The sequence below is a fragment of the Maribacter vaceletii genome, assembly GCF_003634105.1.
Classification (GTDB): Bacteria; Bacteroidota; Bacteroidia; order Flavobacteriales; family Flavobacteriaceae; genus Maribacter_B; species Maribacter_B vaceletii.
Map to the genome: position 1 here is coordinate 115,343 of NZ_RBIQ01000011.1, position 57,671 is coordinate 173,013.

Here is a 57,671-nt window from a genome sequence, read left to right on the forward strand (position 1 = left end):
TCTTTGGGGTTTTTAATTGTAAAGCTGATGCTAAGGGTCGGGTAATGTTGCCTGTGAGTCTTAGAAATCAGATTGCGCCTGTATTGAATAATGGTTTTGTAGTTAAGCGCTCTTATTATGAAGATTGTTTGGAGTTGTATCCTATGAATGAGTGGAACACCGTTATGCGGGAGCTAAATGAATTAAGTAGATATGAGGAAGAGAATATAGACTTTATAAGAAAATATACAGCCAGCTTAAGGCAAGTAGAGATTGATGCTAATGGTAGGTTGTTAATTCCTAAAGATGTTATAACAGCAGTAGGTATTACAAAAAACGTTGTGTTAGCGCCAATAGGAAAACGTATTGAAATTTGGGATAAAGACCTTTATGATGCTAGAATATCGGCATCTAAAGAAGAAAAAGTTAGTCTAGCAAAAAAAGTAAGAAATACAGGTAAGTCCAACAATGAGTTATCATAACCCAGTTTTATTGAAGGAGTCTGTAGATGGGCTTAATATTAAAGAAGACGGTGTTTATGTAGATGTAACTTTTGGAGGAGGAGGGCATTCTAGAGAAATATTAAAAAGATTAGGAGGTAATGGGAAGTTGTTTGCATTTGACCAAGACGAGGATGCTTTAGCTAATGTAATAGAGGATGATAGGTTTAATCTTATTAATGAGAATTTTAGGTATATAAAGCAGTTCTTAAAGTTCTATGGCATTCGGAAAGTAGACGGAATTTTAGCAGATTTTGGAGTTTCATCGCATCAATTTGATAAAGCAGAAAGAGGTTTTTCAACTCGGTTTAATGCAGACTTAGATATGCGTATGAGTAAAAAGAATATGGTCTCTGCATATAGTGTGGTAAATGAATATTCTTTTGATGATTTAAGAAAGGTTTTGTTTCAGTATGGCGATTTGCGTAATGCAAATGCAATGGCAAATAAAATTATTGAAAAAAGAGAAGAAGCTAAAATAAAGACAACTGAAGGTTTAAAAGAGGTTTTAAAGCAGTTTTTGCCACAACATAAGGAGCATAAAATATTAGCACAAATATATCAGGCAATTAGAATAGAAGTAAATCAGGAGGTGCAAGTATTAGAAGAATTTTTGTTACAAACGCCAGATTTGTTGGAGACAGGAGGAAGGTTAAGTGCGATAAGTTATCATTCTTTAGAAGATAGATTAGTAAAAAGATTTATAAGAGCAGGGCAATTTGAAGGGGAGCCAGAGAAAGATTTTTACGGTAATGTAGATGTTCCATTTAAAAAAGTAGGAGGACTTATAGTTCCATCTAAAGAAGAGATAAAAGAAAATAATAGAGCAAGGAGTGCTAAGCTTAGAATAGGGGTAAAGCTATGAAAGTAAAGAAAGGCATATTAGATATTTTGAAGGGTAAATTTTTGGTGAGTGGTGATGCTCCTAAAAATTGGCTTTTTATCATTTTTGCTTCTTTTTTAGCAACTATAATGATTGGTAGTTCACATAGCGCAGATACTAAGGTGCATAAAATTGCAGCATTAAATGAGCAAGTACGTGAGCTAAGAAGTGAGTTTGTGGATGTGCGTTCTGATGTGCAAAGACTTAAGTTAGAGTCTAAAATTACAGAGATATTGGCAGAAGAAGATTTATATCCTTCAGAGACGCCTCCAAAAAAAATAATGGTAAAATCTTTAAATAAAGAAATGCAATAATGCCAGTAACAGATAAAGGTATTTTAACAAGATTATACTTTGTAGCAGGAGGGCTTTTCCTTTTTGCTGCCGCTGTTATGTTTAAACTGGTAAGCATACAAATGGTAGATGGGGATAAGTATAAAGATTTAGCAGATAAGCGTACATCTAAAATGTTTACCATAGCGCCTAATCGTGGTAATCTATATTCTGATGATGGTAGTTTGTTGGCTACATCGGTTTCTAGGTATACTATTCGTTTTGATGCGGTTACTGTAAAGGATAAAACATTTAATGAAAATGTAAAGCCTTTGGCAAATTCATTAGCAAAATTATTAGGGAAAACACCTTCTCATTACCAACAAGTATTACGTAAAGCAAAGGCTAATAAAAACCGGTATACATTATTGGCTAGAAATCTGGATTACTCAGATTATATGGCTGTAAAGGAATTTCCTTTATTAAAGTTGGGGCCATATAAAGGAGGGTTAATTGTAGAGCAAAAAACGGTTAGAGAGCATCCATTAGGAAAAATAGCAGAACGTAGTGTTGGGTACGAGCGTATAGATGAAAATGGATATTACACAAGAGTAGGTTTAGAAGGTGCTTTTGGGCAGTATTTAGGTGGAGTAGAAGGTAAACGTTTAAAGCAGAAAATTGCAAAAGGACAATGGAAACCTATTGGTACAGATAATATTGTAGAGCCACAAGACGGGTACGATGTTATTTCTACTATAGATGTTAATATACAAGATATAGCGCACCATGCTTTATTAAAACAGCTAGATTATTACAAAGCCGATCACGGTTGTGTAATTGTAATGGAGACTAAAACAGGCGAAGTAAAAGCAATATCTAATTTAGGAAGAACTAAAGAGGGTAAATATTACGAACGCCTTAATTACGCAATTGGAGAATCTCATGAGCCTGGATCTACCTTTAAATTAATGAATATTGTTGCTGCTTTAGAAGATGGTATAATAGATACAAGTTCTGTAAAGGATACAGAAAAAGGATATTGGAAAATTTATAAGCATAGGGTAAGAGATTCTAAGCATGGAGGATATGGTAAAATTACTATGTCTAAAGCTTTTGAGGTGTCTTCTAATACTGCTTTTGCTAAAATGATTCATAACGGTTATAAAGAAAACCCAGAACGCTATGTTAATAGGTTAATGAATATGGGATTGCATAAAGAGTTGGGTATGCCTATAAAAGGAGAGGGAAAACCAGTAATTCGTTATCCAGGAGATAAAGGTTGGTCAGGACTTTCTTTAGCACAAATGGCTTATGGTTATGAGGTGTCGGTAACACCTATGCAAACATTGGCTTTTTATAATGCTATCGCAAATGATGGGGAGATGGTGAAGCCTAGGTTAATTAAAGAGGTAAAAGAATGGAATAGAACCGTGGAGGTTTTTGATAAGGAAGTTCTTAATCCATCTATATGTTCTAAAGAGACTATATCAAAAGTAAAGCAATTGTTAAAAAATACGGTAGAAAAGAAGCATGGTACAGGCCACGGTTTATATTCTCCTAACTTTTCTATGGCAGGGAAAACGGGTACCTGTCAAAAAGACTATGTTTCTAAAGATCCAGACAAACTAAAATATATATCCACTTTTGCAGGTTACTTTCCGGCAGATAATCCTAAGTACTCTTGTATAGTAGTTATTCATGAGCCAGATAAAAGTGTAGGGTATTATGGTGCAGATGTTTCTGGACCAGTATTTAAATCTGTAGCTCAAAAAGTATATGCAACTTCTCCTTTAGTAGATGAAATTAACATGGAAGATGTTAAGGATGGGAATTTAGATTCTTCGTATCAAAAATATTACGTGCAAGCACAGAAAAAACAAACTACAGTGCCAAATGTTAAAGGTATGTGTGGTATGGATGCTGTTGCAATTCTAGAAAATCTAGGACTTAATGTAGAGATACAAGGAAACGGAAAAGTAAAAAAGCAATCTGTGACAAAAGGAACAGAAATAAGTAAAGTAAAGAATAAAATAGTATTAGTGCTTTCATGAAATTACTTAAAGACATATTATTTGGAGTAAGCCTATCGGCAGTTAGTGGAGATACTAATTGTCTGGTTAATGCGGTATGTTTTGATTCTAGAAAAGTAAGTTTAGATGATGTATTTGTGGCTATTAAAGGAACAATTACAGACGGGCATAACTATATAGAAACTGCTATTAATTCCGGAGCAAAGGCAATAGTTTGTGAAACAATGCCAGAAGTTTTGGTAAATGGAGTAACCTATGTAGAAGTGCGTAATGGTAATAGTGCTTTGGCTATCATGGCTTCTAATTTTTATGATACCCCATCAAAAAACTTAAAATTAGTTGGAATTACAGGGACAAATGGGAAAACAACTATTAGTAGTCTTCTTTTTCAATTATTTAAAAAGGCAGGGTTTAAGGTTGGACTAATATCTACTATAAAAATTATGGTAGATGAGGTTGAACATAAAACAACACATACAACCCCAGATGCTTTGACAATAAATAAGCATTTAAGTTTAATGAGTGATGCCGGTGTAGAATATTGCTTTATGGAAGTAAGTTCGCACGGTATTCATCAAAAAAGAACAGAAGGGTTGGTTTTTGAAGGAGCAATTTTCACAAATCTTTCACATGACCATTTAGATTATCATAAAACTTTTGCTGAGTACAGAGATACTAAAAAAGTACTATTTGATAATTTGAGTAAAAAGGCATTTGCACTTACCAATTTAGATGATAAGAATGGCGAGGTAATGCTCCAGAACACCAAAGCAAAAAAATATACATATGCTTTAAAGTCTTATGCAGATTATAGAGCGCAAATATTAGAAAATAGGTTTGATGGTCAGCTACTTAAGGTAAATGAACAAGAGTTGTGGACTAAATTAATTGGTCATTTTAATGCCTATAATATGCTTGCAATATTTGCTACGGCAGAATTATTGGGATTAGAAAATCTGGAGACTTTACGCTTATTAAGTGAGTTAGATAATGTAGATGGTAGATTCCAATATTATATATCTAAAGAAAAAATTACGGCAATAGTTGATTATGCCCATACGCCGGACGCCTTGAAAAATGTACTTGAGACAATCAATACATTGAGGACTGGAAATGAAAACGTCATCACCGTTGTGGGGTGTGGTGGCGATAGAGACAAGTCTAAGCGTCCGGTAATGGGTAATATTGCTGCCGAAATGAGTAATAAGGCCATTTTTACATCAGATAACCCTAGAACAGAAGTAGCTAGTGTTATAATTGAAGAGATGGAAGCAGGTGTGGAACCTCAAAATTTTAGAAAAATTCTTTCTATAGAAAATCGTAAACAAGCTATAAAAACAGCTTGTCAATTTGCGGAGGCTAATGATATTATTTTGGTAGCAGGCAAAGGACATGAAACCTACCAAGAAACGAATGGGGAGCGTGTAGATTTTGATGATTTTAAAATAGTTAAAGAGCTTTTAACAGACCTAAACAAATAAGATAAAAAGAGAGTAATGCTGTACTATTTATTTGAATATTTAGAGAAACAATACCAATTTCCTGGAGCAAGTTTGTTCCAGTTTACGACGTTTCGTGCTGCAATGGCTATTCTTTTTTCTTTAATTATTGCTACCGTTTATGGGAAACGCGTAATAGTGTTTTTGCAAAAACAGCAAATAGGAGAAACGGTTAGAGATTTAGGTTTAGATGGGCAAAAGCAAAAAGCAGGAACGCCAACAATGGGGGGGCTTATAATAATTATGGCAACCCTTATTCCTGTATTGTTATTTGCAAAATTAAATAACATCTATATTATTTTATTACTAGTAACCACGGTTTGGATGGGCATTATTGGTTTTATAGATGATTATATAAAGATTTTTAAGAAAGACAAGGAAGGTTTAAAAGGGCGTTTTAAAATTTTAGGACAAGTTGGTTTAGGGTTAATTGTTGGCGCAACTCTTTATTTTCATCCAGAAGTAACTATGCGTGAGCATAATAAAACAATGATTACCGAAAATTTTACGGTAGAAGAGGTTCGTGGGCAGGATATAAAATCTACCATGACAACAGTGCCTTTTTTTAAGAATAATGAGATGGATTATAGCACTTTTATTTCTTGGATGGGAGAAGGGGCTAAAGAATATGCATGGTTACTGTTTATTCCTATTGTAATCTTAATTGTTACAGCAGTTTCTAATGGCGCTAACCTTACAGATGGTATTGATGGTTTAGCAGCAGGAACTTCTGCTATAATAGTTTTTGCGTTGGGCATATTTACATGGGTTTCTGGTAATTATATTTTTTCAGAATACCTAGACATAATGTTTATTCCTAGAGCAGGAGAATTGTTGGTTTTTGTAACCGCTTTTATGGGGGCATTAATTGGTTTTTTATGGTATAATACATTTCCTGCACAAGTGTTTATGGGAGATACTGGTAGTTTAACAATAGGAGGTGTAATTGCTGTTATAGCTATTGTAATACGTAAAGAATTATTAATACCAGTGTTGTGTGGAATTTTCTTTGCGGAGAATATTTCGGTCATATTACAAGTAGGATATTTTAAATATACAAAGAAGAAAACAGGAGAAGGAAAACGTATTTTTTTAATGGCGCCATTACATCACCATTATCAAAAAAAAGGCTATCACGAGAGTAAGATAGTTACTCGTTTTTGGATTATAGGAATCTTGCTAGCTATTATAACTATAGTTACACTAAAAGTAAGATAGTAATGCAAAGGTTAGTAATACTAGGAGGAGGAGAAAGTGGTGTTGGAACCGCAATTCTAGGGAAAAAAGAAGGATATGAAGTTTTTGTATCTGATAGAGGAAAAATAAAAGAAGAATATAAAAACGTTCTTAAACATTTTGAGATTAATTGGGAAGAAGAGGTTCATACAGAATCTAAGATATTAAATGCCAATGTAGTAATGAAAAGCCCTGGTATACCAGACAAAGTTGCTTTAATACAAAAACTACATACAAAAGGTATTCCTGTTATTTCGGAAATAGAGTTTGCATCAAAATATACCAATGCAACAATTATTGGTATAACTGGCAGTAATGGAAAAACTACCACTACAATGCTTACAAACTATATTTTTAAAGAGGCCGGTTTGCATGTTGGTATGGCAGGTAATATTGGTGATAGTTATGCTAAAATGGTTTCGGAAAATTCCTATGATTACTATGTTTTGGAGATTAGTAGTTTTCAGCTAGACGGTATTGTGGATTTTAAACCGCACATAGCTATTTTAACTAATATAACACCAGACCATTTAGATAGGTATGATTATAAGTTTGAAAATTATATGGCTTCTAAATTTAGGATAGCAAAAAATCAAGAACCAGAAGACTATTTAATTTATGATGCAGATGACGAAGTAATAGTACAATGGTTACAGGATAACCCAGTTAAATCACAATTAATTCCTTTTTCTATAAAAGAACAATTAGAAGAAGGAGCATTTATTCAGGACGAAAAAATAATAATAAAGACACAAAATAACACTATAGAAATGACAACAGAGACCTTGGCCTTAGAAGGAAAACACAATCTTAAAAACACAATGGCAGCATCTACTGCTGCAAAATTGGTAAGCATAAGAAAGGAAACTATACGTAATAGTATTGCTACTTTTCAGGGTGCAGAACATCGTTTAGAGAAGGTGTTAAAAATTAATCATGTACAGTATATAAATGATTCTAAGGCTACCAATGTAAATGCAACGTATTATGCTTTGGATAGCATGAAAACGGCTACGGTTTGGATTGTTGGTGGTGTAGATAAAGGGAATAATTATAAAGAATTAATGCCTTTAGTAAGAGAAAAGGTAAAGGCAATTATTTGTTTAGGTGAAGATAATTCTAAAATTATTGATGCCTTTGGTAATGTTGTGGATTTAGTAGTGGAAACATATGCAATGGAAGAAGCGGTAAAAGTGGCTTATAAAATAGCAGGTCGTGGAGAAACGGTATTATTATCCCCTGCATGTGCTAGTTTCGATTTATTTAAAAATTACGAAGACAGAGGTAATCAATTTAAAAATGCAATTAAAAATTTATAAGAGTGCTTAAGTTATTTAAAAATATTAGTGGAGATAAAGCTATTTGGGCAGTTGTTGCTCTTTTGGCGTTATTCTCATTTTTGCCAGTATATAGCTCTAGTAGTAATTTAGTATATGTTGTTGGTAATGGTACTACTATGGGGCATTTGGTAAAGCACGCTTTGCTTTTATTTTTAGGTTTCGGAATTATTTATGGGGTGCATAAAATTCCATCTCATTTTTTTAAGGGCTTGTCTTTAATAGCTATGCCAATTGTATTAATATTATTAATATTCACTTTAGCACAAGGAACAACTAGTGGTGGTACAAATGCAAGTAGGTGGATTCGTTTACCATTAGTAGGTTTAGGTTTTCAGCCATCTAATTTGGCAGCTGTTGTTTTAATGATTTATGTAGCTCGTTACCTTACTAAAATAAAAGACAAGGTGGTCACATTTACTGAGAGTATACTTCCTTTGTGGGTTCCTGTTTTTTTAACGATTGTGTTAATTTTACCGGCAAATTTTTCTACTGCAGCAATAATTTTCTCGATGGTTTTAATGTTGTGTTTTTTAGGAGGATATCCCATTAAATATTTATTAGGAATTATAGGAACAGGAATAGCCTTTTTAGCAATTTTTATACTTACAGCTAAGGCCGCACCAGACTTGTTTCCAAATAGGGTAGATACTTGGATGAGTAGAGTAGATAATTTTACAAATCCAGAAGATACAGATGCAGATTATCAAATAGAAAGAGCTAAAATTGCCATAGCTACCGGTGGATTTTTGGGTGAAGGAGCTGGTAAGAGTGTGCAAAAGAATTTTTTACCGCAGAGTTCCTCCGATTTTATTTATGCTATTATAGTAGAAGAATATGGGCTTGTTGGCGGATTTGTGGTGATGTTTTTTTATTTATTACTGCTTTTTAGAATCATAGTAGTAGCAAATGGTAGTGCCACAATTTTTGGAAAATTATTGGTTTTAGGAGTTGGGTTGCCTATTGTTTTTCAGGCATTAATTAATATGGCTGTAGCTGTAGAGTTATTCCCAGTTACAGGTCAAAACTTACCTCTAATAAGTATGGGAGGTACTTCAAGCTGGATGATATGCTTAGCTATAGGTATTATATTAAGTGTAAGTAATAAAGATGCGGAGATAGAAGAAAGTGATAGTAGTGAAAATATAGATGAGACAAATCCTTTAGAAATATTAAGTGGACAATTATAAATTTATTCTTTCTGGAGGAGGTACAGGGGGACATATTTATCCGGCAATTGCTATTGCAAATGAGTTAAAGAAAAGATACCCTAATGCGGAGTTTCTTTTTGTTGGAGCAAAAGATAGGATGGAGATGGAGAAAGTGCCAGAAGCAGGATATAAAATTGAGGGTTTGTGGATAACAGGATTACAACGAAAGTTGACTTTAAAGAATTTAATGTTTCCTTTTAAACTAATTAGTAGTTTGTTAAGAGCAAGAAAAATAGTATCGCAGTTTAAACCTAATGCCGTAATTGGTACTGGGGGGTTTGCTAGTGGGCCGTTGCTTAAAATTGCATCAGGGAGAAAAGTGCCTTGTTTATTACAAGAGCAAAATTCGTATGCAGGGGTTACAAATAAACTTTTAAAAGATGCTGTAGCTAAAATTTGTGTTGCTTATGATGGAATGGAGAAGTTTTTTCCAGCACATAAAATTGTAAAAACAGGAAACCCTGTTCGTGAAGATTTAATTGCGCTTACTGGAAATAAGAAAGAAGCTTTAAGTTTTTTTGAGTTACAGGAAAATAAGCAAACATTAGTTGTTTTAGGAGGTAGTTTAGGAGCTCGTAGAATAAATAAACTAATAGAAAAGAAAATAGGCTTTTTTAAAGAAGCTGGTTTACAAATTATTTGGCAGTGTGGTAAACTATATTTTGAGGAGTATAAAAAATACAATTCAGATACTGTAAAAGTAATGGCTTTTATTAATAAAATGAATTATGCTTACGCTAGTGCAGATGTTATTATCTCAAGAGCAGGTGCAGGTTCTGTGTCCGAGTTAAGTATTGTTGGAAAACCTGTGGTTTTTATACCATCACCAAATGTAGCAGAAGACCATCAAACAAAAAATGCAATGGCTTTAGTGAATAATAATGCCGCTATACTAGTAAAGGAGAAAGATTTAGATGCTGATTTTGATACTGTTTTTTCGGGTTTAATTGCATCAAAAGAAAAGCAAGAAGAAATTTCAAAAAATATAAAGAATATGGCATTACCAAATGCTACAAAAGATATAGTAGACCAAATAGAAATATTGTTGAAAAAATAAAATGGATTTAAAACAAATACATAACGTATATTTTATTGGCATAGGGGGCATAGGAATGTCTGCTCTAGCGCGTTATTTTAAATTCATAAATAAAAATGTAGCAGGGTATGATAAAACAGAAACGCCGTTAACACAAGAACTTCAGGGAATTGGAATAACAATACATTATAAAGATGCTGTTGGAAGCATAAATACAGAGTATTTAGATTCTGCAAAAACACTTGTAGTTTATACACCTGCAGTACCAAATAGTCATGGGGAATATCAATATTTTCTGAATAATGGTTTTACAATAAAAAAACGTTCAGAAGTACTAGGAATAATTACAAAAGACACGTTTTGTTTTGCAGTTGCAGGAACCCATGGAAAAACTACAACCTCTAGTATATTAGCTCACTTGTTAAAAGAAACAGGAACGCCAATTACAGCTTTTTTAGGAGGAATATCAGAAGACTTTAATAGTAATTTTCTATTAGAAGGGACAGCGTATTCTGTTGTGGAGGCCGATGAGTTTGACCGTTCGTTTTTACAATTATCACCCAATATGGCCTGCATAACCTCTATGGATGCTGACCATTTAGATATTTATGGAACAGAAGAAGAATTGCAAAATTCTTTTAAAGAATTTACAAAACGTATAAAGCCAAATGGAAAACTGTTTGTGCGTAATGGTTTACCTATAAATGGTATTACCTATGGAATAGAAGATGATTCGGATTTTTGTATTCGAAATTTAAAAATAGAACATGGTGCCTACATTTTTGATTTGGGAACTCCTAATGAAGTTTTAACTGGAGTTACATTTAATAAACCAGGAAGACACAATCTGCTTAATGGTTTAGTTGCTTTTGCAATGGCGATACAGGCCGGTTCCCCAGCCAATCGCCTTGCTAATGCGCTTGCTACATTTAAGGGTGTACAACGTAGGTTTTCCTATAAAATTAAAACACCAAATTTGGTTTATGTAGATGATTATGCGCATCATCCTACAGAAATTAACGCTGTTTGTGACGCAGTTTATGAAATGCATCCAAAGAAAAAAGTGTTAGCCATTTTTCAGCCACATTTATTTTCAAGGACTAAAGATTTTATTGAAGAATTTGCAGAAAGCCTTTCAAAGTTTGATAGTATATTATTGTTAGATATATATCCAGCAAGAGAAAAACCTATAGAAGGAGTTACTTCGCAATGGTTATTAGAAAAAATAAAAAACCCTAATAAAAAATTAATTAATAAAGCAAATATTATTTCAGAAATTAAACAACAAAACCCTGAAATAATAATCACAATGGGAGCAGGAGATATTGGTTTAGAAGTAGAGAAAATAAAAAAAGAATTACACTATGAAAATTAATTGGAATTATATTAAGATTTTTGGTTTAAGCCTTATTTTATTAGGCTTATTCGCATTTTCTAATCATAGAAATGAAGAAAAAAACATTAAAAAAGTAAATATAGAATTTGTTGGAAATGACAATTTATACCTTACACAAGGCATGGTTAATAAATTGTTAATACAAAATTACGGGAACCTTGAAAACGTCTCAAAAGAAAAATTAGTTTTGAATACTGTGGAGAAGGCTATTGAGGCCAATGAAATGGTGAAAAAAGCCCAAGTGTATCTTACTGTAGATGGGGAGCTTACGTCTAGAATTGTTCAGCGCAAGCCAATCGCAAGAATTACGGGGAATACAAATTGTTATCTAGATGACGAAGGAAAACGTATGCCGTTATCCAGAAATCACTCGGCTAGAGTACCAATTATTACGGGTAAAATATCGGGAGATAGTTTAAAAGATGTGTATGAAATTTTAAAGTACATAAATGAAGATGAATTTTTAAGAAAAAATGTAATAGGAATTCATATAGAAGATGTAAATAACTATCAACTAAAATTTAGAATGGAGCAATTTGTTGTTAGTCTGGGTGGCGTAGATAATTTGGAAGAAAAATTTAACAATTTTAAAGCCTTTTATACCAAGGCTAATAGGGATCAAACTTTAGATAATTTTACAATGGTAAGTCTAGAGTTTAATAATCAAGTAGTGTGCACCAAAATATAGAAACAATGGAACAGGGTAATTATTCAGTAGGTTTAGACATAGGAACTACCAAAATTGTAGCAATTATTGGTAAGGAAAATGAATATGGTAAAATTGAAATTCTTGGTATTGGTAAATCTAAGAGTTTGGGTGTACATAGAGGAGTTGTAAATAATATTACACAAACTATAAAATCTATACAACAAGCTGTGGAAGAAGCAGAAGCAAATTCTGGTTTAAGAATAGGTTCTGTTGTGGTTGGTATAGCAGGGCAGCATATAAGAAGCTTACAACATAGTGATTATATTTCTAGAGAAGACTCAGAAAAAGTTATTAATGATAATGATTTAGATATACTTTGTAATCAAGTGTATAAATTAATAATGTTGCCTGGAGAAGAAATTATTCATGTATTACCACAGGAATATAAAGTAGATGGCCAAGCAGAAATTAAAGAGCCTATAGGAATGTATGGTGGTAGGCTAGAAGCTAATTTTCATGTAGTAGTGGGCCAGGTAACTTCTATTAAGAATATTGGAAGATGTATTAAAAGTGCAGGTCTAGATCTTGGAAACATAACATTAGAACCTTTGGCATCCTCTAATGCAGTATTAAGTCAAGAAGAAAAAGAAGCAGGTGTAGCACTAATAGATATAGGTGGTGGTACTACAGATTTAGCCATTTTTAAAGACGGTATAATTAGGCATACTGCAGTAATTCCTTTTGGAGGTGGTGTAATTACAGAAGATATTAAAGAAGGTTGTTCTATTATAGAAAAACAGGCCGAGCTTCTTAAAATAAAGTTTGGTTCTGCGTGGCCAGGAGAAAATAAAGATAACGAAATAGTATCAATACCGGGATTAAGAGGTAGGGAGCCTAAAGAAATTTCGTTTAAAAACCTTTCTAAAATTATTCATGCAAGAGTTGTAGAAATTATAGAGCAGGTATATGTAGAGATAAAAAACTACGGGCACGATGAGCAAAAGAAGAAATTAATTGCAGGTATTGTTTTAACAGGTGGTGGCAGCCAACTAAAGCATTTAAAACAATTAGTAGAGTACATTACAGGAATGGATACAAGAATAGGGTATCCTAATGAGCATTTAGCAGGAGATTCTGATAAAGAAGTAGTAAGTCCATTGTATGCTACCAGTGTTGGCTTGTTAATGAATGCAATAGAGAACGATGCTAAAACCAGACGGCTAGAAGAGTTAAATACTATAGAGGAAGAAGAAAATAATCCTTTAGCTGAAGAAGAACCTGTTTTAGTAGAAAATGGGAATTTAGAATCATCGCAAGAACAAAATAGAGCCCCCAGAAAATCTGTTTTAGATAAATGGTCAGATAAGTTAAAAGACTTTTTAGATAACGCAGAGTAAGAAACTATAATTAAGAACACATATTTTAACCAGTAATTTTAAAGAGCATGAGCGACAACACGGAATTTGAAAATATTTCTTTTGATTTACCTAAGAATCAAAGCAACGTTATTAAGGTAATTGGAGTAGGTGGAGGTGGTAGTAATGCCATTAATCACATGTTCCAAGCCGGTATTAACGGTGTAGATTTTATTATTTGTAATACAGACTCGCAAGCTTTAGATAATAGTTCTGTGCCAAATAAAATTCAATTAGGTGTATCTCTTACAGAAGGATTGGGGGCTGGTGCTAACCCAGAAGTAGGGGAGCAAGCTGCCATTGAAAGTATGGAAGACATAAAAGCTATGTTGGGGACTACTACAAAAATGATTTTTATTACTGCGGGTATGGGTGGTGGAACAGGAACTGGTGCTGCTCCAATTATAGCCAAAATCGCAAAAGAAATGGATGTTCTTACTGTAGGTATTGTTACTATGCCTTTTCAGTTTGAAGGTAAAATGAGAGGGCAGCAATCACAATTAGGTATCGAAAAATTACGTGCTAATGTAGATTCTTTAATTGTAATAAATAATAATAAATTAAGAGAAGTATACGGTAACTTAGGTTTTAAAGCTGGTTTCTCTAAAGCAGATGAAGTATTAGCAACCGCTGCTCGTGGTATTGCAGAAGTAATTACACATCATTACACACAAAATATTGACCTTAGAGATGCTAAGACAGTACTTTCTAATAGTGGAACAGCAATTATGGGTTCTGCAGTTGCCTCAGGTTCAGCAAGAGCTAATGAAGCAATAATGAAAGCATTAGACTCTCCATTATTAAATGATAATAAGATTAACGGAGCAAAAAATGTATTATTACTTATAGTATCTGGTTCTCAAGAAATTACTATTGATGAAATAGGAGAAATAAATGATCACATACAAGTAGAAGCTGGATACGGAGCAAACATAATAATGGGTGTTGGTGAAGATGAAGACCTAGGAGAAGCAATTGCTGTAACTGTTATTGCTACGGGTTTTAATGTAGACCAGCAAGATGAAATTGTGAATACAGAAACAAAAAAAATTATTCACACACTTGAAGATGGTCAAAAGGCAGAAAAAGATTTAACACAAAACAACATAGTACATCAATTAATAGATGACTCTGAAGATGAAGTTTCTAATACTGTAACAAATACTTTCGAAGATGATAGTGACTTAGATTTAATACCTACAACTAATTACATTAAAAACTTTAATGTGTTTTATGATGAAGTGGTAGCAGAAAATGTAAATGAAGAAGATTTTGTAATAATAGATTCTTCTGATGCTATAAAGAATATGAATGTTATAGATCATCAAGAGGTTAAACCTAAGGAAGAAGATGATATGTTTGCTGTTAGTTTTGATATGCCTTTAAAAGAAACTAAAGAAGAACAAGAGAATATAATTACATTTAGCTTAGATGATGATATTAAAGATGTAGATGTAAATGAGCATATAGAAGTAATTCCTGTTTTAGAGTATAATAAAGGTGGCGAAAAAAGATATAGTTTAGACGACTATATGGAGCTAGAAAATAAGCTCACGGGAGCAAAATCTAAAGCAGAAGAATTTGAACCTAAAATTGTAGAAGATGAGCTAGTTTTTCAAAAAAGAACAGTAAGCCCTTCTCCTACAGCTACGCAAGAAGAAGTAGACCCGTTAGAGAAGCCAATAGAAGAGCTTTTAAAAGAAAGAGCAGACGAACGCAGAAGAAAATTAAAAGATTACAATTATAAGTTTCAAGGAAACTCTAGTGTAGATGAAATAGAAAAAGAACCTGCATATAAGAGAAAAGGAGTTAATTTGAATGATAATGGTGCTGAAAAAAAAATTTCTAGAACCACTTTAGGTTCTGATAGTAATGATGAAATTCAGTTACGATCTAATAATTCTTTTTTACATGATAATGTAGATTAAGCAACGTATTTACAAGTTTAATAAACCCGAAAATAGAAACTATTTTCGGGTTTATTTTTTATCTTCGCACTTCTAAAATTTATAGTTATGAGCTTACAGTCTAAGGTTATGGAGCAGATGAAAGCTGCTATGAAAGCAAAAGATTCTGTTGCTTTGCAATCATTAAGAGCAATAAAATCTGCATTATTATTAGCACAAACAGAAAGTGGTTCTAAGACAGAATTATCTGAAGAGGAAGAAGTGAAACTAGTGCAAAAACTAGTGAAGCAAAGAAAAGATAGTGCTGCTATTTTTACAGAACAAGGTAGGGCAGATTTAGCAGAACCAGAATTAGCAGAAGTTGCTATAATTGAACAATTTTTACCGGAACAGTTAACGGAAGAAGAAGTAGAAAAGGTAGTTGTGCAAACGATAGAAGCTACTGGAGCTTCAGGAATGAAAGATATGGGGAAAGTTATGGGTATGGTATCTAAAGAATTATCTGGACAAGCAGATGGAAAAACTATATCTACTATCGTAAAAAAGTTATTATCTTAAAGTTAACTACCTCGAGGCAAGCCCACGAGGTATTCAATGGAAATAAGTTTTCAATTTTAAGGCAAGCCTCTGAGTATTATACCCTTTGGCGGTGCCAATAATTTTTAAGGCCGCGTGGCGCAACTGAATAGCGCATCAGATTTCGGCTCTGAGGGTTGGGGGTTTGAATCCCTTCGCGGTCACTTATATACAAAGCTCTTTAAACCAATTGTTTATAGAGCTTTTATTTTTGCCTAAATTTTAACTTTTCACACATATCCTTCTTATTTTCATTACTTTGTAGCTTAAAGCTTTTGATAAGTTTGAAAGATTTTGTGTTTTTATGAAACTGATATTGTAATAGATTTAAATTCTTTACAAAAAGCGAATTTTGCAAAGAGTTCTATTGAATCAAAGTACATTTCGGTTAGTTTATTTACAATTCTGATGTCACTCAGATAGGTGTAATGTAAAGAGTTTAACACTGCTGAGATTAATTACACTAAAGAAGATTGTTTTATAAAACTCCTTAAATACCAATAATACTGTTACTTTAAATTGTTTAACTTGTAATGTCCCCCGAAAGAAATTAGACGTATATATGAATTCGGATGATAATTTTAATAAGAATTTTCAAGAAAAACCATTGAGGGAAACTCTGATCAAAAAACTAACCAAAGAAATTGAGAGTAGTCTTAACAACGACCAATTTGGTGTGGACAGTCTTGCGCAAGCCGTTGGCATGAGCCGATCAAGTTTGCATCGAAAACTCAACAAATTACTAGGTGTTTCAACGAGTCAATTTATTAGAGAATACCGTCTGAAAAGAGCCTTAGAAATTTTAAAAACTGAAGAGGTTACCGCTTCTGAAACAGCATATCGGGTTGGGTTTAGTAGTTCTACTTATTTCAATACTTGTTTTCATAAATTCTATGGTTTTACACCTGGTGAGGTTAAATCACAAACTAGTGATGAAATTGAAGGTCTAATTCAAACCGATGTCCCAATAGTAAAGAAGAAGACCAAGATTACATTTTGGTGGGCCTTATTGATAATTCCAGTAGTTTTGGCAGCAGTTTATTATTATTTCAGCGATACTGATACCGAAAAGAAAGAACCGAGAATAACCAAATCAATAATCGCCCATAAATCAATAGCAGTACTGCCCTTTAAAAACTGGACAGGGAGTACTGATTTGGAATACATTTCAGATGGTATGACCGATGCAGTTATCTCAAGACTATCGAAAATCGATGCCATTGATCATGTTATCCCTTTCACTTCGACCTTAACATACAAGAAGACTGAAAAGTCTATTCAACAAATTGCCAATGAACTAGGGGTGTCCAATCTTTTGCAGGGTAATCTGCAAATTTCAGGTGATCAAATCAAAATCAAGCTACAATTAATTCATGGCAATTCAAATGTTCATCTTTGGTCCGAGGAGTACACGAAAGAATGGAAAAGTGATGAGATTTTTGAACTGCAAACTGAAGTGGTAGAAGGTATTGCTACCAATATGAATGCGATAATAGCTAAAGATGAACTAGCAGATATTAAAAAAGTACCAACAAAGAGTAAACAGGCCTATTCTTATTATCTTCAAGGAGAGTTTCAACGGCAGAAGGGAAACGAACTATCCTATTCAAATGCTATTGGCCTATATAAAAAAGCAATTACAGTGGATTCGAATTTTGTTGAACCCTATATAGACATGGCCAATGTTTGGCATATGGGTGGTTCGGTTTGGGGTTTTTATGACGAACAAAAAGCTTGGGGTAATGCAAAGGGTTTATTAGAAAGAGCATTAAAAATAGAACCAATAAATCTACGAGTTGAGGAAGAACTTAATACAGGACGGTTTTTTTATGACTGGAATTTTGAACTGGTTGAGAAGTTTTATCAAAAAATAGTAAACAATTCCACACATGACAAACCATCTGTCATTTCGCTTGACTACCCTATTAAAACCGGTAGGCCCGAAGAAACCCTTAAGGCAATTGAACGTTTAATAATAAATGACCCATCAAATGTATTTTATCCGTTTTTTAAAGCAGAAGCCAAGTTTTATTTAGGTTCTACTGATGAAGCCCTAGAAATATTAACCCAAACAGACCCCTTGTATAACAATAACTGGTTTTATTTACGAGAATCCGCCAAACTTTATTTTTACTTAGGAGAATATGCAAGATCAAAAATTCAATTTGAAAAAATAACTAATCAATTTCCTGATTACCCACCTATATTAATGTGGCTTAATGCGATTTATGCCGAAGCTGATGGAAACGCAAAATTTACTGAAAAATATTTAATCGAGTTAAAAAACGAGTATGGCAAAGGATCTTCAGGTAGCCCCGCATGGTTTATAGCGCTTTACTATGCACACGTAAAAGACTATGAAAAAACTTTTGATTGGTTGCAAAAGTCATACGATAGGCATGAAGTCGAAATGACATGGTTAAGAGAAGAACCCTTATTGACCCCAATAAGAAATGACCTTCGATATAAAGAATTGTATAACAACGTAGGATTTTCGAGAATCGGTTTGCCAATAAAGGTTTCTTTTAAATAGTAACCCCTCTAGTACGCAACTCAACATAATTTAAAGGTTTTGCACCATAATTTGAAGACCTGTATAAAAGCTTAACAAGACTGAAACATACTTGTTAGGTACTGCAAGCACTTTCTTTTCAACTTTGACACTCACTGGTTCTATATAGAAAAGAACAGCTTTTAACGATTAAAATTTTTATTATGAAAACAAATTTAAAATTTACAGTACTCTCTTTTTTATTACTAACCATTACAAGTTGTATGGACCAATCTACTACAAAAGTGGATTTGTTGAACCAAGAATTTCCGGAAGCACAACAAGAAATTATAGAAACTTTTGGCGCAATCGCCCAAAGCTTAAAAGATGGAGATATGGATAAGTTAATTTCTTTTCATGCATACGGCCCCAAGTTTACCGAATTTAAAAATGGAGAACTGCGCAATGGGGATGAAGCCAATGAAAGCTATGAACGTAGTGTTTTTGGTGGAGTAACAGAAGTAATAAAATTTGATGCAAAAGATTTGAAAATTGCAGTTTATGGAGCGGTTGCCAATGTAACTTTTCATTCTGATTTTCATTTAAAATTCAGGGAAGACCTTGTTGTTGTAAATGACCAAATATCATTGTTATTCTTAAATACAGATAACGGTTGGAAAATTGTTGCTGAGCATCATTCACCATTAAATTAATTAGTTTAAGAAATAGGTGTTGATCTACAATTCCTACTAGTAATTTTCTTAAAACAAATCAAAATTCATGCAATGAAAACATCTTTTAGTTATTTTCTACTTGTAACATTTCTATTGATACAAATAGGACAAATACAAGCGCAAAACAGTTCTGTGTCTGGTACTGTTTATGACGAAAACGAAGAACCAATCACATTTGCTAATGTTCTGTTATTGCAACAGCAAGATTCTGTTTTAGTAAAAGGTGTAACTAGTAATGATCAAGGTAATTATTTAATTGAAAACATTGCAGCAGGAAACTATATACTAAACATTTCGCTACTTGGTTTTAAACCTTACTTTAAACAACTGCAACTTCAAGATAGTCAAGAAATTTTGAATGGCATCACTAAATTAGAAGGTCAAAACCAAGAATTAGAGGGAGTAGCAGTGGTAGGTCGAAAACTACTCTACGAACAAAAGAGTGACAGATTGATATTGAATGTTGGCTCTTTACCGACTTTTACTGGCAACAACGCGCTACAAATTCTTCAAAAAGCACCCGGAGTTATTGTGCAAGAAAATTCAAACAGTATAAGTTTGAACAATAAGGGGGAAGTTTTACTAATGATAAATGATAGAATTTCTCGAGTTCCTCAAGGTGTATTAATTCAGCAACTAAAGGGCATGAGGGCCGAAAATATTGACCGAATTGAACTCATTCATCAACCTGGGGCCAAGTATGATGCAAACAATGCGGCTGGAATCATACACATTGTCCTAAAAGAAAATAGCATTTATGGTATGAGCGGAAATACAAGTCTTACAGTTGGAATTGGACAACGAGAAAAGTTCAGTGGAAATTTAGACTTGAATTTTCGAAACGATCGTTTGAACATATATGCTAATACGACTGGTTTTCAGAATAAGTCTCCCCTGTGGAGTGTCAATCATTTCAGGGAATATGAATTTGAAGGCGACCAATATTATTATGAGAACCGGTTAAATTTTACCAATCCAACTTTCAATTCAATCAGTTTCAACTTAGGAGCAGATTTCGAAATCGATAAAAATAATATTATTGGTGCCGTTTTCGGATTCTCAAAAAGCAATATGTCGGGGGTTGATTTTAAGAGTAATTCGACAGGTGCTATGAATCAAATGTCCAATACAAATTCGCAATTTCTTATGGGTATGGATAACCCGAACCGAAATAGCTTCTTTAATCTAAATTATTTTAGGAAACTAAACCCAAACAGCTCCATCAATATAGATATGGATAGGGTGGCGCTGGATGTTCAAAATTTTTCTGGCCTTACTTTTATTGATTTGTCAAGTGGACAAGAAATGATAGAAGCTAACCGTAATTCTAACTTCGAAATATATACCGTCAAAGCTGATTTCGAACGGAAAACGGAAAATGGCACTAAACTAGAGACCGGTGTCAAAGGTACTTTTAATAATTCGAATACCGTTTCTCAAAGACGTACCCGAAATTCAGGTGTTTGGTCTGAAAATACTTCATTTCGAATGAACGACGATATTAGTGAGACCATTTTAGGAGCTTATGCTTCTTACTCCAAAAAATGGAACGAGAAATGGGAAAGTGATTTGGGGCTTCGTTTAGAACATTACAATTACGAGCTTACTGATGCTGAGGGAAACAATGATTTTATGGTTACCTACAACAACCTCTTTCCTGTTCTTCGAACTAGTTATGTCATAGACTCTCTAAATACTATGACATTATCTTTCAATAGAAGAATTGAGAGGCCTGCTTTTATGAAAATTGCCGGCTTTAATTTATTAATAGACCCTAGCCTCTTCGTTACCTCAAACACCCGAATAAGGCCTTCATTTACTAATGCTATACGACTAACCTATCAACTTCGTTCTTTTTTACTGGCCGTTGAAGTCAATAAGACCAGAGGGGCCATTTCTTTTTATAATACTGTAGATAAAGAACAAAACTTGCAAACAAGTACACCTATTAATTTTGATAGTATGAGTGGAGTTCTAATTACAATGAGCTTTCCTGTGAAAGTTAGTAAACTATGGAAAATGAACTGGAATTTAGATGGTGCCTACAAAAAAGTAAAAGATGCATCAAACCGTCCCTTGCCTTTTGAAAAAGGTGTGATTGGTGTTACAGCACAACTGACCAATGTTTTTGAATTAGGAAATTCATGGACGGCCAATATCGATGGTAGGTATATGAGTCCGTTCATCACTGGTGATCAAGTGCATTATCTGCGTCATTTTGTAAACTTCGGAATCAGTAAAAAATTTAAGAACGAAAGTTCGCTAACGTTCAGTATACAAGACATTACTGCATCAAGCGGCAATATCGATTGGGAATATGAACAGCCCGAATTGGGCGTAAAAACATACGGCAATAATGATTTTTCCGAAAGAGTTTTTCAAGTCACTTATTCCTTTCCTTTCGGAAATCAAAAAGTAAAGGAAAAAAGGAAGCGAGTTACAGGATCGCAAGAAGAGCGAAATCGCATGTGAAAAATATAGATAGCTCACCTTTAGTTGCAAATAAACTTGCAGAGGTATTAAATTGTTAATTTTGGTTCGCTTCTTTTTTATAGATTATAGAAGTTTTTAAAAATTAAAAAGGTATGAGAAATCATGGCTTTTTTTTTAATATATTGAAAATCATACTTTCTCCTTAAAAAGAATTGTAAAGTAATTATGCGAAAACACAATAAGAAAATTGGCTTACCTCCTGGTTCTGTAGTATTTACAGGAAATAAAAAAGTAGATAATGTACATACGCATTACTTGGCTTTTAATGAAACCTATTGTAATGATCAAATAATAGAAAGCCATTCTAAAACAATATTAAAAAAGCCTTCTATTGAAAAAAATGATTGGTATGACATTCGTGGAATGCATGATACGGATTTAATTTCACAAGTAGGGCAAATATTTGAAATACACCCATTAATACAGGAAGCAATAGTAGATATTCATCAAAGACCAAAGTTTGAAGAATATGAGAACGGTATTTTTATTACTCTAGCTTCTATTAGCTTTAATAGTACTCTTTTAGAAATAAAAAAAGAACACGTAGCCATATATTTTAATACTGGTTTTATGTTAACAGTACAAGAAACAGATAGTGATTTATTTGCATACGTTAGAAAAAGAATAAATACAGGTAAAGGTAAAATTAGACTGCGAGGAGCAGATTATCTTGCCTATGCTTTAATAGATAGTATAGTAGACAACTATTATATAGTTCTAGATGAAATAGAAGAGGTTATAGAAGATTTGGAAAAAAGAATTATAGAGACCCAGCAAGTTCAAGATAAGAATAAAATTCATCAGCTTAAAAAAGAACTAATGTCTATGCGAAAATCTGTTTCTCCATTAAGAGAGGCTATAAGTAAGTTTTCTAAAACAGAAAATGCTTTTATAGAACATTCTAGTCAATTGTATGTTAGAGATTTGTATGAGCATACCATTCAGGTTATGGATACAGTAGATGCTACTAGAGAAATCCTAAATGGCCTTCAAGATTTATTTATTTCAGAGATGAGCCTTAAAATGAACCAAGTAATGCAACTGCTAACATTAATTTCTGTAATATTTATTCCGCTTACATTCTTGGCTGGTATTTATGGGATGAATTTTGTAAATATTCCAGAACTTAAGTATGAAAATGGATATTTTGTATTGCTAACTGTAATGGTTGTTATTTTTATAGGGATGTTACTATATTTTAAAAGAAAAAAGTGGCTTTAATAAAATTTTTCAAATTCAAGTAATTAAAAAATAAGGACAGTATTTTAATCCCTATCAATATCTATAATTATTCTTTCATTATACATGCTCTTTATTTCATCTATAGAATACCCGTATATAGCGTCTGCATAATTTTTTTCTTTATCTATTTTATAGATTTTACTACTTCGGCTTATTTCATAATCGTTTAATTGGACAAAGACAGAGTCGGTTGTAATTTTGGCTACTTTCATAGTAGAGTACTGGTCTGTATTTGTTTTGTAATCATAAATATCTCCTACTAAAGGTTTTATTAAATATTCGGCCTCATTTTTCTTGTCGTTTTTACTTGCAAAGCCAGCAAGAACTATTAATGCACCAATTATAAATAAACCAGAAAATTGCCAAATAGGAGCTTTCATTTCTTTTTTTACGGCATTACATTCCTGTTGCATTTGCGGAGGCATTTCTCTTACTCGTAGAGTTTGTTTACAGTGTTGGCACTCAGAAACTCCTGTTTTTCCCATTGGGAATACAGGTATCCAAAAAACATGGGCATGGCCACTAAAAACACTATAGCGAATTTTTCCTTGGGTTTGGCAATTACTGCAAATTGCATTTGTAGACATTTTTGAACCAATGTATGCTGATCTGCTTCCGAATATTATCATGGTGGTTATATTAATGGTTATAGTATTAACGAATAAAAACTAGTATTAGTGCAATGGTTATAGGTTAGCTATAGAGTCGTTTATATCCTCTGTAAAAAAGGTTTTAACAACTTCTCTTAGGTGTTGTTCTTGTAAGGTAGAATTTGCCATTTTATATTCTTGATGTATTAACTTTTTTGCAGGGAAAGATGTACATGATAACTCTTCTCCTTTTTTGTTGGTTACTTTTAAAGTAGCAGTCCCTTCTAAAATATTTTTCCCAGAAATGAATAAGGTATGCTCCTCGTTGTTGTTTGTATTGAAAGGTTTATTCATGCTATTTTCTAATAAAATGTCCGATTTTAAACTAGAAAATTGTTTGGCTGTTTCAGTAGCTTTTTTGTCATTGCTGCAAGAAATAAATAATGCGGTAATAGTGATAAATAAAATTTGATATTTCATAGTTGTAATGTTTTATAACACTACAAATTTCCAATAATCACTATTCTTAAAATACACCTTAAAAGGCTAAAAATTACCCCCTGTTTTCAGGGTGCTACTAATAAATACGAGTTTGAATTTTTAAGCTTATTCGTCTAAAAGACCCATTTTAATGGCGTGTTTGGTTAAACCAGCTAAGTTTTTTACATTTAATTTAGATATTAAATTTTTTCTATAACTTTCTATAGTATGTTTGCTTAGAAATAAAATATCGGCAATTTCTTGCGTAGTATTTTCTTCCGCAATTAATTTTAAAACTTCTTTTTCTCTTGTTGTAAGTTTAATTTCTTTAGCTTTTTCATTTTTAAACATGGCATCTGTATAAGCCCTTTTAATTTCGGGAGAAAAATATTTCTCTCCTTTAACAATAGATTTTATTGCAGTAAGTAATTCTTCTTTTTCTGCATTTTTTGGAACATAACCATCTGCATTATTACGTATTAACTTATCTATCATTACGCCATCAATATGCATGCTAACAATTAAGGTTTTTAGCTTTGGATATTTTTCTTTCACTAATTGGTTAAGCGCAATACCATCCATTTCTGGCATTGTTAAATCTGTTATTAATAAATCTAAATCGTCTACACCATTAATGTCTAAATATTTGGCAACCTGAGCTCCGTTTTTTGCAGTAAGAGTAATATTAAATTCTGGTGCATCTTTAAGAATACTTAAAAGACCATCAATAAACATTTTATGGTCATCTGCAATTATAAGATTATAGTTCATTATTGTGAGTGTTTGGTATTTCTATTGCTATTATGGTGCCTCTTTTTAGTGTAGAATCTATATGTAAACTACCCGAAAGTTCTGTTATTCTACCTTTTATATTTTTAAAACCAATGCCTTCTGAAGATTCTGTTGTGTTAAATCCTTGCCCATTATCTTCAAATAGTAAGGATAATTTATCTTCAAAATAGTTTAAATGAATATCTACTTTAGTTGCTTTTGCATGTTTTAAAGTATTGGTCATTAATTCTTGTATAATTTTAAATAATTCAGATTGAATTTGATCAGGAATTGTATTTATCAACTCTTCTGGATGTGGATAAAAATCTACTTCTATTTTTCCTGTGTTGCTTATGGTTTTTGCATATTCACCTATTAAATTGGTGAAAACATTTTGTCTAAATTTTTTTGGAATTAATGTATGTGATATATCTCTTACTAACTGGTATGTTTCATCTAATTGAGTTGTAATAGTGTTTAGTTCTTTAGGTTTATTATCTATACTAGAAAGTTGTAGTTTTATACCTGCTAAATTGCCCCCAATACTATCATGTAATTCCTGAGCAATACGTTTACGTTCCTCATCTTGACCTTCCATGGAAGCTTTAATAAGGTTTAACTCTTGTTCTTGTTTTAGTGTGGTAACTTTTTGTTGGTTTATTTCTTCTTGTTTTTTAGATAATAAACTTTGGGTTTGTATTTTTTGGTAATACGTGTAGAGTAATGCAATTACGGGAATTAATATAATTAGGAAACCTATTAAAAAAGCATATTTAATGGTTTTTTGCCTTTCTAACTCTGCCTCTCTTTTAATTTGGCTTTCTTCTAATTTAGATATCTCTTTTTCTTTTTCTAAAGTTTCGTATTGTATCTCAAGTTCTTTAATTATTTCGCGTTGTTGTTTGGAGTTTATTTTTCTTGTTACTCCAAATAACTGAGTCATAACTGCATAAGCATTAGGGTAGTCTTTTTGTTTGGAAAATATTCTAGCTTGTATTTGTAGTAACTCTTTCTGAAACTCTAGGTTTTCGCTATCTATTGCATTTATATAAGCTGTAGATAAACCTATAAGAGCAGCATCATAATGCTCATGTTTGTAATAATATTTTGCCAGTAATAAAGAACCCTCATAATAAATAGCATCTAGGTTATTAGCCTTAGCTTTATTTCTAGTATTTTCATATGCATTAAAAGCTTTTTCAAAATCGCCTTTTGCTTCTAGAAGTTTAGCTATGTCTAACTTTATAGTTAGTTGCATTTCTAAATCATTTAATGAGTTAGCAATCTCTAAACCTTCTTTATAATAGGATGCTGCTTTATCATATTCTTTTTTTAATCTAAAGGCTTTTCCTAGTAAAAGAGAATTTCTAATTTTTAACGATGGAAATTCTGGTGAAAATTCTTTTAAAGATTTGCGAAGTATTTTTATGGCTTTATCTAGTTTTAATTGGTAAATGTAACTTTTAGATAAGCCCAGTTTATTTTTGTAATTATATTCTTTAAAATTAGATTCTTCAGATTCTTGTAAGCCTTGAATATACCATTTTATAGCATTGTCTGTAAGTCCATTCATAAGGCTTCCAGTACCTAAGTAGTAATGCGCTTTAGAGTAGTGTCTTAGTTTTATATGTTCTGTTTGGTTCCAATTTCCAATTTCTTTTATATATAAGTTCCCATAATGTAAAATAGAATCTGTGTTACTCTTTTTTGTATGATGCTCTATTAATTGTTCTATTACAGAAAAACGTTGCGCACCATATTCTGTAGTTTTTAGTAATTCATAAAAAGGTTGTAAAGATTTTTCAGGGCTTCTTTTTGACCAAGAAAAATTAACCATTTGGTTTTTATTTGCGGTACCATCTTGGCCATTTATAGTTATAAAACATAAGTGTACACATACAAAAAGCAATCTTTTTATATATATATATATTCCTATTTTAAGTTTTTTATTCCTCATTTTTTATTCTATAGACCTTTTTAAGTTTTATTTGGTAAAACAATAAGGTTTTTGCCAATTACAAAATTGGGATATTAGGTTCTTTAAAAATAGGCTTTAAGTAGTAAAAAAAACATCCCTGTTTTTAGGGAGGTATATTTACTATTTATTTTGTAATATATTGCTTATTATTTGTTTGGCGTGTATTCTAGAGTTTTCTATAAACCATTTATGGGTTTCCATGCCACCGCAAACTACACCAGCAAGATAAGCGCCAGTTATATTAGTTTCCATGGTTTCTGGGTTATATTGTGGTATTTTCTTTTCGTTATTAGATAGGTTTACTCCTAAAAGCTCTAATAATTTAAAGTTGGGTCTGTATCCTGTTAATGCAATTACAAAATCGTTCTTTAAAGATTGTAGTTTTCCATTCGTATTAATTTCTATAGCATTCTCTGTTATTTTAGTAACATTGGTGTTATAATAGGTTTTAATACTACCTTCTTCAATACGGTTAAGTATATCTGGGCGTACCCAATATTTAACCCTAGAACCAATTTCATTTCCTCTAATAATTAAGGTAACTTCTGCACCACTACGCCAACATTCTAAAGCAGCGTCTACAGAGGAATTGCTTGCGCCAATAACAGCAACTTTTTGTCTAGAATAGTAATGAGGTTCTTTATAATAGTGCGTTACTTTTGGTAGGTTTTCCCCAGGAATATTCAATAAATTAGGAACATCATAAAAACCTGTAGCAATTACAATTTTACTAGAAGTATAGTTGTTTTTTGTAGTTTTAATATAGAAATTTTCTTCTTTTTCTATAGAAAGTACTTCTTCAAATAAATGTATGTTAAGAGAATTACTTGTAACTATCCTTCTATAATATTCTAATGCTTCGTTCCTTTTTGGTTTTACTTCTGTAGAGATAAAAGGAATGTTATCAATTTCTAGTCTTTCTGATGAAGAAAAGAATTGCATTTTGGTTGGGTAATTAAAAATAGAATTAACTACAGGTCCTTTTTCTATAATAAGATAGGTAAGCCCTTTTTTTTGAGCTTCTAGCCCGCAAGCTATTCCTATAGGCCCACCACCAATTATGATAACATCAAAATGCATTATCCAGCTATATTTTTTAGTTCTTCTATTGTTTGTGTAGGATTTTCGCTTTTAAAAACAAAACTACCAGCAACTAATACATCGGCACCAGCATTTGTAAGAGCAGCAGCATTTTTTGATGTAACTCCACCATCAATCTCTATTAAAGTTTTTGCATTCTTTTTATTGATTAATTCTTTTAGGGCTTTTACTTTATTGTATGTATTTTCTATAAAAGATTGCCCGCCAAAACCAGGATTAACACTCATTAAACAAACTACATCAATATCTTGTATAACATTTTCTAAAAGAGAAACATTTGTATGCGGATTTAATGCCACACCGGCTAGCATACCTTCTGCTTTAATTGCTTGTAAAGAACGGTGTAAATGGGTGCAAGCTTCATAGTGTATGGTTAGTATAGAAGCACCTAAGTCTGCAAATGTTTTAATGTAGCGGTCCGGGTCTACAATCATTAAATGAACATCTAATGGTTTTGTTGCGTGTTTTTGAATAGCTTTTAAAACAGGCATACCGTATGAGATGTTTGGAACAAAAACACCATCCATAACATCTATATGATGCCAATCTGCATTACTGTTATTAACCATTTCAACATCTTGTTGTAAGTTGCCAAAGTCGGCAGCCAGTAGGGAAGGGGCAATTTTTGTTTTGCTCATTAGAAAATACCTTTGTTAGTTTAATAACAAAAATACGGAAATGTATACTTTTTAGTAGTGTGTTTAAGAATAGTATTTACTGTATATGTCGTAAACCTTCATAAACTACAATGCTAACTGCATTGGCAATATTTAAACTTCGTATATGTTCACTATATAATGGTATCTTGTAAAGATGCTCTTTGTTACTTTCTATAATTTGTTTTGATAATCCTACAGATTCTTTTCCAAAAACAAGAAACATATTTTTTTTAAAAGGAATATCCCAGTGTTTTTTTTTGCCATGACTAGATAAAAAAACCATTTCTTTATCTTTATGTTGCAAAAAAAAGTCTTCTACGCTTTCGTAAATAAGTACATTTAAGTGTTGCCAATAATCTAAACCGGCACGTTTAACTCTTTTGTCACTAAGTTCAAACCCAAATGGTTTTACAAGATGTAATGTGGATCCTGTTCCTAAACTTAACCTACCAATATTACCAGTATTATTTGGTATTTCTGGTTCTATAAGAACAATATTAAATGCCATATTTATTTTTTAATGCTGTGAAGGTATAGTTTTTCTACTTTTTCTCTTGCCCAAGGTGTTCTTCTTAAAAATTTTAGGCTAGATTTTATAGAAGGATTGCTCTTAAAGCAGTTTATATTTATTTGGTTTGCTAATTCTTCCCAACTGTATTTGTCTGTTAGTTCTTCTAGAATGGTTGCGAGTTTAACACCATGAAGAGGATTATTGGGTTGTGTTTCCATAAAGATTCTAAAATTATAAAACTCCGGTAATCAGCCGGAGTTTATTCATCAATCAAAAAACGAACAGTCATGATAAACTGTTGTTATGTTTCACAAATTACAATTAATATGCCAAATTTCCAATATGTTAAAATTTTGCAATATAATTTTAATAGGTGTCTTGTTTAACCAAGATATGTTTTTAATATTTTGCTTCTAGATGTATGTTTTAATCTACGAATAGCTTTTTCTTTAATTTGACGAACTCTTTCTCTTGTTAAATCAAAAGTTTCACCAATTTCTTCTAGGGTCATAGAGTGTTGTCCTGCTAAACCAAAATATAAACGAATAACATCTGCTTCTCTTGGAGTTAATGTTTCCAAAGCACGTTCTATTTCCGTACGTAATGATTCATGCAACAATTCCTTATCAGGATTTGGAGATTCGCCACTACGAAGTACATCGTAAAGGTTAGAATCTTCCCCATCAATTAATGGAGCATCCATAGATACATGACGACCAGAATTTTTAAGAGACTGCTTTACATCATCAACTGTCATGTCTAATTCTTTTGCTATTTCTTCTGGTGAAGGCTGGCGCTCATGTGCTTGCTCTAAAAATGCAAAAGTTTTGTTTATTTTGTTTATTGAACCAATTTTGTTCAATGGTAAACGAACAATACGAGATTGTTCTGCTAATGCTTGTAAGATAGATTGACGAATCCACCAAACTGCATAAGAGATAAATTTGAATCCACGAGTTTCATCAAAACGTTGTGCCGCTTTTATCAATCCTAAGTTTCCTTCATTGATTAAGTCTGGCAGAGTAAGGCCCTGGTTTTGGTACTGCTTAGCAACCGATACTACGAATCTTAGATTGGCTTTTGTAAGTTTTTCAAGAGCGATCTGGTCGCCTGCCTTGATGCGTTGTGCCAATTCTACTTCTTCATCTGCAGTAATAAGGTCTACTTTTCCAATTTCTTGTAAGTACTTATCCAAAGATGCGGTTTCCCTATTGGTAACCTGTTTTGTAATCTTAAGCTGTCTCATTTAATAAAATTAAGTTCATTTGCATAGACTGCATATACTTATACGTAAAAAAGCTACGAATGTTACAAAAGCATTAAAAAAAATGCATTTTTTAGTTAAACGGTAAGAAAACAAGGTTTTTTCTTTGTTTTACTTCATGTATTTATTAGTCGAAAAAAGAAAAATAACTTTCAGAAAAAGAATAATTAGGAAGATTTTATTTTATAAAATATATAGTCTTGGAGAATTAAAATATTAATTATAAAGTAAAATTGCTAGTCTTTAATACCTCATAGAGGTAAAAAACTAGCAATTTTATGTTGAAAAAATATTATTTTTTTTCGGGTAATCCTCTTGTTAGCCAACCTCTTCTACTTGCAGTTGCAATTGCATAAGGGGTAATCCAAAACAAACCAAAAGCATATAAAATACTATAAGAATATGCCCAGAAAGCTTCTTTAAAGTCATATTTATTTGCGTAGAATATAACAGGGAAAGAAGATAGTATAAGGATACTTAATAAAGTAGAGCTTATATATAGTAATGGGTGCGATAATATAAAGAATAACATGAATATTAAAAATGGGTAACTCATTATTATTTTTAAAGATTGATTTATAAATAATATTCTAGTCCCAAGTTTAGTTTCTTCTCTAAAGTTTTTGAATACATATTTAGACATTTGAATGTTTTCACGAACATTACTTCTTCCCCATCTAATAAACATTTTATATAAACCAGTATATTCTTCAGGAACATTTGTATAAGCAACTGCATTTTTTTGAAATAATACATGGTATCCTTGTTTTAGTATCATGTTTGTCATTGCTCTATCTTCTCCAATATCTGATGGTTGCCCCATAAAAGTTTGGTTAATCCATTCTGGTAAACAAGTAAAAACAGCAGTACTTCTATACGCAGCTAAAGCTCCAGGAGTACATAATACAGAGTTTAAACTACTTTCTGCAGAACGAACAAATTCAAAACTTAAAACAAAACTTACGTCTAACATTTTAGGTAACAAAGCCTTTTCTTTATTTAAGACTCTAATATTACCTGCAACGGCACCACATTTTTCATTTGTTACAAATGGACTAACTAAAATTCTTAGGGTGTCTGGGTCTACAATAGAATCACTATCTACCGTAATAAAAACTTCTCCTGTTCCAAGGTTAAAGCCACGGTATAATGCATGTCTTTTACCTTTGTTTTCTGGTTGTTGGTATATTTCTAAACGATCTCCCAAGATGTTTTTGGCTTTTTTCATCCATTCCCATGTATCATCTGCACTACCATCATCTATAGAGATTATTTGTAATTTTTGTTCTGGAAAATTACTCTCGTCTAAACTTATTAGAGTGTCATATACTTGCTTACCTTCATTATAAGCTGGGACTATAACTGTACAAGTTGGTAGTTCTTCATCAGATACAGATGCAATTGGCTTGTATTTAAAATATCTAAATAAAACATAAACAAAATAAGCTGCTTTTAAAAAGAATAAAAAACCTGCTATAGCCATAAAAGTAAGACCTATGATAGAGCTTGATCTTTCTTTATTAAATTGGTCAAAATCACTTTGAAATACATAAACTAGGTAAATAGCACCAATCATTAATAAGAATGTACTAGCCAATACTGTAATTCCCCAAGGGTCTGTAGTTTTTTTTGATTGTAATGGTAAAGTGTTTTTGTTTTCCATGAATATTTTTTTAATATTTTGTTCTACTACTTTTACGATGACTTTGGTCTTTTAGATTTTTTAATTTTTCGTTTTATGAATACTTTATGAATATTCTAACATTTGAGTTTTATAATCTAAAAAGTTGTTAAAAAAGAGAGAATTTAATATTAAATAATAAGGGTTTTTTTTGTGTTTTTAGAGCGAAGAACTAGAGGTGTTTTTTTTGTTTAATTTTTAAAAAAAAGAAAGCCCAGTTAGTAAACTAACTGGGCTTTTATAATTTAAGGGAATTAAGAATTAATCTTCTTTTTTACCTTCTCTTGGTTTTCTGTCGTCTCTACGATTGTCACGTCCACGATTATCGCGTCCACGATTGTCTCTACCTCTGTTGTTATCTCTTGGAGGTCTTTCTACATACCCTTCTGGTTTTGGTAAAAGAGCTTTACGAGAAACTTTTTCTTTACGAGTTCTTGGGTCTACACCAAAGTACTTAACATCAAAAACATCTCCCATGTTTACAACATCGGTTACATTTTCTGTGCGTTCCCAGGCCAGTTCAGATACGTGCAATAAAACTTCGTTTCCTGGAGCATCTGTATATTCTACAACAGCACCAAAATCTAACATTTTAATTACTTTAACTTCGTAAACACTACCTTTTTCTGGTTTAAATAGTAAAGAATCTATTTTAGCTTCCACAGCAGCAATACCTTCAGAACCAGTTCCTAATATTTCAACAATACCTTCTTCAGTAACAGGGTCTTCATTTATAACAATTGTACATCCTGTTTCTTTTTGTAATTCTTGAATTACTTTTCCACCAGGACCAATTAAAGCTCCAATAAACTCATTAGGAATACGTCTTGTAATCATTGTAGGAGCATGCTCCTTAACACCTGAATTTGGAGAAGAAATAGTATCGGTAATTTTTCCTAAGATGTGTAAACGTCCATCACGGGCTTGTTTTAAGGCATTTACAAGAATTTCGTAAGAAAGACCTTTTACTTTAATATCCATTTGGCAAGCTGTAATACCATCTTCTGTACCCGTTACTTTAAAATCCATATCTCCTAAGTGATCTTCATCACCTAAAATATCAGATAATACAGCATATTTCCCAGAATCCGAGTCAGAGATAAGTCCCATTGCAATACCAGAAACAGGTTTCTTTAATTGTACACCAGCATCCATCATTGCCATTGTACCTGCACATACTGTAGCCATAGATGAAGAACCGTTAGATTCTAATATTTCAGAAACCACACGTACTGTATAAGGGCAATCAGCAGGAACCATTCCTTTTAATGCTCTTTGCGCTAAGTTACCATGTCCTACTTCTCTACGAGAGGTACCTCTAATTGGTCTAGCTTCTCCAGTAGAAAAAGGAGGGAAGTTGTAGTGTAAATAGAAGGTTTCTTCACCTTCGTATGATGGCATGTCTATTTGGTTAGCCTCTCTACTAGTACCTAAAGTAACTGTAGCTAAAGCTTGTGTTTCTCCACGTGTAAATATGGATGAACCATGAGTAGATGGTAAATAATCTACCTCACACCAGATTGGTCTAATCTCGTCAGTCTTACGACCATCTAAACGTAAACCTTCGTTTAATGTTAAATCACGTACAGCAGCTTTTTCAGCTTTGCTGTAATATTTAGAAATTAATCCGCCAAAATCTGCTTGCTCTTCTTCAGAGAATGATGCTTTAATTTCTTCTTTAATTTCACCAAAAGCTGCGCTACGCTCATGTTTAGCAGAACCTGCTTGAGCAACAGCATATACTTTATCGTAAGCCATGTCATGAATTTTCTTTGCTAAATCTGCATCTTCACGTTCTGGCTCGTACTCACGTACTTCTTTTTTACCAAATGCTTTTGCTAAAGCTTCTTGCGCTGCACATTGTACTTTAATAGCTTCGTGTGCAAATTTGATAGCTTCTGTCATTTCTTCCTCAGAAATTTCATCCATTTCACCCTCAACCATCATAACAGAATCTGCAGATGCTCCAATCATCATATCAATGTCAGACTCTTCTAATTGTGCTCTAGTTGGGTTAATAATGAATTCTCCATTTACACGACCAACTCTAGCTTCAGAGATAGCACATTCAAACGGGAAATCTGATAATTGGATAGCAGCAGAAGCAGCTAAACCTGCCATAGCATCTGGCATAACATCAGGGTCATGTGACATTAACTGAATCATTACCTGAGTTTCAGAATGGTAATCTTTTGGAAATAATGGGCGTAAAACACGATCCACTAAACGCATTGTTAATACTTCACCGTCACTAGGTCTTGCTTCTCTTTTGAAGAAACCACCTGGGTAACGACCAGCAGCAGCAAATTTTTCTCTGTAATCTACCGTTAATGGTAAAAAGTCAACATCTGCTTGTTTGTAGTTGGAAACAACTGTACATAATAACATACATTTTCCAGATTGAACAACAACAGAACCGTGTGCCTGTTTTGCCAATTTTCCGGTTTCGATAGAAATTTCTCTACCGTCCCCAAGGTCTATGACCTCTTTAAATACTTTTGGAATCATAAATTCGATTTTACCCATGTCTATTTTTACATGAGTGTTAAACAATGGTCTTTTGTCTTGTTAGACAAATTGTGTGTTGTGTTGTTGTGTGGACCAATGAAAAACTATACGTAGCTTTTTGTGTTTGCTCTTCCTAAAATAGTTTAGGTTTTACCTCTTGAACAGTAGAGTATATTAAAAAGGGGAAGCATTGCTTCCCCTTTTAAAATTATTTTCTAATACCTAATTCTACAATTAGTTCACGATATTTTACAATATCTTTTTTCTTTAAGTAATCTAAAAGACTTCTTCTTTTACCTACTAATTTTACAAGAGAACGTTCTGTGTTAAAATCTTTATGATTTTTTTTAAGGTGTCCTGTTAGGTGGTTTATACGGTGTGTGAACAACGCTATTTGACCTTCAGTAGAACCTGTGTTCTCTGCTTTTCCGCCGTGTTTTGTAAAAATTTCGGCTTTAACTTCTTTTGTTAAATACATTCCAATATTATTTTAAATGATTTTTATGTACAAGATTGATTTTCAATCTGGGCGCAAATATAACTTTTTTTAAATTAAATTTATACTAAGTATAAAAAAAGTGCTACACTAGTATAAACTAGTGTAGCACTTTTACTCTATACTCTATAATTTAAATACTCCGAGGCTTGCCTCGGGATCAAAATTAGTTTCCAAATAAATGCCTCGTGGGCTTGCCCTGAGGTAGTTTACTTGTAATGCTTAATTTATCTAATTAAGTCTTACTTTATTATTTTGAATTAAATCTATATATAGATTTATGTTCTTTTTTAAATCTCTTCTATGCGAAATAAAATCTAAAAAGCCATGTTCTAGTAAAAATTCTGAGGTTTGAAAACCTTCTGGAAGGTCTTTTCCTGTAAAATCTTTTACAATTCTAGGGCCTGCAAAACCAATTAATGCACCAGGTTCAGAAATATTAATATCTCCAAGCATTGCATAAGAAGCTGTAGTACCACCAGTAGTTGGATCTGTACATAAAGAAATATACGGTATGCCTGCTTCTGCCAATTGTGCAAGTTTAGCAGATGTTTTTGCTAATTGCATTAAAGAGAGAGCAGCTTCCATCATACGGGCACCTCCAGATTTTGATATCATTAAAAATGGTATCTTATTTTTTATAGAATAATCTATACCTCTTGCTATTTTTTCTCCTACAACGCTACCCATAGAGCCACCAATAAAACCAAAATCCATACAACAGATTACAAGTTTTTTGCCAGAAGAAAGACCTACAGCTGTACGCACAGCATCTTTTAATCCAGTTTTCTTTTGGGCATCTTTTAAACGATCAGAATACTTTTTAGTATCTTCAAATTTAAGAGGGTCTTTTGAAGTTAATTTAGCATCAAGCTCTTCAAACTTGTTTTCGTCAAAAAGAATTTCAAAGTACTCTTTGCTGCCAATTCTTACGTGATAGTCATCTTCTGGACTTACGTAAAAGTTTTTAGCTAATTCATCAGACTCTACAATTTTACCTGTTGGGGACTTATACCACAATCCTTTAGGAGTGTCTTTCTTTTCTTCTGTAGAGGTTTGTATTCCTTTTTCTGTTCTTTTAAACCAAGCCGTCATATATTCAAATTAGGTATTGTTAGATTTACTTTGGGGCTACAATGTATTAACATTGTTTAAATCTTCAAAGGCTTTTTTCAATCTTTCTATAAAAGATTTTTCTCCTTCACGTAGCCAAACTCTTGGGTCATAGAATTTTTTGTTAGGTTCATCTGCCCCTTTTGGGTTTCCAATTTGTGCTTGTAAGTAGTCTTTTTTGTCTTGAATATAGTCTCTTACACCTGCTAAGAAAGCGTATTGTAAATCGGTATCTATATTCATTTTTATTACGCCGTAGCTAATACCTTCACGAATTTCTTCTACAGTTGACCCAGATCCACCATGGAATACAAAATCTATGTGATTATGCTCTACATTGTATTTTTTAGAAATATATTCTTGAGAGTTTAAAAGAATTTTTGGAGTTAACTTTACATTTCCAGGCTTATAAACACCGTGAACATTACCAAAAGCAGCTGCAATTGTAAATCTTGGGCTTACTTTAGAAAGTTCTTCATATGCATAAGCAACTTCTTCTGGTTGCGTATATAATTTAGAATCATCTACATCAGAATTGTCTACACCATCTTCTTCACCACCTGTAATTCCTAATTCTATTTCTAAAGTCATATCCATTTTGCTCATGCGCTCAAGGTATCCTTTACATATTTCTATGTTTTCTTCTAAAGGCTCTTCAGAAAGATCTATCATGTGAGAACTAAAAAGAGATTTTCCAGTTTCTGCATAATGCTTTTCACTAGCGTCTAAAAGACCATCTATCCATGGTAATAATTTTTTAGCACAGTGATCTGTATGTAAAATAACTGTTGCTCCATAAGCTTCAGCCAATTGGTGAACGTGTTTTGCTCCTGCAACAGCTCCTTGTATAGCAGCATTTTGACCTTCATTAGAAAGACCTTTACCTGCATTAAATTGAGCTCCTCCATTAGAGAATTGAATAATTACTGGAGCATTTAAACTTGCTGCAGTTTCTAACACACCATTAATAGTGTCTGATCCAATAACGTTTACAGCTGGTAGAGCAAATCCTTTTTCTTTTGCGTAATTAAAAATTTCTTGAACTTGATCTCCAGTAGCAACTCCTGGTTTTATGTTGTGAGCCATTTTTTATTTGTTAAAAGTTTAAAAAAAATTGAGTAACAAAAGTATTAAAAATTATTCATAGGTAATTGTCTTTTTGTTTGTAAACAAGGAGTTTAGTGTATATAGATAGTCTACAACGTTTGCGATTGTTAATATTAAAACAAATAAGAGTTTAAAATGGGTAATTAATACCAATTTGAAGTACTGAATTACCAAAATTATAGTCTCTGAACCACCTTTTTGAAGTAATTTCAGCTGGATTATAGGTTTTAAACCCTAGGTCTACTCTAAAAATAAAATAAGTAGCATCATACCGTACTCCAAAACCAGTTCCTAAGGCAATATCTTTTAAAGATTCTATGCCATTAAAAGTGGCATTGGGGTCTTCTACATTATCAAAAACGTTCCAAATGTTTCCAGCGTCGGCAAAAATTGCTCCATTAAAATTTCCTAAAACAGGAAACCTGTATTCAAGATTTAAAGCAATTTTAAAATTAGCCTCGTTAAAATCATTAATTGCATCTGTTTTTCCTGGCCCTAGGGAGTAAGGGAACCAAGCTCTGTTATCATTAGAACCACCAGCAAAATAACTTCGAACAAAAGGAATGTTGTCTGAGTTTCCGTAGGGTATTGCAATTCCTGTAAAGCTTCTAAAAGCTAATACGTTAGATTGGTTTAAATCCCAATATTTAATATAATCTAATTCGGTTTTAATGTATTGAGAGTAGGGTACATTAAAAACAAGAAGTTGTTTGTCCTCATTTTCTTTAAACGGGGTAAGATAGGATAGTCCAGATAAAAAATTACCTGCACTTTCTAGTTTAAATCTAAATTGATAATAATTATTATCTGTAATTCCTTTTTTATTGTTTTTAGAGAAGGTATAATTACTCGCAAATATTAAATTATTTTCAGTTAATCTTTCTTGTCTTTCTTTAATACTGCTAACATCGTCTTTATCTTCGGTAGTGGTTGCAATTTCATTGTTTAGAACAGCATTCATGAAGCCATTTGTGCCTTCAGGTATTGTTAGTGCAGCGTTGGTGTTTCCTTCTTCAGTTCTAAAAAAATCACTTAATTCGGGAAGTGTTTCATAATTATCAGCTATTTTATCAAGATTGTCATAGGAGCTTTGGTAAACCTCAAAAAAGCGATTTGTATTCTTGTTGTTTACATATTGTATGTTTAATAGTTCTACGGTATTTTGCTTAAAATCTGACGGAGTCCAATTATAACCGAGGATGGTGTTAAATGTTTGTTTGTCTAAACCTATATTCTTTTGAAAACTTGTTCCTATTGTTGCTCTTGTTTGTGGTAAAAAGTAATTTGGAATTATTTTATCAGTATTAATAAAAGGAAGCCAAATTCTTGGGAAATTAAGATTAATATCACCGCCTATTTCGGAGAAAAAATTATCTAAAAGGGTAGAGTTACTTAATAATCCAAAGGTTCCTTTAGCAGATAAGCTAAGTGTTTCTGCACCTTTAAAGATATTACGCATTAATAAGGAGCTTCCAAAACCAACTCCTAATCTTCTTATATTTGACCTTGTTATTTCTAAATTTGTTTCTAAAGCGTACTTGGACCTGCTAGCTAAGTATATATTAGCATCTAGAGTATTATTTTCTTGGTCAAAATTTATACTTGGGTATTTAAAAACATTTAAACTAGTAATTTGCCTGTAAGTTCTTATTTTGTCTAGGTCTCTATAAATACTATCTTTTTTAAAGAAAATAGCATTAACAAGGGTTTTGGGTTTATATCTTAATTTGTCTTTATAATAGATAGTATAATTGTTATACTCTATAGATTGTAGGTTGTTTTCTTCGCTATCATATAAATAATCGGTATAAATATTAACTTTATTAAATTTTGCTATTTTATAATTAGATGTTGTTATAGCACTATCTCCTCTTACTTTAAGACCAGCAATAACTAATTTTACATTCATTAATTGGTCATTAGCTGTTTTGGTAGTATCGGTGGCTATATCATAACTAATTGAGCTTTCTTGAAAATTGTAAATACCATTATTTCTAAAAATATAAGTTAGTCTTTCTCTTTCGTTATTAAAGTTATTTAAATCAAACTGTTGGCCAGATTTTACAAAAGAATTTGATTTATGTGCTAAGTAAATAGAATCTATTACTGTAGAGGTTATTTTTTTGGAAACAGAGTCTAATTTAAAAGGTTTTCCTAAAGCTACTTTATAATTAATAGCAGCTCTTTTTTTTCTTTTGCTAGAATCTATTTTAAAAGTAGTGTTGTTGTTAAAGTAGCCTTTGGTGTCATAGTAAGCACTTAGTCTTTCTAATGTTTTTGTTGTTTTAGAAGTGTCAATTATGGAGGGTGCTTCTCCAATATTTTTTAACCAAACACTCATCCCTTTTACTAGAAAAGATTCTCCAAGTCTGTTAACTTGTTTTTTAGATAATAGGTTAACTAGTCTTTGTTCTCTTTTTTCTTTTTTATATAACCAACTTTGGAAAGAGGAGTCTGGATTTTTTTTTGCCAGATTGTATAGGTTTAGACGTAGAGGGTAACCTAGTATAGTACTGTTCTTTTTTTGAACAATAAGACTTTCTACATCTTCATCATTTATTTTTTGATTATTTGTATAAACATTGTTTTTTGTAAGCAGCAAATCATTGTCTCCAACTCTTTTTAGTGCATTGCAGGAAGTAATTGCTATAGCAAAAAATAATAAGCTTATTTTAGCAATGTTTTTATTAAAGCGCCACAAAATCCTCATAGAAATCAAAAATACATTATTTGTATGGTTGTTAAAAGCCAAATAAAACTTATAAGAAGTCTACAGCAAAAAAAATGCCGAATTGCCCAGAAAATGTTTGTTGTAGAAGGTAAAAAAACGGTGAACGAGTTATTGGCTTCTAAAATGGTAGTTTATAAAGTGTTTAGTACCGATGAAAATTATAAAAATAATATTGGAGAAGTTTGTGATTTAATAAGCGATAAAGAGTTAAGTCAAATTAGTTCTTTAAAAAATCCTAGTTCTGTTTTAGGGGTTTTTTATATACCAGAACCTTTAAAAATTGATATGGAAGATTGGGTAGTTGTTTTAGACGATATTCGTGACCCAGGAAATTTGGGTACAATTATTAGATTGTGTGATTGGTTTGGGATAAAAAACTTACTTTGTTCTGCTACTACTGTAGATTGCTATAATCCCAAAGTTTTGCAAGCTACAATGGGTTCTATTACAAGAGTAAATATTACCTATAAGGATGTTTCTTCCTTTTTAAGAGAATGTAATATGCCAATTTATGGAACTTTTATGAATGGAGAGGTAGTTTATAACCAAGCTTTACCTAAGAAAGGAGTTTTGGTAATGGGTAATGAAGCCAACGGCATTTCTAAAAATATAGAAAATATTTGTACTAATAAAATTGCAATTCCACAGTTTGGTAAATCTACTACTGAAAGTTTAAATGTAGCTACAGCAACCTCTATTTTGTTAAATGAGATAAGGCGAGGAAATTTTTAAAAGAAGCTATTCAAAAGTAAAGTTTATAAAAAGCCCTCTAGTTTGCATCATGTCAATATTTCCAGTCCAAGGGCTATTAGGGTCTACATCTTTAACTAGTTCATCTGTTAATGCAAAAACACCACGTATAGATGGGGAGAATTTAAAGTATTCTAAGTAAAAATCAATACCAAAACCAATTTCATAGTTATATACCGATTTTTTCATTCTAAAGGTGCCGGCAGAGTTATCATCTAAACTGGTTTCGTTGCTTCCTAAATTCATGGAAGTAGAAACACCGCCAACTAAGTAAGGTTTCCAATTTCCAAGTCTTTTAGTGCTAGCTTTTAGTAACAATGGAAAATTAATATAAGTAGATTTTACTTCTCTAATTGCATCTCTTTCTTCGGTAAAACCTGTAAATCCAAGATTTCTAGAGGTGTAGGATAGTCCAGGTTCAAATCTAAGGTCTAAATGGTTGTTAAGGCGTAGCTCTCCAATTAACCCAACATTAAAGCCAATGCTTTTTTCTACTAGAATATCTGGAGCATTATTTATGTAGCTAAATTTAAAATCATATTGGTTAAACCCTAAATAATATCCCCAGTTTAATAATGGTTCATCTTCTGTTTCTAAGTTAAGAACAGGTCTTTCGTTAAATTGAGCCGATAAATTACTAGAAATAAAAAACAACCCTATAAATAAAGAAAAGAACAACGCATTTCTTGTGTAATTTAAAGAGAGTTTATTTTTATAAATATTATAAAATACTTTTACTGCCATAATTTTACTGCCCTTTATTGGCTATTTGGTAGCAACATATATTGTTGCAACACCAAAAGTTTGAGGTTTATTAACTACATCTATAAACCCAATTTTACGTAAAATATTGTTGAAGTTTTCACCATGTGGAAAAACAGAGGCAGATTCGCTTAAATACGCGTAGGCAGAACGGTCTTTAGAAAAGATTCTTCCTATAAGTGGTAATATTCTTTTTGTATAAAAACTATAGCCTTGTTTGTATGGCGTTTTTGTAGGAACAGAAGTCTCTAAAACTACAAAAGAGCCGTTAGGTTTTAATACTCTATAAATTTCTGCTAATCCTTTTTCTAGGGTTTCAAAATTACGAACACCAAAAGCAACAGTAACAGCATCAAAAGAATTGTCTTTAAAAGGTAAGTTTTCACTATCGCCAACCACCATTTCAATGGTGCTAGCTAGTTTTTTGTCTTTAATTTTGTCCTTTCCAACTTCTAACATTCCAGGAGAAATGTCTAACCCAACTATTTTAGATGCTCCGGTCTTTACCATATTTATTGCTAAATCACCAGTTCCAGTAGCAATATCTAAAATAGAATTTGGTTTGCTTTTGGTTAAAATAGCAACAACTTTATTTCTCCATTTTATATCAATACCAAAAGAAATTACACGGTTTAAGCCATCATAGTTTTTAGAGATGTTATTAAACATTTGTGTAACCTGTTCTTTTTTTCCTAGGTCAGAGTCTTTATATGGTGTAACCTTTTTGGTCATTTTTTTCAATTTTTGGCAAATATACAATTTAGGAATAAGCAAGTACTGCTTTATTTGTACAATAAAAGCAAGTAATCTTATGTTCTTTAAAGAGTTAAAGTGTATGGCAACCAATAAAATTATGTAATTTTGCAATGCATTTTTGCAAAATTGTAGTAAAATGAATCTTCTTGAAATAAAAATACCATTTAAGGTATTGCTATCTAATTGTTTAGAAAAGACAAATGTTCTTATTATGCTAAACTACATAAGTACTAAATGAAAATAATAATAGCGGGAGCTGGTGAAGTGGGGTTTCATTTGGCGAAATTATTCTCCTACGAATCCCAAGACATAACGTTAATAGATACCCGAAAGGATAGCTTAGCGTATGCAGATAGTCATTTAGATATTCGTGTTATTAAAGGCGATGCCACATCTATTTCTCTTTTACAGGATGCACAGGTACAAGACTCCGATTTAGTAATTGGGGTAACCTCTTCAGAAACAACAAACATAACTTTGTGTGTATTAGCAAAGCAATTGGGTTGTAAAAGAACTATTGCAAGAATCTCTAATACAGAGTTTATTAAAAATAAAGATATTTTAAAGTTTTCTGAATTAGGGATTGATGAACTTATTTCTCCAGAAGCTTTAGCTGCCGAGGAAATACAATTACTTCTTAATAAATCTGCTTTTAACGATACTTATGAGTTTGAAGATGGAAAACTAATAATGATAGGGGTTTCGCTATTAAAGACAGCCCCATTTGTTGGTAAAATGGTTAAAGAGGCAGCAAAAATATTTCCAGAGTTGCATTTTATGCCAATAGCCTTAAAAAGGTTAGGAACACAATTTACTGTAATACCAAGAGGAGATACGGTATTTAAAGAAGGTGATCAGGTTTATTTTATTACTACTAGTGAAGGTGTAGATGAGTTGTATAAGTTAACGGGAAAGAAAAAAGAAGAAATAAAGAATGTAATGATTCTTGGTGGTAGTAAAGTAGGATTTAAGACTGCAAGAGATTTATGTGCAAGTAGATTTAATGTAAAACTAGTAGAAAAAAATAAAGAAAAGGCCTTTGATTTAGCGGACGATTTGCCAAATGCACTTATAATTAATGGGGATGGCAGAAATGTAGAAGTTTTGCAAGAAGAAAGTCTAGAATCTATGGATGCTTTTATAGCAGTTACTGGTAATTCCGAAACCAATATAATGTCTTGTTTAGTAGCAAAATCTAAAAAGATAAAAAAGACCATAGCGCTTGTAGAAAATATGGATTACTTTCAATTGTCACATTCTATTGGTATAGATACACTTATTAATAAAAAACTATTAGCGGCTAATAATATTTTTCGTCATATTAGAAAAGGAGAAGTAATTGCTACTATGCGTTTAAATAATTTAAATGCAGAAATTTTGGAATTTGTTGTAAAACCAGATTCTAAAGTTACGGGAACAATAATAAGGGAATTAGATTTTCCTAAATCGGCTACCATAGGTGGTGTTGTTAGAGATGGCAAGGGTATTATTGCTTTGGGAGGTTTTGAAATTAAAGCAGGAGATAGGGTGGTGGTATGCTGTTTGCCAAAAGTAATAGGAAGAATAGAAAGGTTGTTTTTATAACATGAAACTAAACTCAAAAATTATATTCCATTTAATGGGTTTGCTATTGTTATTCAATGGTTTATTTATGCTTGTTGCAGCAGTAGTAAGCGGAGTATACAAGGACGGAGCTACCTTGGGTATTACTTTGGCATCTATTACAAGTATGTTTATAGGTACTTTTTTAATGTTTTACACAAGGGGTCATAAGAAAGAAGTAAAAAGAAAAGAAGGGTATATTATAGTTACTTTTGGATGGGTCGTAATGTCTATCTCAGGTATGTTACCTTATTTGTTTTCAGGGGCTATCCCTGATGTTACGAATGCTTTTTTTGAAACAATATCTGGTTATACTACAACAGGAGCTTCTATATTAGATGATATTGAAGCAATGCCAGAAGGAATTTTAATTTGGCGCAGTATAACCCATTGGATTGGTGGTATGGGGATTATAGTACTTGCAATAGCAATACTACCTTTATTAGGAATTGGAGGTATGCAATTATTTTCTGCAGAAGCTCCTGGGCCTAATGCAGATAAATTACACCCTAGAATAACAGATACTGCTAAACGTTTATGGTATATTTATGTTGGCTATACCGTTGCAGAAACTATATTGCTAAAATTGGCAGGCATGTCTTTTTTTGATGCGGTTAATCACTCCTTATCAACATTGTCTACAGGAGGGTTTTCTACAAAAAATGCGAGTCTAGCGTATTGGAATGATTCTCCCTTAATACAATACATAATAATTTTATTTATGTTTTTGGCAGGGAGTAATTTTGTTTTAAGTTATTTTGCTTTTAAAGGAAAAATACAGCGAGTTCTTAAAGATGAGGAATTTAAATTCTATTCTATATTTATAGCTGTTTTTTCTGTTTTAGCGGCATTTGTTATTTACTATCAAGCAAATGTTCCCGTGTCAGAATATCATCCTAAAGTTCTTGGTGCTGCAGAAAGTTCTTTTAGACATTCCTTATTTCAAGTAATAGCTGTCATAACAACTACGGGTTTTGTTTCTGCGGATTTTACGAATTGGACTCCATTTTTAACAATTTTCTTTTTTGGCTTAATGTTTTTAGGTGGCTCTGCGGGTTCTACTGCTGGTGGTATAAAAGTAATGCGTCATTTACTAATTATAAAAAATGGCTTGTTAGAATTTAAGAGAACGTTACATATAAATGCGATAATACCAGTGCGGTATAATGATAAGACAATTAAAGAGCATTTTGTGTATAATATAATTGCCTTTTTTGTTCTTTATATGTTGTTGTTTATTATTGGGGCTTTAGTTTTAGGGGCAATGGGCTTAGATTTTGTTTCGGCAGTAGGAGGTGCGGCAACATCATTAGGTAACGTAGGCCCTGGATTGGGAGACCTAAACCCTTTAAGTAATTTTAATGGGCTGCCAGCTTTAGGAAAGTGGTGGTGTGGTTTTTTAATGTTGGTAGGTAGGTTAGAGCTTTTTACAGTATTAATATTATTTACTCCTTATTTCTGGAAAAAAACGTAATAAAAAAAACCTGCTCATTGAGCAGGTTTTTTAGGTTTAGAGAGAGTTTTTAAAACTATTGTATTGCAGCTTTAATTCTCTTTATAGCTTCTATAATTTGTTCTTCACTTGCCGCGTAAGAAATTCTTATAGAATTTCCATTCCCAAAAGCATCTCCAGTAACGGTAGCAACATTAGCATTTTCTAATAAGTACATAGAAAAGTCCGAAGCGTTATTAATTTTTGTTCCATTTAAAGTTTTTCCAAAAAAGAAAGTCACATCTGGATAAACATAAAATGCACCTTCTGGTTCGTTACATGTAAAACCTTCTATATTGTTAAGTAAGTCTAAAATTAAAGTTCTACGTTCTTTAAATTTATCTACCATGTATTGTATTTTGCTTACAGGCTCTTCTAATGCTGTAATAACCGCTCTTTGAGCAATACAATTTGCGCCACTTGTAACTTGTCCTTGTAGTTTGTTACATGCTCTAGCAATATAGGTAGGAGCTCCAATATAGCCAATTCTCCAACCTGTCATGGCAAAAGCTTTAGCTACACCGTTTACGGTAACTGTACGGTCATACATATCTTCAAACTCAGCCATAGATGCATGAGCGGTAACTCCGTAATTAATGTGTTCGTAAATTTCATCACTTACCACAATAATTTGAGGGTGCTTTTTAAGAACATCAGCAAGAGCTCTTAATTCTTCTTTACTATAAATAGAACCACTTGGATTACAAGGAGAGCTATACCAAAGCATTTTAGTTTTTGGTGTAATAGCAGCCTCTAATTGCGCAGGTGTCATTTTAAAATCATTCTCAATAGAAGTTTCTATTTCTACAGGAACACCATCTGCTAGCTTTACAATATCACTATAACTTACCCAGTAAGGGCATGGTAAAAGAACTTCGTCACCTTTGTTAAGGCATACTTGTGCTACGTTATATAATGCTTGCTTTGCTCCAGTAGAAACAACTATTTGTGAGGGATTATATGTAATGTTATTATCTCTTTTAAATTTAGTGATAATAGCATCTTTTAATTCTACATAACCATCTACGGGAGTGTAGGAGTTGTAATCATCATTAACAGCTTTTATTGCAGCTTCTTTAATGTAATCTGGTGTGTTAAAATCTGGTTCGCCTAAACTAAGGCCAATAATATCTTTTCCAGCGGCTCTTAATTCACGAGCTTTTGCAGCCATTTCTAAGGTTGCAGAAGGAGCTAGGCTGTTAATTCTGTCGGATAAATTATTACTCATAAAATAAAAAATTTTCTAATACTGTAGAGCAGGTTTTTTTCCTAACTCTTTTAAATGTTTAAAATGCGAAATTATAGCTTTTCTTGTTGTTTTATATTCGTTATATGGCAAATTAAACTCCTTTGCTGTTTGTTTAACAATTTCTCCAATTTTTGTGTAATGTATGTGACTAATGTTTGGGAAAATGTGGTGTTCAACTTGGTGGTTAAGTCCGCCCGTAAACCAATTTATTATTTTACTCTTATTTCCAAAATTAACTGTTGTAAGTAACTGGTGTATTGCCCAAGTATTTTTTATGTTTCCTTTGTCGTCTGGCAAAGGGGTTTCGGCATCATCTATAACATGTGCTAATTGAAAAACAACACTTAAAATTACTCCTGCTACATAATGCATTACAAAGAAACCAAGTAATAATTTCCACCAAGAAATATCTAGAATTATAAAAGGAATAACAATCCAAAGTGTTAAGTATATTAATTTAAAAACAACTAGCTTGCTCCAGTTTGCTATTGGGTTAGGAAATTCTCCGTAAGATAATTTTCTTTTTGTATACCTATACATTTGTTGAAAATCTGTTGTAATAGCCCAGTTAAAAGTTAATAAACCATAAAGAAAAATAGAATAAAAGTGTTGAAATTTATGATACTTTCTCCATTCTGCATGCTTAGAGAAACGTAAAATTCTTCCAGCATCTAAATCTTCATCATGACCTTGAATGTTAGTGTATGTATGGTGTAATACATTATGTTGTACTTGCCAATTATAAACATTTCCAGCAAGTATATAAATGCTTCCTCCCATAAGTTTATTTACCCATTTTTTGTTAGAGTAAGAGCCATGGTTGCCATCATGCATAACATTCATGCCAACGCCAGCCATACCAACTCCCATTACAGCTGCTAAAATTAAATTGGCCCAATTGGGTAACCCTAAAGTTAAAATTGCAAAATATGGAGCTAAGAAAATGGCAAACATAATTGCGGTTTTTAAGTGCAATTTCCAGTTTCCTGTTTTCTTTATTTTATTTTCTTTAAAGTATGTATTTACTCTTTTGTTAAGAGTTTTAAAAAAGTCTGTAGAATCTTTTCTGGAAAACCGTATTGTTGTTTTTTCCATAGTATATTTTTTTTACAAAGGTAACTTAATTATGAGTTGGGAAGTTATAATACTTTGCTAAATCAGAAAATTAATTGGTGTTAAAATCCTTATTTTTGCAGAAAAAGCCATATAAATGGATGTAAATGTAATATATAGTTATTTTCCAGATTTAACGGAAGAGCAAAAAAAACAATTTTCTGAGCTAGAATTTTTGTATAAAGATTGGAATCAAAAGATTAATGTAGTTTCTAGAAAAGATATAGATGAACTGTATATAAGACACGTTTTGCATTCTTTAGGAATAGCCAAAATTCAACAGTTTTTACCTGGAACATCGATAATGGATGTTGGTACAGGTGGAGGTTTTCCGGGTATTCCTTTAGCTATTTTATTTCCAGAAACTCATTTTACTCTAGTGGATACTATAGGAAAAAAAATTAAAGTTGTTGATGAGGTTGTAGCTGGGCTAAAGTTGAAGAATGTTACAACCATTAATAGTAGGGTTGAAAATGTTAAGGATAAATTTGATTTTATAGTTAGTAGAGCAGTTGCAGCTATGCCAACTTTTGTACATTGGGTTAAGGGTAAAATTAAAAAAGAATCTTTACATGAAAGAAAAAATGGAATTCTATACCTAAAAGGAGGGGATTTGTCTGAAGAGTTGAAGGATTATAAAAATACTGAGATTTTTGATTTAGAACCCTTGTTTAAAGAAGGTTTTTTTGAAACCAAAAAAGTGGTGTATTTGCCACTGAAATATAAGGGCTAGTTTAAATAAAAAATGCACCTTATTTAGGTGCATTTTTTATTTATGGGTGAATGTTATTTGCTCCAAGGTGGAACAACACCGTTAGATCGAGCATAGGCAATTAATTGTCCTTTGTGTTCTCCGTTATGTTCCATAATAGCTAAAAGTCCTCCAAGTTTATTCATTTTTGCAAATCCAAAATCAACTTCTTCATTAAGGGAAGCTGTGGCTACTTTAGTTATCTTTTCAAGAACAAATGCGTTAGATTTTTCTAGAGCAGCTATAATATTTTCCTTACCAGTGATTTTGTTTAACTTCATTAAATCTACATCTTCTGGTGGGGCAAACCCCATTTTGGAAGCTAGGTAATAGTTTCCTCCAGCAACATGTAAAAGTGCTTCACCAACAGAAACTACGCCTTCAGTAGGTCTCCAATCATATTGTTCCTCGGAAAAAGCATTTGCTAACTGAATAACTTGCCCTTGGTTGCCTGTTAAAACTGCTTGAATAGTAGTTTGCGTAAGGTTGTCTTGCGCATTTGCGCTAAAAATTGTTAACGTCAAAATAGACGCTAGTAAAAATAATGTTTTCATTTTACGATAGTATTAAGTTAGAATGATGTGTAAATGGTATTTAATCAAAAATAGTAAAATAAAAGCACCTGTGGTTTTTTATTAAGTACATAGATTGTTACTTACTATGTTTATGGCCAAATAAAAACTCCCATTTTTCAGTATTAGAAAAATGGGAGTTTTAAATTTTAATTTAAAATTATTTTATCCTAAAAATGGATATCTATAATTCTCCGGTGTCACAAAAGTTTCTTTTATTAATCTAGGGGATACCCAACGTAATAAATTTTGTGGAGAACCAGCTTTGTCATTGGTTCCAGATGCTCTAGCTCCACCAAAAGGTTGTTGTCCTACAACAGCTCCAGTTGGTTTATCATTAATATAAAAGTTACCAGCACAATTTTCTAATGCTTTTGTAGCTTCTTCAATAGCGTACCTGTCTGTAGAAAGTACAGCTCCAGTAAGTGCATATTCCGAAGTGTTGTCCACTAGCTTTAATGTTTTGCTCCAGTCTTTGTCATCATATACGTAAATAGTAACTACGGGGCCAAATAATTCGGTCTCCATGGTAGTGTATTTAGGGTCTGTAGTAACAATAACAGTAGGGTCTATAAAGTATCCTTTAGATTTGTCATAAGTGCCGCCAGCTATAATTGTAGCATCCTTATCCTGTTTGGCTTGGTCTATATATTTAGCTAACTTGTCAAAAGATCCTTCGTGAATAACAGCGGTAATAAAATTACTCATGTCTTCAGGGGATCCAGGTTTGTTAAAAGAAGCAATATCTTTTTTTACTAAATCTAAAATTTCTTTAGAAGTAGATTTTGGTAAATAAACCCTAGAAGCAGCACTGCACTTTTGACCTTGAAACTCAAAAGCACCTCTTACAATAGCGGTAGCTACTTGAGCAGGTTTTGCAGATGGGTGAGCCACAATAAAATCTTTACCACCAGTTTCTCCAACTATTTTAGGGTAAGTTTTGTAAGAATGTATATTATTTCCAATTTGTTTCCATAATTCTTTAAATATGAAAGTAGAACCTGTAAAGTGAAGACCAGCAAAATCTGGGCTGGATAGTACAGTGTCTGTAACCATTACCGGATCGCCATAAACTACATTAATTACACCATCAGGTAAGCCAGCTTCCTTAAAAATATCTACAATTACTTTGGCGGAAAAAATTTGGCTATCACTAGGTTTCCATACTACAACATTACCCATCATAGCAGCACTTGCTGGTAAGTTGCCCGCAATGGCGGTAAAATTAAACGGAGTTACTGCATATATGAAACCTTCTAATGGTCTATATTCTACTCTGTTCCAAATACCTTCAGCAGATTCTGGTTGTTCTGTGTATATTTGAGACATAAACTCTACATTAAAACGTAAAAAATCTATAAACTCACAAGCAGCATCAATTTCTGCTTGATGAATAGTTTTAGATTGAGCAATCATTGTTGCAGCATTTATTTTTGCTCTGTATGGACCGGCAATTAAATCTGCAGCTTTTAAGAAAATAGCAGCACGTTGTTCCCAACTTAAATTAGCCCAATCTTGTCTTGAGTCTAAAGCATTTGCTATAGCATTATCTACATGTTTTTTTTCTGCAACATGGTATTGACCAACAATATGTTTGTGGTCGTGTGGAGGAGATAATGGTTTTGTATTATTGGTTTTTACTTCTTTGCTGCCAATGTACATTGGAATGTCTACTGTACTGTTAAAATAAGTACTATATTGTTGAAGTACTTCTGCTCTTTCAGGAGAGCCTGGAGCGTAGCTTTTAATAGGTTCGTTAATAGCTGTAGGTACTTGAAAAAAACCTTTACCCATACTTTTGTTTTTTTAAATTAAAAATTATCAAGCAAAGGTATTAAATTGAGATCTTAATTAAGATATTCGAAACTATATTTATTTGATTTACGAATGTGGTAATTTCTACACTATTTTGGTGAGAATAATGTATTATACGGTAGTGTTCCTAATAATTAATAGGATGCTTTGTGTTATTAAATAAGAAATCCTAATCTATATAATTGTATAGATTAGGATTTTTTTTGGTAAAATATTTAGTTTGGTTAGTTTAGAGCAAAAGGTGCGCTAAACTTAAAAGTGGGAATATATACTCTTATTTTTTCAGAAGTTCCAAAGTTAATCATGTTGTAATGTCCTTTCATGGCTCCAATAGGAGAGGCTAATAAACATCCGGAATTATAGGTGTGAGATTCTCCAGGAAGTATCACGGGTTTTTTACCTATTACACCTTCGCCATCTAGTAATTCAAGGTCATTTAAAGCATCATAGATTTTCCAATGTCTAGAGTTTAATTGTACAGAATCTTTACTTTGGTTTTCAATGGTAATTGTGTATCCAAAAGCAAAATGCATTTTGTAATTTTTAAAAAAAGTGCCTTCAAAATTTGTATTTACTGATACTTTAATGCCGTTAGTTACTTGTGTTGTCATATGTATGCAATGTGTAAAATACCTTCTATTGTTTATCTAAAAAGCAAATTTGGCGCTAAAATAGAAAAATAGAATTTAGTTCTAAATATTTATTCAAGTATTTATGTGTTGATGTTTAGTTAATACTATGCTGTCAACAAATAAAATACTATGGTTGTTTTTTTAATAATCAATTCTTTTAATTGATTAAGAGAGAGCAAGATAAATAACATTAATGGATTAAAAAAAAGTAAAAGCTTATGATCGTTATAAGTATTTCTTTTCCTGATGTAGCTCTTTTATTATCGGTGAATGGTTTTTTAAAAAATGTATTTTTTGATTGCGAAAGTGATTCTTTTATTTTTTTAAATACCCTAAACCTACAATTTTTTTAGTTACTAATGTTTTGTGAGTTGGCAGATCCTATTCCTATAATGCTATCGTATAAATCGCCAAAAACTCTGTAATAAACAATAATGGTATAATTGTTTTCTGTATTGTGGAAATTCCCGCATATAGTATTTAATTCTATAGTGCCATCTTTTCTTTTAATTACATATTTGTAGTTGTAGAACCCTTGTTTAAGAGGTATTGTAGCTTCCATCATGCCATTTTCTTCATTATATGTCATTATGTTATCCTCATTTAAAGCATAGTTGTTGTATTTTCCATAAATGTAGACATCATCAAGTGCTAATTCTTCTTTATATGGTAAGCTAAAGTGAACTTTGGTGTATTCTGCTTCTCTAGAAGAATTAGTTCCTTGTAGGGTTCTAACAACAAAATCTCCATTAATATCTGGATAATAGGTGTATGGTCTTTCTTTTCTATACATATTAGAAAATAAATAATGATTGTATAAGTCTGTAAGCCCAATTTTTGCTATTGCAGAGGTAGGGGCTCTTAAGTCTTTGGTGTCAAAATTGTAAAATTCGTTTCCACCATAAAAACTGGTTTCCTTGTCATATTTATATACTAACTCTGAACCTAAAGTAAATTGAGGAGGAATATTGTTGATAGCTGTTGGCCAATGGTAATTTTGTAGTATAGCTACTTTAACTTCTTTTTTTGGATTTACTAAGGAGTAGTTGCTAGCGTTGATAGTAAATTGAACTACTTGTTTCTCGTTTAAAAAATTAAAATCTCTAGATCTTTTTACTGTAGCTCCAATTTTAACAAGATCTTGGTATACTATAAATCTTCTTGAAAATTGAAGTTCATAGCTGTTGTTGTATATTTCTAAAATGTAATTCCCGCTTACTTTTAGTTTAACGTTTTCATTAGGAATGGTTAGTTGGTAATTAGAGTAGGGTTGTAGGGTAGAGTAACTATTCTCATAATTGGTAATACGTTGGTTGTCTACACCCTTTAAATATTGAGATTTTAATAAATCAGATTTTTCCCAATTATAGTTGCAGTGTATTATTTTGTAATAATAATCCTGTTCATTTGCTAAAATATCGTCAAACTCAAGATACATTGGGTCTCCTAGTTGTATTATAGGAAATTGGTCTTCAGTAGGTCCTTTAAAAATAATGGATTTAATATTATAAGGTTCGTTTGCTTCTTCTAGGGCTTGACTAGTGAGGTAAGGACTAAAAAATAACAGTGTTATCGTTATAATTATATAGTGCATTAAAAAGGAGTTTTTTTTGGTAAAGGTAAACAAAAAGCATACCTAAAAAATTAACATCGATGTATGACTTAAATTTTTGTCTAATAATTATGAATTATTTTTATTTAACATTACTTTTGCACCAAATTTTGTTAACCAAAGGTCTACATCAATATGTCTAAAGACATTCGAATTAAAAAGGGCTTAAATATTAAACTTATAGGTGCTGCAGAAGAAACAACTTCTAAAGCAGTGTTAAGTAATGTTTATGCAATCCAACTAGATGATTTTCACGGAATAATACCTAAAATGTTGGTAAAACAAGGAGCTCAAGTAAAAGCGGGAGAACCATTGTTTTATAACAAGACAATAGAAGATATGTTGTTTGTATCTCCTGTGAGTGGTGAATTAGTGGAAATTGTAAGAGGGGCAAGAAGAAGAATACTAACTTTAAAGATTCAGTCAGATAAAGAACAATCTGTTTTGGAACATTCTTCTTTAAATTTAGCTTCTGCTACCGGAGAAGAAATTAAAAGTTATTTGTTAAAAGGAGGTTGTTGGCCATTTGTAAAGCAAAGGCCTTATGACGTTATTGCAAATCCTGCTAATAAGCCAAAGGCTATTTTTGTTTCAGGATATACAACGGCTCCACTAGCAGTAGATTTGGATTATGCTTTAAAAGGTAAAGAAGCGCAATTGCAAGCGGCCTTAACAGCATTGTCTAAGCTAACATCAGGAAAAGTTCATGTTTCTGTTGGTGCTTCTGAAAATTCTCCATTATCTGGATTAAATAATATAGAGTTGCATAAAGTATCGGGGCCACACCCTGCAGGTTTAGTAGGTACTCAGATAAATAAAATAGACCCTGTTAATAAAGGAGAGGTTGTCTGGACGGTAAGTGCTCAGGATCTTGTTGTAATAGGAGATTTATTGCTTTCAGGAAAGTTTAATGCAGAAAGAACAGTTGCTTTAGTAGGTTCTTCTGTTAAAGTACCAAAATATTATACTACTACAATAGGGGCAGAGGTTTCTACTTTCTTATATGCTAGTGGTGTAAATTCAGAAAATTTTAGAGTTATTAATGGAGATGTTTTAACAGGAACTAAAAGTAGTCCAGATGGTAACTTAGGATATTATAACAATACGGTTTCTGTTATTCCTGAAGGAGATGACTATGAGTTGTTTGGATGGAATAAACCTGTTTTTAATAAGATTTCTACATCAAGAGCAATGACTTTTTCTTGGTTAACACCAAACAAGAAGTTTGATTTAAATACAAATACTAATGGAGAGCATCGTGCATTTGTAACAACAGGAAATTATGAAGAGGTTTTTCCTTTAGATATTTTTCCTATGCAAATTCTAAAAGCTTGTATGTATAAAGATTTAGATGAGATGGAAGCTTTAGGAATGTATGAAGTTGCACCAGAAGATTTTGCATTAACAGAGTTTATATGTGTGTCTAAGCAACCACACCAAAAAATTATAAGAGAAGGTTTAGACTTAATGCTTAAAGAGATAGGATAATGGGTTTAAAGAATAATTTACATAATTTAAAAGAAAAATATAAAGGAACAAAAATGGCTCCTGCGTTTAACGCAATCCATACCTTTTTATATTTACCAAATGAGACTACACATAATGGTACTCATATAAAAGCAGCCGATGATTTAAAACGTACCATGAACACCGTAATAATGGCAATGGTACCATGTTTAATTTTTGGTATGTTCAATGCAGGTTACCAACATAATGTAGCTTTTGGAACAGGTTCCGTTATCTCAGGAGGATTGTTTAGTGCAGAATTCTGGTCTTTAGAGAACCTATTAATAGGGGCATGGAAAATTTTACCAATACTAGTGGTTTCTTATGGTGTTGGTTTATTAATAGAATTTATTTTCGCGGTAATTAAAAAACACGAAGTAGAAGAAGGGTACTTAGTAACAGGTATGTTAGTACCTCTTATTGTTCCTGTAGACATTCCACTTTGGATGCTGGCAGTAGCAGTAGCATTTGGTGTTGTAATAGGAAAAGAGGTTTTTGGAGGTACAGGGATGAATATTCTAAACCCTGCATTAACAATAAGAGCATTTTTATTCTTTGCTTACCCAACTTGGATGTCCGGAGATAAAGTTTGGGTAGAAGGAGCTGTAAAACAAGATCAACTTATTGCGGCAGGAGAAAAGTTAGATGCCATTTCTGGTGAAACTATATTAGGTAGTTTGGCGCAAAATAAAGAAGCTGGTTATGATGTTATGGATATGTTCTTTGGTTTTATTCCAGGGTCTGTAGGAGAAACATCTACCTTATTAGTCTTATTAGGAGGTTTATTTTTAATATTTTCTAAAATAGGAAGTTGGAGAATTATGTTATCCTCAGTATTAGGAGCACTAGTAATGGGACTTATATTCAACGGAGTAGTTAGTTCTGGTTGGATAACAGAAAGCAGTAAATTTTATGGATTAATGAGTACAGAATTTTGGCATCATTTATTAATTGGTGGTTTTGCTTTTGGTACAGTGTTTATGGCAACGGATCCAGTAACTGCTTCGCAGACAAATAAAGGTAAATGGATATATGGATTCTTAATAGGATTTATATCTATACTAATTAGAGTGTTTAACCCTGCTTACCCAGAAGGTGTAATGTTAGCCATTTTATTAATGAATGTCTTTGCACCAACAATAGACCATTATGTGGTTCAAGGAAATGTAAAACAAAGAATGAAACGTCTAAAAGCAAAAACAGCCTAACGATGGAGAATAGAACAGATAAAAATTCATATACAATTCTATTTGCTATAGGTATGGTGCTTGTAGTAGGTGCTTTATTAGCATTTGCGGCATCATTTTTAAAACCAAATATAGATGAGAATAAACGCCTAGAAAAGCAACAAAATATTTTGTATGCAATGGGAGTTAATGAGAATGATGAGAGTAATGCAAATTTTGTATCTACAGCAGATGCCCCAGAATTGTTTAAAAAATATATAGAAAAACAATTAGTTATTCAAGGAGCAGATGTTGTTGAAGATAAAGAAGCTTACCTGATAGATGTTAAAAAAGAACAAACAAATGCTAAAGCAGGTAACGAAAGAAAACTGCCTTTATTTGTTGGTAAAAAGGATAATAAAACATTCTATATAGCACCAATTAGAGGAAAAGGACTTTGGGATGCTATTTGGGCGTATGTTGCTATGGATAAAAACATGGTAGTCCAAGGTGTTTTCTTTGATCACAAAGGGGAAACTGCTGGTTTAGGAGCAAACATTAATAAACGTTTCTTTATGGATGATTTTATTGGAGAGGATTTAAAGAATAATGGAACTTTTAAGGGTATTGATGTTGCTAAAGGAAACGCTGATCCATTAAATAAAGATAAATCAGATAATGAAGTAGATGCTATTGCAGGTGCTACTATAACAGGAAATGGTGTTTCGGCAATGCTTAAAAGCGAGCTGAAATTATATGTGCCATATTTTGAAACTTTAAAAAATTAATAATTTATGGGACTTTTATCAAAAAAAGACGCACAGTTAATTACAGACCCATTAGCAGATAATAACCCTATTACAATTCAGGTATTGGGTATATGTTCTGCATTAGCAATTACAGCAGAGTTAAAAGCATCTCTTGTAATGGCAATCTCCGTACTTTTTGTATTAGGATTAGGTAACGTAGTTATTTCTTTAATGCGAAACATAATACCATCAAAAATTAGAATTATAGTACAGTTAATTGTAGTTGCTGCCTTGGTAATTATAGTAGACTTAGTACTTAAGGCATTTGCTTATGAGTTAAGTAAAACATTATCTGTTTTTGTAGGATTAATAATTACAAACTGTATAATAATGGGACGTTTTGAAGCATTTGCTTTAGGAAATGGACCATGGAAATCCTTTTTAGATGGTATTGGTAATGCAGTAGGTTACGGTGTTATTTTAATAATTGTTGGTTTTTTTAGAGAATTATTTGGTTCAGGAACCTTATTTGGAATACCAGTTTTAGGGGATCCAATTGCAAAGACAGGTTTGTATGCTATAGGTTATGAAAATAACGGATTTATGATTATGCCTCCAATGGCCTTAATTGTTGTGGGAATAATTATTTGGATACAACGTACTAAAAACAAAGCATTAATAGAAGATTAAAGAAATATTGAAAAAATATAGGTGATAAACTAACCACTAAAAAATCAATATTTAATAATATAAAATATGGAGCATATAGAATTATTTTTTAAATCAATATTCATAGATAATATGGTATTCTCGGTTTTCTTGGGAATGTGTTCTTATCTAGCAGTATCTAAAAAAGTATCAACAGCTGTAGGTCTTGGAGCAGCAGTAATATTTGTATTAGCAATAACAGTACCTCTAAACTGGCTGTTAGATCAATACCTTTTACAGCCAGGAGCTCTATCTTGGTTAGGTGCAGAGTATGCAGAGTATGACTTAAGTTTCTTATCTTTTATCATGTTTATTGCAACTATTGCAACCATGGTTCAGCTAGTAGAAATAGTTGTAGAGAAGTTTTCTCCTTCCCTATACAATTCATTAGGAATATTTTTACCGCTTATTGCAGTTAACTGTGCAATTTTAGGGGGGTCATTATTTATGCAGTCTAGAGAAATTGCTTCTTTAGGTTTGGCAACCACTTATGGTATTGGTTCTGGTATTGGATGGTTCTTAGCAATTTTAGCAATTGCTGCTATACGTGAAAAAATTAG

Annotated in this window: 50 protein-coding genes and 1 tRNA gene (2 of these 51 running past the window's edge); 28 read left to right on the plus strand and 23 right to left on the minus strand. The window is 32.3% G+C overall.

What is annotated here, in order from left to right:
- The 19 genes from CLV91_RS14660 to corA form a co-directional block, all read left to right on the plus strand.
- A protein-coding gene (locus tag CLV91_RS14660; protein WP_121068981.1) for a division/cell wall cluster transcriptional repressor MraZ crosses the window boundary here: on the plus strand, window positions 1–461 show its 3' portion. 13 nt of this gene lie to the left of the window's left edge; 461 of the gene's 474 nt are visible here — the last part of the coding sequence; the start codon falls outside the window, past its left edge; its stop codon occupies window positions 459–461.
- The gene (gene rsmH / locus CLV91_RS14665; protein WP_121068982.1) at window positions 448–1,344 is read left to right on the plus strand and encodes a 16S rRNA (cytosine(1402)-N(4))-methyltransferase RsmH; all 897 of its coding nucleotides are present in this window, start codon (window positions 448–450) and stop codon (window positions 1,342–1,344) included. Before CLV91_RS14660 ends, rsmH begins: the two co-directional genes overlap by 14 nt.
- Window positions 1,341–1,676: an FtsL-like putative cell division protein gene (locus CLV91_RS14670; RefSeq protein WP_121068983.1), complete on the plus strand. Its 336-nt coding sequence runs from the start codon at window positions 1,341–1,343 to the stop codon at window positions 1,674–1,676. Before rsmH ends, CLV91_RS14670 begins: the two co-directional genes overlap by 4 nt.
- Window positions 1,676–3,685, plus strand: a complete 2,010-nt coding sequence (locus CLV91_RS14675) for a penicillin-binding protein (protein ID WP_121068984.1) — start codon at window positions 1,676–1,678, stop codon at window positions 3,683–3,685. Before CLV91_RS14670 ends, CLV91_RS14675 begins: the two co-directional genes overlap by 1 nt.
- Entirely contained in the window at window positions 3,682–5,145 is a 1,464-nt protein-coding gene (locus CLV91_RS14680; protein WP_121068985.1) for a UDP-N-acetylmuramoyl-L-alanyl-D-glutamate--2,6-diaminopimelate ligase, read from the plus strand. The genes CLV91_RS14675 and CLV91_RS14680 overlap by 4 nt, the downstream gene beginning before the upstream one ends.
- A 15-nt stretch (window positions 5,146–5,160) precedes the next feature.
- Window positions 5,161–6,381 carry a phospho-N-acetylmuramoyl-pentapeptide-transferase gene (gene mraY / locus CLV91_RS14685; protein ID WP_121068986.1) on the plus strand — a complete coding sequence of 407 codons (1,221 nt, stop codon included), beginning with the start codon at window positions 5,161–5,163 and terminating at the stop codon, window positions 6,379–6,381.
- A 2-nt stretch (window positions 6,382–6,383) separates the two neighbouring features.
- The gene (gene murD / locus CLV91_RS14690) at window positions 6,384–7,718 is read left to right on the plus strand and encodes a UDP-N-acetylmuramoyl-L-alanine--D-glutamate ligase (RefSeq protein WP_121068987.1); all 1,335 of its coding nucleotides are present in this window, start codon (window positions 6,384–6,386) and stop codon (window positions 7,716–7,718) included.
- Window positions 7,719–7,720: 2 nt separating this feature from the next.
- Window positions 7,721–8,926, plus strand: coding sequence for an FtsW/RodA/SpoVE family cell cycle protein (locus CLV91_RS14695; RefSeq protein ID WP_121068988.1), 1,206 nt, complete (start codon window positions 7,721–7,723; stop codon window positions 8,924–8,926).
- Window positions 8,913–10,004 (plus strand): undecaprenyldiphospho-muramoylpentapeptide beta-N-acetylglucosaminyltransferase, encoded by a 1,092-nt coding sequence (gene murG, locus CLV91_RS14700; RefSeq protein WP_121068989.1) that lies wholly within the window; start codon window positions 8,913–8,915, stop codon window positions 10,002–10,004. The genes CLV91_RS14695 and murG overlap by 14 nt, the downstream gene beginning before the upstream one ends.
- 1 nt (window position 10,005) lies before the next feature.
- Complete coding sequence (gene murC / locus CLV91_RS14705) at window positions 10,006–11,358, plus strand: UDP-N-acetylmuramate--L-alanine ligase (protein WP_121068990.1); 1,353 nt, start codon at window positions 10,006–10,008, stop codon at window positions 11,356–11,358.
- Window positions 11,348–12,067, plus strand: a complete 720-nt coding sequence (locus CLV91_RS14710; protein ID WP_121068991.1) for a cell division protein FtsQ/DivIB — start codon at window positions 11,348–11,350, stop codon at window positions 12,065–12,067. The genes murC and CLV91_RS14710 overlap by 11 nt, the downstream gene beginning before the upstream one ends.
- Window positions 12,068–12,072: 5 nt before the next feature.
- Window positions 12,073–13,425, plus strand: a complete 1,353-nt coding sequence (ftsA, locus tag CLV91_RS14715) for a cell division protein FtsA (RefSeq protein ID WP_121069043.1) — start codon at window positions 12,073–12,075, stop codon at window positions 13,423–13,425.
- Window positions 13,426–13,472: 47 nt separating this feature from the next.
- The gene (ftsZ, locus tag CLV91_RS14720) at window positions 13,473–15,371 is read left to right on the plus strand and encodes a cell division protein FtsZ (protein ID WP_121068992.1); all 1,899 of its coding nucleotides are present in this window, start codon (window positions 13,473–13,475) and stop codon (window positions 15,369–15,371) included.
- Between the two features lie 87 nt (window positions 15,372–15,458).
- Entirely contained in the window at window positions 15,459–15,908 is a 450-nt protein-coding gene (locus tag CLV91_RS14725; protein ID WP_121068993.1) for a GatB/YqeY domain-containing protein, read from the plus strand.
- A 108-nt stretch (window positions 15,909–16,016) separates the two neighbouring features.
- A tRNA-Arg gene (locus CLV91_RS14730) sits at window positions 16,017–16,090 on the plus strand.
- Window positions 16,091–16,488: 398 nt separating this feature from the next.
- Complete coding sequence (locus CLV91_RS14735) at window positions 16,489–18,459, plus strand: helix-turn-helix domain-containing protein (RefSeq protein WP_121068994.1); 1,971 nt, start codon at window positions 16,489–16,491, stop codon at window positions 18,457–18,459.
- A gap of 182 nt (window positions 18,460–18,641) precedes the next feature.
- Window positions 18,642–19,130, plus strand: a complete 489-nt coding sequence (locus CLV91_RS14740) for a YybH family protein (RefSeq protein ID WP_121068995.1) — start codon at window positions 18,642–18,644, stop codon at window positions 19,128–19,130.
- A 72-nt stretch (window positions 19,131–19,202) separates the two neighbouring features.
- A complete protein-coding gene (locus CLV91_RS14745) occupies window positions 19,203–21,623 on the plus strand; it encodes an outer membrane beta-barrel protein (protein WP_121068996.1) in 2,421 nt (806 codons plus the stop codon).
- Between the two features lie 186 nt (window positions 21,624–21,809).
- Window positions 21,810–22,865, plus strand: a complete 1,056-nt coding sequence (gene corA, locus CLV91_RS14750) for a magnesium/cobalt transporter CorA (RefSeq protein WP_121068997.1) — start codon at window positions 21,810–21,812, stop codon at window positions 22,863–22,865.
- Window positions 22,866–22,909: 44 nt separating this feature from the next.
- Here the strand turns inward: corA and CLV91_RS14755 are convergent, their stop codons facing one another.
- From CLV91_RS14755 to tamL, 15 genes are all read right to left on the minus strand, one after another.
- A complete protein-coding gene (locus CLV91_RS14755) occupies window positions 22,910–23,473 on the minus strand; it encodes a hypothetical protein (protein WP_170146765.1) in 564 nt (187 codons plus the stop codon).
- 99 nt (window positions 23,474–23,572) lie between these two features.
- A complete protein-coding gene (locus tag CLV91_RS14760; protein WP_121068999.1) occupies window positions 23,573–23,956 on the minus strand; it encodes a hypothetical protein in 384 nt (127 codons plus the stop codon).
- A 126-nt stretch (window positions 23,957–24,082) separates the two neighbouring features.
- Window positions 24,083–24,727, minus strand: coding sequence for a response regulator (locus CLV91_RS14765; RefSeq protein WP_121069000.1), 645 nt, complete (start codon window positions 24,725–24,727; stop codon window positions 24,083–24,085).
- Window positions 24,717–26,684, minus strand: a complete 1,968-nt coding sequence (locus tag CLV91_RS14770) for a tetratricopeptide repeat-containing sensor histidine kinase (protein ID WP_121069001.1) — start codon at window positions 26,682–26,684, stop codon at window positions 24,717–24,719. Before CLV91_RS14770 ends, CLV91_RS14765 begins: the two co-directional genes overlap by 11 nt.
- Window positions 26,685–26,825: 141 nt before the next feature.
- Complete coding sequence (locus tag CLV91_RS14775; protein WP_394340499.1) at window positions 26,826–27,785, minus strand: YpdA family putative bacillithiol disulfide reductase; 960 nt, start codon at window positions 27,783–27,785, stop codon at window positions 26,826–26,828.
- The gene (gene rpe / locus CLV91_RS14780) at window positions 27,785–28,444 is read right to left on the minus strand and encodes a ribulose-phosphate 3-epimerase (protein WP_121069003.1); all 660 of its coding nucleotides are present in this window, start codon (window positions 28,442–28,444) and stop codon (window positions 27,785–27,787) included. Before rpe ends, CLV91_RS14775 begins: the two co-directional genes overlap by 1 nt.
- 76 nt (window positions 28,445–28,520) lie before the next feature.
- Window positions 28,521–28,973: a tRNA (cytidine(34)-2'-O)-methyltransferase gene (locus tag CLV91_RS14785; RefSeq protein WP_121069004.1), complete on the minus strand. Its 453-nt coding sequence runs from the start codon at window positions 28,971–28,973 to the stop codon at window positions 28,521–28,523.
- Between the two features lie 2 nt (window positions 28,974–28,975).
- Window positions 28,976–29,194 (minus strand): VF530 family protein, encoded by a 219-nt coding sequence (locus CLV91_RS14790; RefSeq protein ID WP_121069005.1) that lies wholly within the window; start codon window positions 29,192–29,194, stop codon window positions 28,976–28,978.
- A gap of 164 nt (window positions 29,195–29,358) precedes the next feature.
- Window positions 29,359–30,222 carry a sigma-70 family RNA polymerase sigma factor gene (locus CLV91_RS14795; RefSeq protein WP_026811703.1) on the minus strand — a complete coding sequence of 288 codons (864 nt, stop codon included), beginning with the start codon at window positions 30,220–30,222 and terminating at the stop codon, window positions 29,359–29,361.
- A gap of 310 nt (window positions 30,223–30,532) precedes the next feature.
- On the minus strand, window positions 30,533–31,903 hold the full coding sequence (locus CLV91_RS14800) for a glycosyltransferase (RefSeq protein WP_121069006.1): 1,371 nt from the start codon (window positions 31,901–31,903) through the stop codon (window positions 30,533–30,535).
- Between the two features lie 279 nt (window positions 31,904–32,182).
- The gene (locus CLV91_RS14805) at window positions 32,183–34,429 is read right to left on the minus strand and encodes a polyribonucleotide nucleotidyltransferase (protein WP_121069044.1); all 2,247 of its coding nucleotides are present in this window, start codon (window positions 34,427–34,429) and stop codon (window positions 32,183–32,185) included.
- A gap of 208 nt (window positions 34,430–34,637) precedes the next feature.
- On the minus strand, window positions 34,638–34,907 hold the full coding sequence (gene rpsO, locus CLV91_RS14810) for a 30S ribosomal protein S15 (protein ID WP_121069007.1): 270 nt from the start codon (window positions 34,905–34,907) through the stop codon (window positions 34,638–34,640).
- 249 nt (window positions 34,908–35,156) lie between these two features.
- Window positions 35,157–36,020, minus strand: coding sequence for an acetyl-CoA carboxylase, carboxyltransferase subunit beta (gene accD, locus CLV91_RS14815; protein ID WP_121069008.1), 864 nt, complete (start codon window positions 36,018–36,020; stop codon window positions 35,157–35,159).
- Between the two features lie 36 nt (window positions 36,021–36,056).
- Window positions 36,057–37,124 carry a class II fructose-bisphosphate aldolase gene (gene fbaA, locus CLV91_RS14820; protein WP_121069009.1) on the minus strand — a complete coding sequence of 356 codons (1,068 nt, stop codon included), beginning with the start codon at window positions 37,122–37,124 and terminating at the stop codon, window positions 36,057–36,059.
- 151 nt (window positions 37,125–37,275) lie between these two features.
- On the minus strand, window positions 37,276–39,855 hold the full coding sequence (gene tamL, locus CLV91_RS14825) for a translocation and assembly module lipoprotein TamL (RefSeq protein WP_121069010.1): 2,580 nt from the start codon (window positions 39,853–39,855) through the stop codon (window positions 37,276–37,278).
- A 93-nt stretch (window positions 39,856–39,948) separates the two neighbouring features.
- Here tamL and CLV91_RS14830 point away from each other — a divergent pair, with 93 nt between their 5' ends.
- Window positions 39,949–40,608: an RNA methyltransferase gene (locus CLV91_RS14830; RefSeq protein ID WP_317124782.1), complete on the plus strand. Its 660-nt coding sequence runs from the start codon at window positions 39,949–39,951 to the stop codon at window positions 40,606–40,608.
- A 6-nt stretch (window positions 40,609–40,614) separates the two neighbouring features.
- Here CLV91_RS14830 and porT read toward each other — a convergent pair whose 3' ends face one another.
- The gene (gene porT, locus CLV91_RS14835; protein WP_121069012.1) at window positions 40,615–41,370 is read right to left on the minus strand and encodes a type IX secretion/gliding motility protein PorT/SprT; all 756 of its coding nucleotides are present in this window, start codon (window positions 41,368–41,370) and stop codon (window positions 40,615–40,617) included.
- A gap of 21 nt (window positions 41,371–41,391) precedes the next feature.
- Window positions 41,392–42,120 (minus strand): bifunctional demethylmenaquinone methyltransferase/2-methoxy-6-polyprenyl-1,4-benzoquinol methylase UbiE, encoded by a 729-nt coding sequence (ubiE, locus tag CLV91_RS14840; RefSeq protein WP_121069045.1) that lies wholly within the window; start codon window positions 42,118–42,120, stop codon window positions 41,392–41,394.
- 258 nt (window positions 42,121–42,378) lie between these two features.
- On the opposite strand from ubiE, the gene trkA reads away from it, so the two are divergent.
- On the plus strand, window positions 42,379–43,728 hold the full coding sequence (trkA, locus tag CLV91_RS14845; protein WP_121069013.1) for a Trk system potassium transporter TrkA: 1,350 nt from the start codon (window positions 42,379–42,381) through the stop codon (window positions 43,726–43,728).
- Window position 43,729: 1 nt separating this feature from the next.
- Window positions 43,730–45,220 (plus strand): TrkH family potassium uptake protein, encoded by a 1,491-nt coding sequence (locus CLV91_RS14850; RefSeq protein ID WP_121069014.1) that lies wholly within the window; start codon window positions 43,730–43,732, stop codon window positions 45,218–45,220.
- Window positions 45,221–45,275: 55 nt separating this feature from the next.
- On the opposite strand, the gene CLV91_RS14855 is transcribed toward CLV91_RS14850, so the two are convergent.
- Both CLV91_RS14855 and CLV91_RS14860 read right to left on the minus strand, forming a co-directional pair.
- The gene (locus tag CLV91_RS14855) at window positions 45,276–46,466 is read right to left on the minus strand and encodes a pyridoxal phosphate-dependent aminotransferase (RefSeq protein ID WP_121069015.1); all 1,191 of its coding nucleotides are present in this window, start codon (window positions 46,464–46,466) and stop codon (window positions 45,276–45,278) included.
- Between the two features lie 15 nt (window positions 46,467–46,481).
- Window positions 46,482–47,582: a fatty acid desaturase family protein gene (locus CLV91_RS14860; RefSeq protein WP_121069016.1), complete on the minus strand. Its 1,101-nt coding sequence runs from the start codon at window positions 47,580–47,582 to the stop codon at window positions 46,482–46,484.
- A 115-nt stretch (window positions 47,583–47,697) separates the two neighbouring features.
- Between CLV91_RS14860 and rsmG the strand changes: the two genes are divergently transcribed.
- On the plus strand, window positions 47,698–48,333 hold the full coding sequence (rsmG, locus tag CLV91_RS14865) for a 16S rRNA (guanine(527)-N(7))-methyltransferase RsmG (protein WP_121069017.1): 636 nt from the start codon (window positions 47,698–47,700) through the stop codon (window positions 48,331–48,333).
- A gap of 53 nt (window positions 48,334–48,386) precedes the next feature.
- Here the strand turns inward: rsmG and CLV91_RS14870 are convergent, their stop codons facing one another.
- The 4 genes from CLV91_RS14870 to CLV91_RS14885 all read right to left on the minus strand — a co-directional run bounded on the left by CLV91_RS14870 (window position 48,387) and on the right by CLV91_RS14885 (window position 52,964).
- Window positions 48,387–48,905, minus strand: coding sequence for a DinB family protein (locus CLV91_RS14870; RefSeq protein ID WP_121069018.1), 519 nt, complete (start codon window positions 48,903–48,905; stop codon window positions 48,387–48,389).
- Window positions 48,906–49,088: 183 nt separating this feature from the next.
- Window positions 49,089–50,717 carry an L-glutamate gamma-semialdehyde dehydrogenase gene (gene pruA, locus CLV91_RS14875; RefSeq protein WP_121069019.1) on the minus strand — a complete coding sequence of 543 codons (1,629 nt, stop codon included), beginning with the start codon at window positions 50,715–50,717 and terminating at the stop codon, window positions 49,089–49,091.
- A 245-nt stretch (window positions 50,718–50,962) separates the two neighbouring features.
- On the minus strand, window positions 50,963–51,349 hold the full coding sequence (apaG, locus tag CLV91_RS14880; RefSeq protein ID WP_121069020.1) for a Co2+/Mg2+ efflux protein ApaG: 387 nt from the start codon (window positions 51,347–51,349) through the stop codon (window positions 50,963–50,965).
- Window positions 51,350–51,719: 370 nt separating this feature from the next.
- On the minus strand, window positions 51,720–52,964 hold the full coding sequence (locus CLV91_RS14885; protein ID WP_121069021.1) for a type IX secretion system plug protein: 1,245 nt from the start codon (window positions 52,962–52,964) through the stop codon (window positions 51,720–51,722).
- Between the two features lie 153 nt (window positions 52,965–53,117).
- Here CLV91_RS14885 and CLV91_RS14890 point away from each other — a divergent pair, with 153 nt between their 5' ends.
- From CLV91_RS14890 to nqrE, 5 genes are all read left to right on the plus strand, one after another.
- Complete coding sequence (locus CLV91_RS14890) at window positions 53,118–54,470, plus strand: Na(+)-translocating NADH-quinone reductase subunit A (protein ID WP_121069022.1); 1,353 nt, start codon at window positions 53,118–53,120, stop codon at window positions 54,468–54,470.
- Window positions 54,470–55,696: an NADH:ubiquinone reductase (Na(+)-transporting) subunit B gene (locus tag CLV91_RS14895; protein ID WP_121069023.1), complete on the plus strand. Its 1,227-nt coding sequence runs from the start codon at window positions 54,470–54,472 to the stop codon at window positions 55,694–55,696. The genes CLV91_RS14890 and CLV91_RS14895 overlap by 1 nt, the downstream gene beginning before the upstream one ends.
- Window positions 55,697–55,698: 2 nt before the next feature.
- On the plus strand, window positions 55,699–56,442 hold the full coding sequence (locus CLV91_RS14900) for a Na(+)-translocating NADH-quinone reductase subunit C (protein ID WP_121069024.1): 744 nt from the start codon (window positions 55,699–55,701) through the stop codon (window positions 56,440–56,442).
- Window positions 56,443–56,448: 6 nt separating this feature from the next.
- Entirely contained in the window at window positions 56,449–57,093 is a 645-nt protein-coding gene (locus CLV91_RS14905) for an NADH:ubiquinone reductase (Na(+)-transporting) subunit D (protein WP_121069025.1), read from the plus strand.
- 66 nt (window positions 57,094–57,159) lie between these two features.
- Window positions 57,160–57,671, plus strand: partial view of an NADH:ubiquinone reductase (Na(+)-transporting) subunit E gene (nqrE, locus tag CLV91_RS14910; RefSeq protein ID WP_121069026.1) — the 5' portion only. 202 nt of this gene lie beyond the right edge of the window; 512 of the gene's 714 nt are visible here — the first part of the coding sequence; its start codon is at window positions 57,160–57,162; its stop codon lies off the right edge, out of view.

Coding starts and splice junctions, on each gene's coding strand:
- rsmH (WP_121068982.1), top strand. CDS start 448: ATGAGTTATCATAACCCAGTTTTATTGAAGGAGTCTGTAGATGGGCTT.
- CLV91_RS14670 (WP_121068983.1), top strand. CDS start 1,341: ATGAAAGTAAAGAAAGGCATATTAGATATTTTGAAGGGTAAATTTTTG.
- CLV91_RS14675 (WP_121068984.1), top strand. CDS start 1,676: ATGCCAGTAACAGATAAAGGTATTTTAACAAGATTATACTTTGTAGCA.
- CLV91_RS14680 (WP_121068985.1), top strand. CDS start 3,682: ATGAAATTACTTAAAGACATATTATTTGGAGTAAGCCTATCGGCAGTT.
- mraY (WP_121068986.1), top strand. CDS start 5,161: ATGCTGTACTATTTATTTGAATATTTAGAGAAACAATACCAATTTCCT.
- murD (WP_121068987.1), top strand. CDS start 6,384: ATGCAAAGGTTAGTAATACTAGGAGGAGGAGAAAGTGGTGTTGGAACC.
- murC (WP_121068990.1), top strand. CDS start 10,006: ATGGATTTAAAACAAATACATAACGTATATTTTATTGGCATAGGGGGC.
- CLV91_RS14710 (WP_121068991.1), top strand. CDS start 11,348: ATGAAAATTAATTGGAATTATATTAAGATTTTTGGTTTAAGCCTTATT.
- ftsA (WP_121069043.1), top strand. CDS start 12,073: ATGGAACAGGGTAATTATTCAGTAGGTTTAGACATAGGAACTACCAAA.
- ftsZ (WP_121068992.1), top strand. CDS start 13,473: ATGAGCGACAACACGGAATTTGAAAATATTTCTTTTGATTTACCTAAG.
- CLV91_RS14725 (WP_121068993.1), top strand. CDS start 15,459: ATGAGCTTACAGTCTAAGGTTATGGAGCAGATGAAAGCTGCTATGAAA.
- CLV91_RS14735 (WP_121068994.1), top strand. CDS start 16,489: ATGAATTCGGATGATAATTTTAATAAGAATTTTCAAGAAAAACCATTG.
- CLV91_RS14740 (WP_121068995.1), top strand. CDS start 18,642: ATGAAAACAAATTTAAAATTTACAGTACTCTCTTTTTTATTACTAACC.
- CLV91_RS14745 (WP_121068996.1), top strand. CDS start 19,203: ATGAAAACATCTTTTAGTTATTTTCTACTTGTAACATTTCTATTGATA.
- corA (WP_121068997.1), top strand. CDS start 21,810: ATGCGAAAACACAATAAGAAAATTGGCTTACCTCCTGGTTCTGTAGTA.
- CLV91_RS14755 (WP_170146765.1), bottom strand. CDS start 23,473: ATGTCTACAAATGCAATTTGCAGTAATTGCCAAACCCAAGGAAAAATT.
- CLV91_RS14760 (WP_121068999.1), bottom strand. CDS start 23,956: ATGAAATATCAAATTTTATTTATCACTATTACCGCATTATTTATTTCT.
- CLV91_RS14765 (WP_121069000.1), bottom strand. CDS start 24,727: ATGAACTATAATCTTATAATTGCAGATGACCATAAAATGTTTATTGAT.
- CLV91_RS14770 (WP_121069001.1), bottom strand. CDS start 26,684: ATGAGGAATAAAAAACTTAAAATAGGAATATATATATATATAAAAAGA.
- CLV91_RS14775 (WP_394340499.1), bottom strand. CDS start 27,785: ATGCATTTTGATGTTATCATAATTGGTGGTGGGCCTATAGGAATAGCT.
- rpe (WP_121069003.1), bottom strand. CDS start 28,444: ATGAGCAAAACAAAAATTGCCCCTTCCCTACTGGCTGCCGACTTTGGC.
- CLV91_RS14785 (WP_121069004.1), bottom strand. CDS start 28,973: ATGGCATTTAATATTGTTCTTATAGAACCAGAAATACCAAATAATACT.
- CLV91_RS14790 (WP_121069005.1), bottom strand. CDS start 29,194: ATGGAAACACAACCCAATAATCCTCTTCATGGTGTTAAACTCGCAACC.
- CLV91_RS14795 (WP_026811703.1), bottom strand. CDS start 30,222: ATGAGACAGCTTAAGATTACAAAACAGGTTACCAATAGGGAAACCGCA.
- CLV91_RS14800 (WP_121069006.1), bottom strand. CDS start 31,903: ATGGAAAACAAAAACACTTTACCATTACAATCAAAAAAAACTACAGAC.
- CLV91_RS14805 (WP_121069044.1), bottom strand. CDS start 34,429: ATGATTCCAAAAGTATTTAAAGAGGTCATAGACCTTGGGGACGGTAGA.
- rpsO (WP_121069007.1), bottom strand. CDS start 34,907: ATGTATTTAACAAAAGAAGTTAAAGCCGAAATTTTTACAAAACACGGC.
- accD (WP_121069008.1), bottom strand. CDS start 36,020: ATGACGGCTTGGTTTAAAAGAACAGAAAAAGGAATACAAACCTCTACA.
- fbaA (WP_121069009.1), bottom strand. CDS start 37,124: ATGGCTCACAACATAAAACCAGGAGTTGCTACTGGAGATCAAGTTCAA.
- tamL (WP_121069010.1), bottom strand. CDS start 39,855: ATGAGGATTTTGTGGCGCTTTAATAAAAACATTGCTAAAATAAGCTTA.
- CLV91_RS14830 (WP_317124782.1), top strand. CDS start 39,949: ATGTTTGTTGTAGAAGGTAAAAAAACGGTGAACGAGTTATTGGCTTCT.
- porT (WP_121069012.1), bottom strand. CDS start 41,370: ATGGCAGTAAAAGTATTTTATAATATTTATAAAAATAAACTCTCTTTA.
- ubiE (WP_121069045.1), bottom strand. CDS start 42,120: ATGACCAAAAAGGTTACACCATATAAAGACTCTGACCTAGGAAAAAAA.
- trkA (WP_121069013.1), top strand. CDS start 42,379: ATGAAAATAATAATAGCGGGAGCTGGTGAAGTGGGGTTTCATTTGGCG.
- CLV91_RS14850 (WP_121069014.1), top strand. CDS start 43,730: ATGAAACTAAACTCAAAAATTATATTCCATTTAATGGGTTTGCTATTG.
- CLV91_RS14855 (WP_121069015.1), bottom strand. CDS start 46,466: ATGAGTAATAATTTATCCGACAGAATTAACAGCCTAGCTCCTTCTGCA.
- CLV91_RS14860 (WP_121069016.1), bottom strand. CDS start 47,582: ATGGAAAAAACAACAATACGGTTTTCCAGAAAAGATTCTACAGACTTT.
- rsmG (WP_121069017.1), top strand. CDS start 47,698: ATGGATGTAAATGTAATATATAGTTATTTTCCAGATTTAACGGAAGAG.
- CLV91_RS14870 (WP_121069018.1), bottom strand. CDS start 48,905: ATGAAAACATTATTTTTACTAGCGTCTATTTTGACGTTAACAATTTTT.
- pruA (WP_121069019.1), bottom strand. CDS start 50,717: ATGGGTAAAGGTTTTTTTCAAGTACCTACAGCTATTAACGAACCTATT.
- apaG (WP_121069020.1), bottom strand. CDS start 51,349: ATGACAACACAAGTAACTAACGGCATTAAAGTATCAGTAAATACAAAT.
- CLV91_RS14885 (WP_121069021.1), bottom strand. CDS start 52,964: ATGCACTATATAATTATAACGATAACACTGTTATTTTTTAGTCCTTAC.
- CLV91_RS14890 (WP_121069022.1), top strand. CDS start 53,118: ATGTCTAAAGACATTCGAATTAAAAAGGGCTTAAATATTAAACTTATA.
- CLV91_RS14895 (WP_121069023.1), top strand. CDS start 54,470: ATGGGTTTAAAGAATAATTTACATAATTTAAAAGAAAAATATAAAGGA.
- CLV91_RS14900 (WP_121069024.1), top strand. CDS start 55,699: ATGGAGAATAGAACAGATAAAAATTCATATACAATTCTATTTGCTATA.
- CLV91_RS14905 (WP_121069025.1), top strand. CDS start 56,449: ATGGGACTTTTATCAAAAAAAGACGCACAGTTAATTACAGACCCATTA.